Annotated in this window: 35 protein-coding genes (2 of these 35 running past the window's edge); 14 read left to right on the plus strand and 21 right to left on the minus strand. The window is 70.5% G+C overall.

Annotated elements, in window-relative coordinates:
• The 3 genes from AC6JA9_RS00700 to AC6JA9_RS00710 all read left to right on the plus strand — a co-directional run.
• On the plus strand, nucleotides 1-15 hold the end of the coding sequence (locus AC6JA9_RS00700) for a membrane dipeptidase (protein ID WP_497958933.1). 2,250 nt of this gene lie to the left of the window's left edge; the window shows 15 of its 2,265 coding nt (coding positions 2,251-2,265); its start codon lies beyond the left edge, outside the window; the stop codon is at nucleotides 13-15.
• Between the two features lie 202 nt (nucleotides 16-217).
• On the plus strand, nucleotides 218-2,530 hold the full coding sequence (locus AC6JA9_RS00705) for a putative metal-binding motif-containing protein (protein WP_408888496.1): 2,313 nt from the start codon (nucleotides 218-220) through the stop codon (nucleotides 2,528-2,530).
• A gap of 945 nt (nucleotides 2,531-3,475) precedes the next feature.
• Nucleotides 3,476-5,785: a putative metal-binding motif-containing protein gene (locus AC6JA9_RS00710; RefSeq protein WP_408888495.1), complete on the plus strand. Its 2,310-nt coding sequence runs from the start codon at nucleotides 3,476-3,478 to the stop codon at nucleotides 5,783-5,785.
• Here the strand turns inward: AC6JA9_RS00710 and AC6JA9_RS00715 are convergent.
• Nucleotides 5,770-7,089: a chloride channel protein gene (locus AC6JA9_RS00715; RefSeq protein WP_497958934.1), complete on the minus strand. Its 1,320-nt coding sequence runs from the start codon at nucleotides 7,087-7,089 to the stop codon at nucleotides 5,770-5,772. The genes AC6JA9_RS00710 and AC6JA9_RS00715 overlap by 16 nt on opposite strands.
• Nucleotides 7,090-7,309: 220 nt before the next feature.
• On the opposite strand from AC6JA9_RS00715, the gene AC6JA9_RS00720 reads away from it, so the two are divergent.
• The gene (locus tag AC6JA9_RS00720; RefSeq protein WP_223749377.1) at nucleotides 7,310-8,398 is read left to right on the plus strand and encodes an SGNH/GDSL hydrolase family protein; all 1,089 of its coding nucleotides are present in this window, start codon (nucleotides 7,310-7,312) and stop codon (nucleotides 8,396-8,398) included.
• A gap of 94 nt (nucleotides 8,399-8,492) precedes the next feature.
• On the opposite strand, the gene AC6JA9_RS00725 is transcribed toward AC6JA9_RS00720, so the two are convergent.
• Nucleotides 8,493-9,398, minus strand: a complete 906-nt coding sequence (locus AC6JA9_RS00725; RefSeq protein ID WP_483579290.1) for a hypothetical protein — start codon at nucleotides 9,396-9,398, stop codon at nucleotides 8,493-8,495.
• A 190-nt stretch (nucleotides 9,399-9,588) separates the two neighbouring features.
• Here AC6JA9_RS00725 and AC6JA9_RS00730 point away from each other — a divergent pair, with 190 nt between their 5' ends.
• The 6 genes from AC6JA9_RS00730 (at nucleotide 9,589) to AC6JA9_RS00755 (ending at nucleotide 15,478) form a co-directional block, all read left to right on the plus strand.
• The gene (locus tag AC6JA9_RS00730) at nucleotides 9,589-10,152 is read left to right on the plus strand and encodes a hypothetical protein (protein ID WP_408888492.1); all 564 of its coding nucleotides are present in this window, start codon (nucleotides 9,589-9,591) and stop codon (nucleotides 10,150-10,152) included.
• Nucleotides 10,149-11,780: an apolipoprotein N-acyltransferase gene (lnt, locus tag AC6JA9_RS00735; protein ID WP_497958935.1), complete on the plus strand. Its 1,632-nt coding sequence runs from the start codon at nucleotides 10,149-10,151 to the stop codon at nucleotides 11,778-11,780. Before AC6JA9_RS00730 ends, lnt begins: the two co-directional genes overlap by 4 nt.
• Before the next feature lie 154 nt (nucleotides 11,781-11,934).
• Nucleotides 11,935-13,092, plus strand: coding sequence for a bestrophin family protein (locus tag AC6JA9_RS00740; RefSeq protein ID WP_223749373.1), 1,158 nt, complete (start codon nucleotides 11,935-11,937; stop codon nucleotides 13,090-13,092).
• Between the two features lie 95 nt (nucleotides 13,093-13,187).
• Nucleotides 13,188-13,601, plus strand: a complete 414-nt coding sequence (locus AC6JA9_RS00745; protein WP_143097513.1) for a hypothetical protein — start codon at nucleotides 13,188-13,190, stop codon at nucleotides 13,599-13,601.
• A 197-nt stretch (nucleotides 13,602-13,798) separates the two neighbouring features.
• On the plus strand, nucleotides 13,799-13,939 hold the full coding sequence (locus AC6JA9_RS00750; protein ID WP_170300575.1) for a hypothetical protein: 141 nt from the start codon (nucleotides 13,799-13,801) through the stop codon (nucleotides 13,937-13,939).
• 213 nt (nucleotides 13,940-14,152) lie between these two features.
• Nucleotides 14,153-15,478, plus strand: a complete 1,326-nt coding sequence (locus AC6JA9_RS00755; protein ID WP_223752272.1) for an IS701 family transposase — start codon at nucleotides 14,153-14,155, stop codon at nucleotides 15,476-15,478.
• Between the two features lie 43 nt (nucleotides 15,479-15,521).
• Here the strand turns inward: AC6JA9_RS00755 and AC6JA9_RS00760 are convergent, their stop codons facing one another.
• Nucleotides 15,522-17,048 carry a GMC family oxidoreductase gene (locus AC6JA9_RS00760; protein ID WP_408888490.1) on the minus strand — a complete coding sequence of 509 codons (1,527 nt, stop codon included), beginning with the start codon at nucleotides 17,046-17,048 and terminating at the stop codon, nucleotides 15,522-15,524.
• A gap of 168 nt (nucleotides 17,049-17,216) precedes the next feature.
• Between AC6JA9_RS00760 and AC6JA9_RS00765 the strand changes: the two genes are divergently transcribed.
• Entirely contained in the window at nucleotides 17,217-18,113 is an 897-nt protein-coding gene (locus tag AC6JA9_RS00765) for an alpha/beta hydrolase (RefSeq protein ID WP_223749370.1), read from the plus strand.
• A 53-nt stretch (nucleotides 18,114-18,166) separates the two neighbouring features.
• Here the strand turns inward: AC6JA9_RS00765 and AC6JA9_RS00770 are convergent, their stop codons facing one another.
• The 17 genes from AC6JA9_RS00770 to AC6JA9_RS00850 all read right to left on the minus strand — a co-directional run bounded on the left by AC6JA9_RS00770 (nucleotide 18,167) and on the right by AC6JA9_RS00850 (nucleotide 54,310).
• Entirely contained in the window at nucleotides 18,167-19,633 is a 1,467-nt protein-coding gene (locus AC6JA9_RS00770; RefSeq protein WP_497958936.1) for a reverse transcriptase family protein, read from the minus strand.
• A gap of 410 nt (nucleotides 19,634-20,043) precedes the next feature.
• Complete coding sequence (locus AC6JA9_RS00775; protein ID WP_497958937.1) at nucleotides 20,044-21,888, minus strand: SWIM zinc finger family protein; 1,845 nt, start codon at nucleotides 21,886-21,888, stop codon at nucleotides 20,044-20,046.
• Nucleotides 21,885-28,415, minus strand: coding sequence for a HEAT repeat domain-containing protein (locus AC6JA9_RS00780; protein ID WP_497958938.1), 6,531 nt, complete (start codon nucleotides 28,413-28,415; stop codon nucleotides 21,885-21,887). The genes AC6JA9_RS00775 and AC6JA9_RS00780 overlap by 4 nt, the downstream gene beginning before the upstream one ends.
• Before the next feature lie 54 nt (nucleotides 28,416-28,469).
• Nucleotides 28,470-31,199 carry a hypothetical protein gene (locus tag AC6JA9_RS00785; RefSeq protein ID WP_497958939.1) on the minus strand — a complete coding sequence of 910 codons (2,730 nt, stop codon included), beginning with the start codon at nucleotides 31,197-31,199 and terminating at the stop codon, nucleotides 28,470-28,472.
• Between the two features lie 100 nt (nucleotides 31,200-31,299).
• Entirely contained in the window at nucleotides 31,300-32,124 is an 825-nt protein-coding gene (locus AC6JA9_RS00790) for a phospholipid scramblase-related protein (RefSeq protein ID WP_223749365.1), read from the minus strand.
• A gap of 42 nt (nucleotides 32,125-32,166) precedes the next feature.
• Entirely contained in the window at nucleotides 32,167-35,487 is a 3,321-nt protein-coding gene (locus AC6JA9_RS00795; protein ID WP_497958940.1) for a carboxypeptidase regulatory-like domain-containing protein, read from the minus strand.
• A gap of 60 nt (nucleotides 35,488-35,547) precedes the next feature.
• Nucleotides 35,548-36,234: a lysophospholipid acyltransferase family protein gene (locus AC6JA9_RS00800; protein WP_223749521.1), complete on the minus strand. Its 687-nt coding sequence runs from the start codon at nucleotides 36,232-36,234 to the stop codon at nucleotides 35,548-35,550.
• A 110-nt stretch (nucleotides 36,235-36,344) separates the two neighbouring features.
• Complete coding sequence (locus tag AC6JA9_RS00805; RefSeq protein WP_497958941.1) at nucleotides 36,345-39,893, minus strand: AAA family ATPase; 3,549 nt, start codon at nucleotides 39,891-39,893, stop codon at nucleotides 36,345-36,347.
• A complete protein-coding gene (locus AC6JA9_RS00810) occupies nucleotides 39,890-41,143 on the minus strand; it encodes a metallophosphoesterase family protein (protein WP_497958942.1) in 1,254 nt (417 codons plus the stop codon). Before AC6JA9_RS00810 ends, AC6JA9_RS00805 begins: the two co-directional genes overlap by 4 nt.
• An 89-nt stretch (nucleotides 41,144-41,232) precedes the next feature.
• Complete coding sequence (locus AC6JA9_RS00815; protein ID WP_497958943.1) at nucleotides 41,233-44,490, minus strand: carboxypeptidase regulatory-like domain-containing protein; 3,258 nt, start codon at nucleotides 44,488-44,490, stop codon at nucleotides 41,233-41,235.
• A gap of 75 nt (nucleotides 44,491-44,565) precedes the next feature.
• Nucleotides 44,566-46,917, minus strand: a complete 2,352-nt coding sequence (locus tag AC6JA9_RS00820) for a carboxypeptidase regulatory-like domain-containing protein (protein ID WP_497958944.1) — start codon at nucleotides 46,915-46,917, stop codon at nucleotides 44,566-44,568.
• A 465-nt stretch (nucleotides 46,918-47,382) separates the two neighbouring features.
• Nucleotides 47,383-50,619 (minus strand): carboxypeptidase regulatory-like domain-containing protein, encoded by a 3,237-nt coding sequence (locus tag AC6JA9_RS00825; RefSeq protein ID WP_497958945.1) that lies wholly within the window; start codon nucleotides 50,617-50,619, stop codon nucleotides 47,383-47,385.
• A 66-nt stretch (nucleotides 50,620-50,685) separates the two neighbouring features.
• Entirely contained in the window at nucleotides 50,686-50,907 is a 222-nt protein-coding gene (locus AC6JA9_RS00830; protein ID WP_223749358.1) for a hypothetical protein, read from the minus strand.
• A 136-nt stretch (nucleotides 50,908-51,043) separates the two neighbouring features.
• On the minus strand, nucleotides 51,044-51,913 hold the full coding sequence (locus AC6JA9_RS00835) for an SAM-dependent methyltransferase (protein ID WP_483579301.1): 870 nt from the start codon (nucleotides 51,911-51,913) through the stop codon (nucleotides 51,044-51,046).
• Nucleotides 51,910-52,647, minus strand: a complete 738-nt coding sequence (locus AC6JA9_RS00840; RefSeq protein WP_223749356.1) for a hypothetical protein — start codon at nucleotides 52,645-52,647, stop codon at nucleotides 51,910-51,912. Before AC6JA9_RS00840 ends, AC6JA9_RS00835 begins: the two co-directional genes overlap by 4 nt.
• Nucleotides 52,644-53,996, minus strand: a complete 1,353-nt coding sequence (locus AC6JA9_RS00845; protein WP_223749355.1) for a sensor histidine kinase — start codon at nucleotides 53,994-53,996, stop codon at nucleotides 52,644-52,646. Before AC6JA9_RS00845 ends, AC6JA9_RS00840 begins: the two co-directional genes overlap by 4 nt.
• Nucleotides 53,993-54,310 (minus strand): hypothetical protein, encoded by a 318-nt coding sequence (locus AC6JA9_RS00850; RefSeq protein ID WP_223784297.1) that lies wholly within the window; start codon nucleotides 54,308-54,310, stop codon nucleotides 53,993-53,995. The genes AC6JA9_RS00845 and AC6JA9_RS00850 overlap by 4 nt, the downstream gene beginning before the upstream one ends.
• Before the next feature lie 505 nt (nucleotides 54,311-54,815).
• On the opposite strand from AC6JA9_RS00850, the gene AC6JA9_RS00855 reads away from it, so the two are divergent.
• The 3 genes from AC6JA9_RS00855 (at nucleotide 54,816) to AC6JA9_RS00865 (ending at nucleotide 57,607) form a co-directional block, all read left to right on the plus strand.
• Nucleotides 54,816-55,715, plus strand: a complete 900-nt coding sequence (locus tag AC6JA9_RS00855) for a halocarboxylic acid dehydrogenase DehI family protein (protein WP_223749353.1) — start codon at nucleotides 54,816-54,818, stop codon at nucleotides 55,713-55,715.
• A gap of 260 nt (nucleotides 55,716-55,975) precedes the next feature.
• Nucleotides 55,976-56,878 carry an alpha/beta fold hydrolase gene (locus AC6JA9_RS00860; RefSeq protein WP_223784299.1) on the plus strand — a complete coding sequence of 301 codons (903 nt, stop codon included), beginning with the start codon at nucleotides 55,976-55,978 and terminating at the stop codon, nucleotides 56,876-56,878.
• Nucleotides 56,879-56,944: 66 nt separating this feature from the next.
• The gene (locus AC6JA9_RS00865; RefSeq protein WP_483579303.1) at nucleotides 56,945-57,607 is read left to right on the plus strand and encodes a hypothetical protein; all 663 of its coding nucleotides are present in this window, start codon (nucleotides 56,945-56,947) and stop codon (nucleotides 57,605-57,607) included.
• On the opposite strand, the gene AC6JA9_RS00870 is transcribed toward AC6JA9_RS00865, so the two are convergent.
• A protein-coding gene (locus tag AC6JA9_RS00870; RefSeq protein ID WP_223749350.1) for a DNA methyltransferase crosses the window boundary here: on the minus strand, nucleotides 57,586-57,671 show its final stretch. Its footprint extends 628 nt past the window's final position; the window shows 86 of its 714 coding nt (coding positions 629-714); its start codon lies off the right edge, out of view; its stop codon occupies nucleotides 57,586-57,588. The genes AC6JA9_RS00865 and AC6JA9_RS00870 overlap by 22 nt on opposite strands.

A 57,671-nucleotide genomic window follows, 5' to 3' on the forward strand; every position in this document is an offset into this window, starting at 1 on the left:
TTCACGTGTAAGTAGGCGAGAGCCTTGGGGATGCTGGGGGCCGAGGGGCCCCTGGTGTCCCTGGGTGCGCGGATGTAGCGCTCGGAACCTTGGAATGCTGGGTGGAGGGGGGAGCTGGGACGGCAGAGTGGGACTTTTGCCGGGAGGCTGACGGCAAGGGGGCGTGGAGTACGAGGACAGCGCCAGGGGGCGGAGGGGTGCGGTAGAGTGCGGCCCCATGCGTCGCATAGCCCTATTCCTGTTCCCGTTGCTGCTCCTCGCGTGCTCCAAAGACAAGGAGCAGCCGAGGGTCCAACTCAAGGTCAATTACACCTCTGGATTCTACAAGGGGTGTTTCCGGATCGTGGTCAAGGACTCCGCGACGCAAGACGTCCTGGATGACCAGACCGTTTCCCCTAATCGTGCGCGGGATGAGGCGGGAGAGGGCGCCTTCGTGAACGTAGGGGTGTTCCAGAGAGAGGGTTGGAGCAAGAAGGTCCAGGCGACGGTCTCGGCCCACGAGTTCTCGTGTGACAAAGACACCGAGGGCTTGCTGAAGGGGAAGCAGGTCGGGGATGCGGCGACGGTCGAGCTCGACTTCCCCGGTGAAGGCCTCGGTGCCACGAGGGACCTGACGTTCACTACGCCGGACCCCGACCACGACGGGTACTTGTCCGCAGCGAACGGCGGAACGGACTGCGACGACACCGACGAAATGAGGAACCCCTCGCAGCAAGAGATCTGCGACGACAAGGATAACAACTGCGCCGGGGGAGTTGATGAGGGCCTTCCCAAGGTGCCCATGTTCCGTGACGGAGATGGAGATGGCGTCGGCGGAGAGGCTATTCAGCACTGTGTGCCCGCAGAAGGCGTCCGTGGGTACGCTACCGTGGGTGGAGACTGCAAAGACGATGACGCGGACATCGCTCCCGGCAAAGCGGACATTTGCGACGACAAGGATAACAACTGCAACGGCGACACGGACGAGAACGATGACAAGAAGTGGTACCTGGACAATGACGGTGATGGCGTGCCTGAAGGACCGGCACACGTTGTCCGGTGCACTTCGCCGGGACCCAAGTACATGAAGTATCCCTCGGGGCCTCCGTTCGACTGTGATGATGCAGACGCTCGACGCGCTCCGAACAAGCAGGAACTCTGCGACGGTATCGACAACAACTGCGCGAGCGACAATGGCGTGGCGATTGACGAGACCTTCCCCACGAAGGGGAGTTCCTGTGCGCAGGGCTGCGGAACCATCCAGTGTGCGTCTGAAACCAGCGTGGCCTGCAACGCGCCTGAGCCTGACCTCTACTACCAGGACCAGGATGGTGACGGAGACGGTGTCGCCACGGTGATTCCGGACGTGAATCCCAAGATTGTCTGTCAGGGGGAACTGCCTCCGGCCTCGGGCTATGCCCTGGGGCAGGATGGAGACTGCGACGACCGGGACTCCGCGAGGAGTTCAATCCAGGCCGAGCTGTGTGACGGCATCGACAACAACTGCAGCAATGGTGTGGCAGACGAGCCTGCATCGTGTGGTGGCACGCTGAAGCAGGTTGCCAGCCATCACCTGTCATCCGACAACCAGCAGTGGAACACGGTGTCGGTGCACGCGAGTGGCTATCCTGTGTGGGTTGCTGGGGAGAATGGGAAGCTGGCGGTGCGCAGGTCCGCCAGTGCGAAGTTCGAGAGCTTCAGCTTTGGGGACCCAGCCACCCCTGCGCCCACCGATGGCAGCCTCGCGATTCGTCCGAACAACTGTGGTGATATCGACTGGCGAGTCTCTTGGATGGACTCGAGCGGAAGGGTATTCCTGGGAGGCGCATCAGGAACGCTGGCTGTCCATAACGGGACCGCGGATCCGTGCGCCCTAGGCGGTACAGGGCAAAGCGCAGTTGTCACCGGACTGGTGGGATTCGGGACTACTGGAGATCCTGTCCTCTACGTCACCGACTCCACAGGGAGAATCTTCCGGTGGATATTGGGAGGAGCTGTGACTGAGCTGGAGGACAACGCCGTCAATTATTACGGGTTGCATGGTTTGAGGGAGGAGTTCCTGCTCGCGGTGGGTGGAACTACAGGAAGTGGAAGTGGACAAAGGTTCCGCTCCTATGCAGTGACGCCGGGCGGCGCGGCGACGCCCACGTCAGGAGTGCACTCCTCGAATGTGGAGGGGAATGCGAGAGCAGTGTGGATGGGTACTGATAACAAAGCCTGTGCGGTGGGAGAGAACGGGGCGGTGTGGCGGTGGAACGGTGGAACCCCCTGGACCCGGGTGGAGCCGCCGGGTGGGCCGGTGACCTCCTCATTCTCTAGCGTGGTGATGCGCTATGACGCAGAGAACGCGCAGAACCCGCTGAATGAGCACTGCTACATGGTGGACAGTAGCACGAATGGGCGTCTGCGCAGACTGACCCCTTCCGGCACCTGGGGAAGTGGCCCGGACCTGCAGACGAACGCGCGACTTCACGACCTTGCCATTGCACCCACTGGTGACGTCTGGGTTGTGGGTGAGGGTGGCCGCGTCTTCCACTACCCGGAACCGTAGTCGTTGCCCGTAGGCTCTGCCGCGCTCCATGGGGTTCGGAGCGCGGCTTGTTCATGGCCGGGGAGCAGTGCTGGGATTTTAGGATTTGCAGCCCTAGGAGTAAGGTCCAGGCATGACCAAGTCATGCCTGTGGGGGGAATGCCTGGCGGTCGTCCTTTGTGTGTCCGTGGTCCTGCCACTGGGCGCTGCCAGCGCATCTGCTGAAGTACAACGCCATCTCGCTGAGGCGAAGCGCCTCTACGAAGACCTCGAATATGAGGTAGCCCTGGAGCGGCTCCAATTTGCTGCCCGGTTGCCGCTTGACGAGGGTGAGGCAGTCTCCCTCTCGTTGCTGAGAGGCATCATCCACGCCGACATGGGGAAGTGGGAGGAGGCACGGGCAGATTTCCGCTCGGCGCTGCTGTCCCGTCCCGATGCGCAACTCCCCCTGAAAGTCTCCCCGAAGGTGTCGCTCGAGTTCGAGACGCAGCGACAGGGAGTGCGCGACGAGCTTGCGCGGGGAGGCCTGAGAGTCCCTCAACGTGGGGATGGGGGCGCGGTGGCTACGGACCAAGAGACCAAGCGCCCAAGCTTGATGCCAGAGGGCGATACCTCTGGTGCCTCTGATTCTCCCGAGTGGGCCTTGAACTCTACGTCCGACGAGGAAGGACGCGGACTTCGGGTCGGAGGGCGTCGAGTACCTCTCGTGAGTATGGTCCTGCTGGGGGCTGGCGTGGCGGCGGGAGGAGCAGGGGCGGTGTTCGGGCTGTCCTCTCGCGGTCAGGTTGAGGATGCTCGCTCCGCACAGGCATATGAAGACCTGGAGCGACATCACTCCCGGGCCCAAGGGAGCGCGACGACAGCGAATGTCCTCTTCGGTACGGCGGCAGCGGCGACCGTTGGCGCCGTGGCGACATGGCTGCTGATGGGCTCCACCCAGGAATCCGTGGTCCATGGAGGTGAACGATGAGCCGCGTGGGGGGACTGATTGTTGCTTGCTTGCTGGGTCTGGGTGGCTGTTCCGTACCGAGTCTCGAAGAGCTTGAGGCAGAGCGTGGCGTCCGCATCAGGGTCCAGTACACGCCGGGCTTCAGGGCCGGCTGCATCGTGATGCGGACCGAGGATGCGGCGAATCCTGCGAACGTCACGGAGCAGCCATTTGCCAGTGAGCGGCTTGCAAACGCATCACCCCCGTTGGAGCTCAGCGCCTTCCGGCAGGCCCACTGGGGGAAAAAGCTCCAGGTCACCATCCGTGCGCATGAGCAGTCCTGCAGTGGCAAGGAAGTGGACAAGGTGAGCCTGTCCGTCGACCTCTCGGGGGCCGGTACCAGACCGAATACGACGGTGGCCCTCGAGACACCGGACATGGATGGGGATGGGTTTGTCGCCATTTCAAGCCAGGAGGGGAAGGGCGGCACGGACTGCGACGATGGGGACGTGATGCGGAGCCCCTCACAGATGGAGGTATGCGACGACAAGGACAACAACTGTTCGGGTGGAGTCGACGAGGGTTTGCCCCTGGTGTCGATGTTCCGCGACTCGGACGGAGATGGGGTCGGTGGCGAGGCGATTCAGCACTGTGTCCCGGCGGCAGGTGTCCGCGGGTACGCGATGGTGGGCGGGGATTGCAGAGACAATGATCCGGACATTGCTCCCAGCAAGACGGAACTCTGCGACGAGAAGGACAACAACTGCGACGGGACGACGGACGAGGGCCACGACAAGAAGTGGTACCTGGATGATGACGGGGATGGCGTCCCGCAGGGGCCCGCGTTCACGTCGCAGTGCACTTCGCCGGGCTTCAAGTTCATGAAGTATCCTGCAGGTTCGCCGTTCGACTGCGATGATGTCGATGCTCGACGCGCTCCGAACAAGCCGGAACTCTGCGACGGTATCGACAATAACTGCGCGAGCGTAGGTGGCGTGGCGATTGACGAGACCTTCCCCACGAGGGGTGATTCCTGTGCGCAGGGCTGCGGGACCGTCCAGTGCGCTTCGGAAACCAGCGTGGCCTGCAATGCGCCTGAGCCTGACCTCTACTACCAGGACCAGGATGGTGACGGGGACGGTGTCGCCACGGTGATTCCGGACGTGAACCCCAAGGTTGTCTGCCAGGGGGCTCAGCCTCCGGTCTCGGGCTATGCCCTGGGGCAGGATGGAGACTGCGACGACCGAGATTCCGCGAGGAGCTCGATTCAGGCCGAGCTGTGTGACGGCATCGACAACAACTGCAGCAATGGTGTAGCTGACGAGCCTACGTCGTGTGGTGGAACACTGAAGCAGGTTGCCAGCCATCACCTGTCATCCGACAACCAGCAGTGGAACACGGTGTCGGTGCACTCGAGTGGCTATCCTGTGTGGGTCGCTGGGGAAAATGGGAAGCTGGCGGTGCGCAAGTCCGCCACTGGGAAGTTCGAGAGCTTCAGCTTTGGGGACCCAACCACCCCTGCTCCCACTGATGGAAGTCTCGCGATTCGTCCGAACAACTGTGGTGACATCGACTGGCGTGCATCCTGGGTTGACTCTCAGGGCAGAGTATTCCTGGGAGGCGCATCAGGAGCGCTGGCTGTCCATAATGGGACTACGGATGCGTGCGCCATAGGCGGTACAGGGTTAAGCGCAATGATCACGGGACTGATGGGGTTCGGGACTACTGGAGACCCTGTTCTCTATGTCACCGACTCCTCAGGGAGAATCTTCCGGTGGGTCCTGGGAGGAAGCGTGTCTGAGTTGGAGGACAACGCCGTCAATTATTATGGGTTGCATGGTTTGAGGGAGCAGGTCCTTCTCGCTGTGGGTGGAACTACAGGAAGTGGAAGTGGCCAGCGGTTCCGCTCCTATGCAGTGATGCCGGGGGGCGCAGCGACGCCCACGTCAGGGGTGCACTCCTCGAATGTGGAGGGGAATGCGAGAGCGGTGTGGATGGGCACTGATAACAAAGCCTGTGCGGCGGGAGAGAACGGTGCGGTGTGGCGCTGGAGCGGTGGAACCCCCTGGACCCGGGTGGAGCCGCCGGGTGGGGCGGTGACCTCGACTTTCTCCAGCGTAGTGATGCGCTATGACGAACAGAACGCGCAGAACCCGCTGAATGAGCACTGCTACATGGTGGACAGCAGCACGAGTGGGCGTCTGCGCAGACTGACCCCTTCCGGCACCTGGGGAAGTGGCCCGGACCTGCAGACGAACGCGCGACTTCACGACCTTGCCATTGCACCCACTGGTGACGTCTGGGTTGTGGGTGAGGGTGGCCGCGTCTTCCACTACCCGGAGCCCTGAACTCCAGGTCCACCGTCCCCGGGTCGCTCAGTGACAGGCCCGGGGACCGTGCTCTCCATCTCCCGCAGCGGAACCCACCGTCCGAACCCCGGTCCCCCGTCCTTCCGCCGCCCAATCCGCTGCGCCGGGTAAATCCCCCGGTGGCCCGTCAGCAGATACGCCACCGTCGACACAATCATCACATGGGGCAGGACCCCTGCCCCCACCAGTTCCACGGCCATGATGGACAGCGCCAGGGGCGTATTCGCCGCCGCGGCGAACAGCGCCGCCATGCCCACGGCCGCCCCCAAATCCACCGGCAACCCCAACATCCGCGCGAGCACGTTCCCCAGGCTCGCCCCGATGAAGAACAGCGGCGTCACCTCTCCGCCCAGGAACCCCGTCCCCAGCGTCACCACCGTGAACGCCAGCTTCCACGCGAATGCGGAGACAGGGAGCCCCGGGTCCTCGAACGCCCGAACGATTCCCGGCACCCCCAACCCCAGATACGCATCCGTCCCCACCCACAGCCACAACATCACCACCGCCGTCCCACCCATCGCCATCCGCAACGGCAACCACGGCACCCGCCGCTCCATCACCGCCTTCAACCGGTGCAACCCCTCCACGAACACCACCGCCACCGCCGCCACCCCCACCGCGAACACCAACCACTTCCCAATCACAACCACAGTCAGCGGCAACGCCCCAGGCACCGGATACACCGTGTGCTGAATCCCCAGCCCCCGCGTCACCACATCCCCCACCACCGACGCCACCAGCGCCGGCAGCAGCGCCTCGTACCCGAGCCGCCCCACCACCACGACCTCCAACCCGAACACCGCCCCCGCCACCGGCGTCCCAAACACCGACCCGAATCCCCCCGCAATCCCCGCGGCCAACAGCTCCCGCCGCAAGTCCGCCCCCGCCCGGAACCGGTGCGCCACCCAGTCCGCCAGGCTCCCGCCCATCTGCACCGCCGTCCCCTCCCGCCCCGCGCTCCCGCCGAACAGGTGCGTCAGCACCGTCCCCACCAACACCATCGGCGCCATCCGCAACGGCACCTGCGCATCCCCCGTGTGCACCGTCTCCAACACCAGGTTGTTCCCCCCTCGCACCGGCCCGCCCCACCGCGCATACACCGCCCCCAACACCCACCCCGCCAACGGCAGCGCGTACATCAGCCCCCCGTTCGCCTCCCGAAGCCGCGTCGCCTCCTCCAAGAGCCACAGGAACGCCGCCGACGCCACGCCGCACACCACCCCCACCAGCGCCCCCAGCGCCAACCACTGCCCCAACACCCTCGCTCCCGTCTTCCACCTCACCTGTGCCTTCTCCCGCTGTATTGAAACATCGTGAAACACCGCGTCAAACGTCGCGCCGCGTCAGGAATCAGACACCCCAAGCCCTCGTGGGACAAAGTTTCACGCATTCCTCGAATTCTGACTGAACGCGTTATTCCAGTTTGCGGGTGATTCGCGAATCGACGGCGTGTACGGTTCGGGTTCCCCCTACATCCCCCCGTGGGAAGAGAAGAGAGCGGGCATGTTCTTCCGTCGCAATGGGCTGTCCTTCGCGGTTGCCGTGGCCACCGCAGCGGTGAGTGGTAGCGCCCTGGCGAGCACCATCAACCAGAACACCTCGTGGACCATCGACCGGTCCACGTCCACGACGAAGTATCGCGTCGTGGCGTACGGCGACTCCATCTATGCGGGCTACAACGGGGGCCTGACGGCCGTCGCGCGCCGCGCGGCGCCCGTGGTGCAGGGTGAGTACCTGGCCAAGACGTGGAACGCGGACATCGAGGTCATCCGCCGCACCAAGTCCGGCGCGAAGGCGGACGACATCTACAACAACAAGATTGTCTCCGAGCGCTCGTACATGCAGACGGCCAACACGCGCGCCGTGATGTTCGAGATGTGCGGCAATGACTACCTGCAGGCGCGCAGCGCGTTCTCGGGTCAGTCCGGCACCTGTGACTACAGCGGCCTGGAGGCGGCGCTGGCGGCCTGCACCACGTACACGGAGCGGGCCATGCAGGCCATCAACCAGTACGCGACGTCGGCCAAGGTGAAGATCGTCTCCAACATCTACTACCCCGGCTTCGACGCGGACAACGTGCAGACGTCCTGCCGTGACGCGTCCACGGGCGCCACGGTGAACAAGCAGGTGAAGTTCCTGCCCCTGCTGGCGCGCAGCAACTGGCGCACGTGCAACCTGGCGGCGAAGTACGGCTTCCAGTGCGCGGACTCCTTCGCGGAGATGATGGCCGCGGACTACGACAGCAACGGCGACGGCCAGGTGGACTCGGCCGCCATCCGCTACATCGCGGGTGAGACCGAGGCCGCCTACGTGGCCCGCATCACCGGCGCCCTGCGCTCCACGCTGCGCGACGCGAACACCCACTTCGTCAACTCCAGCACCAGCTACGACTACATCCAGTCGGACAACACCCACCCGACGTACTTCGGCACCACCATCAGCGTGAGCATCTTCTCGGGCTCGGGCTCCGGCACGGGCGCGCCCCAGTTCACCGACACCCAGGTGGTCAACGGCAAGAACCCCGAGTGGAACAAGACCGGCCACGAGCGCATGGGCTGGGAAGGCTCGCGCTTCAACCCCGCGACGCCGTGAGGTCAGCGCCCGCTGGGCGCGGGTGAATCGCTGCATCCCAGGGCCTCCGATGCTCGTCCGAGCGTCGGGGGCCTTCGTCGTTCCAGCCCGGCCCTCACGACAGGAAGCGCAGCGCGGTGAAGGCCATGATGCCGCCGTAGTACACGAGGCGGCAGATCCACTCGACCCCTCGGCGCACGCCGCGCGTCCACGAGGGAAACCACTTCGCCGCCGCCAGCGACAGTCCTTCCGCCACCGCGCGCCAGAAGACGGCGATGAGCAGGAGGCTGAGCGCGATGGGCGCGTAGTAGCGACCGAACGAGCGCAGGTACGCGGAGAGCCCCGACATCTGGTACTCGCCGAACGGACCGCCGAAGGCGATGTACTGGTGCGCCCGGAAGAAGATGCCCGCGGGCACCAGCGGGAACACCACCAGCTTGAGCAGCAGGTGGTACCAGCGCTTCTTCCACAGCTCCCGCCGCGCCCGTCCATAGCGCACCAGCGGATGCGACGCGGCCTCGCCCAGCGAGCCCTCGCGGCGGCCGAGCGCGACGAGCAGCGGCAGCGCGTCCTCGACCTCCAGGCCGTGCCCCAGCGCGCGTCCCGACTTCATGCGCACGACGAGCCCCGGGCCCGGCAGCGGCAGTCTCCACGGGCGCACCGCGTCCACGACCTCGAGCGGAACCTCCAGCCGCGCGCCGTCTCGCAGCGTGAGCGTGAGGCCCGTGGCGCCCACCTCGAGCGTGGCGCGGGCCCGGGCGCGCATCCCCGCGACGAGCACCACCGGGAGCCCACAGCCGAAGGCGAGGCCGAGGAGGAGCGGCTGCGCGGTGAGCGTCTGCGAGCCCTGGAGGATGTCCGACATCAGCCAGGTGGTGAAGACCAGCAGGCAGGTCATCATCACCAGACGCGCTGTCACGGCCACGCCGCGTTGCGCCGTCGTCCAGGCGTGGAGCGTGAAGCGCTCGGGCTCGGCGGTGGGCGTGGGGGAGGGGAGGGCGTCGACGGAGGAGAGGCTCATGGTGCGAGGGGCGCGGGGTCGCCGGGGGGCCGCAAGTGGCCACATTGCCTCGGCGAGAGGCTGTCCGTAGCATACGCAGCGCGGAGGTCTCCCGGCGAGCATGCGGCCGCAGCAACCATCTCCTGAACGCCGTGTCGACCGTGACGGTGTCACCCACGTGGCCGCCTCGCGCCCCTCCTCGGGAGGTGGCGTGGCGAAGTGGCTGGTGGGCGGCGCGCTCGTCTTCACCGTGCTGACCATCGCGGTGAGCCTGTGGTGGAGCTCCTCGGCGGTGGAGGTCGAGGACCCGCCTCCCTTCGTCGAGGCCCCCGCCCCCGTCGCCGAGCCCGCGCCCGTGGTGGCGCGCGCCCCGGTGCCTCGCGCCGCGCCGCGAGCCGTTCCCCAGGCGCCTGTCGCCATGGCCGCGCCCCTCGAAGAAGCGCCGCCGCCCGCGCCGGAGCCCGACATGCCCTCGGAACAGCCCACGGGGCTGCAGCTGTACAAGCGTGGCACCAAGCCCCTCAAGCGCGGGCTCGTCGTGCCGGAGGACTTCGAGCTGCCGCCCGGCTACGTGCGCCACTACCAGTCCACGGACGAGGGTGAGCGCGTCGAGGCCATCCTCATGTTCCATCCGGACCACAAGCCGGTGGACGCGAATGGCCAGCCCATCCCCATTCCGGAGAACCGCGTGGTGCCCGAGGAGCTGGCGCCCCCGGGCATGCCCGTGCGCATGCTGGAGCTGCCGAAGTCCGACGAGTCCAAGGACGCGCCTTGAAGCTCGGCCGTCTGGAGCCCTCGCCCGGAAGACACCTGGCCGACGCGCTGGTCGCCGTCGCGCTCACCACCGTGGCGCTGTGGGCGTTCTCGTCGCTCGTCTCGCCGTGGACCGCGCTGGGCTGGGTGGCCCTGACGTTCTGGCTCGCGGCCGTGGACCGCGCGCGCTCGTCGAAGGAGGCCCTGGCGCTCGGCGCGGGGCTCAGCGTCACGTTCAGCGCCACGGTGTTCCAGTGGTTCCCCGCCGCGCTCCAGGGCTACTCGGGCGCGCCCCTGTGGCTGTGCTGGGGCGCCATGCTGCTGCTGGCGCCCGTGTTCCAGCCCCAGCTCGTGCTCACCGCGCTCGCGCGTCACCTGGCCCGCCGTGCCGTGGGCGAGCGCGCCGCGTGGCTGCCCGCCGTGACGAGCATGCTCGTGTACGTGGGCGTCGAGTGGCTCGCGCCCAAGCTGTTCTCGGACACGCTGGGACAGGGCTTCGTCTACTCGGAGCGACTGCGACAGTTCGGTGATGTGGCGGGCGCGGCGGGGCTCACGCTCGCGCTCCTTGCGGTCAACGAGTGTCTGCTCGGCGCGGTGCGGGTCTTCCGCGCCCGAGGCGTGGCGCGCGCGCTGCGTCCCCTGGGCGCGGCGGTGGTGCTGCTCGTGGGGCTCACGGGCTATGGGGCCCTGCGGCTGGTCCAGGTGCGCGCGGCGACGGACGCGGCGCCGGCGCTCGTCGTGGGCGCGGTGCAGGCGAACATCACGAACTACGAGAAGCTCAAGGCGGAGATGGGCGCGTACGAGGTGGTGCGCAGGGTGCTCGACACGCACTACGCGCTGTCGGACGCGCTCCTGCGCGAGGCGCCGCTCGATGTGCTGGTGTGGCCGGAGACGGTGTACCCGACGCCCTTCGGTGTGCCCAAGAGCGAGGCGGGCGCGGAGCTCGACGCGGAGATTGCCGGCTACGTCGCCGCGCGGAACGTGCCGCTCGTGTTCGGCTCGTACGACGTGGAGGACGGCCACGAGTTCAACGCCGCCATGTTCCTCGCGCCCGCGTCTCGTGAAGGCGGTGCGCCCGAGCGCGCGGTGTATCGCAAGTCGAAGCTCTTCCCGTTGACGGAGTGGGTGCCCGAGTCCATCGACTCGCCCACCTTGCGCGAGTGGCTGCCGTGGACGGGGCGCTGGACGCCGGGCCCGGGGCCCCGGACGCTGCCCCTGCGTCGGCGGGATGGACGCGTGCTGAACGTCGCGCCGCTCATCTGCTACGACACCGTCTTCCCCTCCTACGTCGCCGAGCAGGTGCGCCAGGGCGCGGACCTGCTGCTCACGCTGAGCAATGATTCATGGTTCACCGGCACGCCCGGTCCCCGGATGCACCTGACGCACGCCATCTTCCGCAGCATCGAGACGCGCAGGCCGCAGGTGCGTGTGACGAACTCCGGCGTGTCCGCGCTCATCGATGCGACGGGGGAGGTGCTCTCCGAAATCGGCGACGCACAGCGGGGCACCCAGGTGATGCGGGTGCCCGCGTCGCCCGGCCTGTCCACGCTGGCGCTCGCCTGGGGACACTGGCTGGGTCCCGTCGCCCTGGTGTGCGCGGTGGCGCTGCTCGGCGGCGCGGTGCTGGGGGCTCGCGGCTCCCGGCGCTGACGGCGGACTCTGCTCGCTTGAGGACACTCGGGGCCGGGGTCCGCGCCGCTGCGTGACACATCCGGGTGGCAGGCCGACGGCGCCCGTTGTCGGCACGGGGCGTCGTCACTACACGCTCCGCGCGGCGCAACCTCGTCCTCGGAGTCCCCTCGCGATGATTGTCGGTCGGAGCCTGTCCTGGCGCATCATCCTGCGTTACACGGGCCTCCCCGTCACCGTGCACGTCCTCTTCGCGTTCGCCATCATCGTGGGCTACCGCGTGTACGACGCGTCCTGGATGGCGGTGCCCGCGCTTCCCGTCACGGTGCTCGCGGCGGCGCTCGGCGTGCTGCTCGCCTTCCGCAACAACTCCGCCTACGACCGCTGGTGGGAGGCGCGCACGCTGTGGGGGGGCGTGGTGAACTGGTCGCGCTCCTTCGCCCGACAGGTGCTCACGCTGCTGCCGCGGCCCGGGAGCACGCAGGATGAGCAGCCCCTCTCCGAACTCGAGCTGGCGGCGGTGCCCTCGCCCCTCTTGCGCAGCGCCGTGGACCGTCCCGCCGCCCTGACCGCCGTATCGGGCGCCCGCGCGAGCGACGGTGCCGTGCGCGACAGGTTCGGTCAGGCGCGCATGCCCACCGACGCCAAGGTCTCCCTGGAGAACATCGCCGTCCTCGACAGCCCGCCCGAGGAGCAGCGGGGTGTCATCACCAAGATGGTGGAGAGCATCACCGAGGACTCTCGCGAGCTCATCTACGCGCAGATGGGTTTCGTGCACGCCTTGCGCTGTCACCTGCGCCGCCAGGACCCGTTGCCCGAAATCGTCCGCTTCTTCCGCCCCTCCGTCATCGAGGCCCTGCGCGAGGAGCAGAACGTCCCCTCCGCCATCATCCTGTGGATGGCCACCCGCCTGCGGCGCATCTACGGCCAGGTGTCGGACCCGCAGAAGGTCGTCTTCCTCCACGTCACGATGGACCGCACGCTGTCCGAGATGACGAACCTGCTGGGCGCCTGCGAGCGCATCAAGAACACGCCGCTGCCCCGGCAGTACGACATCCTCCTGTTCGTGATGACGCGCGCCTACCTTGTCCTGCTGCCGCTCGGCGTGGTCGAGGAGCTGGGCTGGCTCACGCCCATCGTCACCGCCATCATCGCGTTCCTCTTCATCGGCCTGGACGCGGTGGGCCGCGACATCGAGACGCCCTTCGAGGACGACGTCAGCGACACGCCGATGACGGCCCTGAGCCGGACCATCGAAATCAACCTGCGGCAGATGCTGGGCGAGACGGAGCTGCCCCAGCCCGTGCAGCCGCAGAAGGGCCTCTTGTACTGAAACGAGCTGCCCGAATGGGGCCTGTGAGGGCGCAACGTCGCACCCCGGGTCCTCGCGTTGCGGCGGACCCACGCGCGGCGTATACCCGGAGCACCGTGTCCGGACTGTCCCGCATCCTCACGCTCGTGTTGCTCGTCGGCTGGCAGGTCCTGGCCAGCGGCGTCGCGGGCCTGGGGCACTACTGCGAGAAGCAGGTCGCGACCCGCGCCACCAAGTGCCGCTGCCACGAGCACGAGAAGGAAGGCGGCCACAAGGCCTCCTCCTCGCCCGACGGGCCGGCGCTGAGCTGGAACTGCTGCGAGGAGCCGCACTGGGACTTGCCCGCGCCCACCGAGGCGGGTGGCTCCAGTGGCGCGCCCTTCGTCGTGGCGCCCCCCGTGCTGCTCCCGGTCGCCTGGGTGTCTCCTCGTCCGCCGGAGTGGGTGCCCCAGCGCTCACTCTCCTGGTGGCAGGTGCCTCCCGCCCAGGGACCCCCTGTCTTCCTCCGCGTCCGCACGCTCCTCATCTGAGCGCTCCGGCGCGCGGTGACGTCGTGTCCTCCCTGGGGAGTCACGCGATGGCCGCCTCGTGCCCGGGTTGCGCGCGTCCGTGGTGTCCACGGAAGGCGTGCCGCCCTCGGAGTGTCCCTGAGGAGCCGGGTGCGCGAGTCGTTCGCTCTCTCCGGCATGGCAGTCAGTCGGTCTGAAGAATCCAGAAGAGCGAAGCCATGGACATGATTTGGGAGCTGATGATTGGAACGGTGCTGCTGACGCTTCTCATCGTGGTGATGACACCGGCGATGTGGAGCTCGCGGCTCAGCCTGCGCGAGAAGCCGAAGAAGCCCGAGGGCCAGGGCCCCAAGGACTGAGGTCCGTCACCGCGCGAGGAGACACGGCCACCTTGGAGCGCGTGGCCGTGTCCTTCGTGCGCGTCAGACTCGACTTTCGCCCTTTTGGGGTGGGATGCCCAAGCAGGGGGCCGAGAGGAGAGAGGGCTGAGGGTTGGTAAAGAGCGGCCATCGAGACCAGCTGAGAGAGGTGTCCGGCAAGACACGCCTCTTCCAGCACCTTCGAGGTCTGCGATGGCCGCTTCCCATTTGTATGCACTGCTTCGAGTCCTGCAGCTGGTTCGGCCGGCGTTCACCGAGCCCTCGTTCCTCCGCTTCCTGGTGCTGTTCGCCGGCTGGGTGTGCAGTGGAGGCACGCACGCCGTTACCGAGGCGCTGGTGGCCGCAGGAGTGTCGGGCGTGCAGCACCATGCGGCCTTCCATCGCTTCTTCTCCCGGACGCGGTGGAGTACGGACGAGGTAGGCCGACTGCTCCTGTTGAAGCTGGCGGCATTGGGACCCGTGCGGTTGGTACTCGATGACACCCTTTGCAGTCACAAGGGGCCGAAGGTTTTCGGCCTGGGCAGTCACCTGGATGCGGTTCGCTCCACCCGGGCCATGCGCGTCTTCTGCTTCGGCCACGTCTGGGTGACGCTCGCGGTGCTGGTGCACGTGCCCTTTGCTGCGCGCCCCTGGGCACTGCCCGTTCTCTTCCGGCTCTACCGCACCCAAGCCGAGTGCCAGAGGAGGGACATCCGGCACCGGAAGAAAACGCAGTTGGGCCGAGAGTTGGTTGAGCGTGTCCTCAGCTGGCTGCCAACGGGCCCTTTGGAACTGGCCGCGGACGAAGCGTACTCATGCAGCACCCTGCTCAAGGGGTTGCCGCAGCGGCTCGTCTTCGTCGGAGCCATGCGTCCAGATGCAGTGCTGACGCGCCCGCGCGTGCACCGCTGCCGCTCGCGGAAAACGGGCCGCTGGCTGACGCGTGACGTGCCGGTGCCCAAGCCCGAGGCCCTTGCCAGAGATTCAGCACTCCCCTGGATGCGGCTGACAGCCCAGCTCTACGGCCGCTCGCAGCAGGTGGACTACAAGGAGGTAGTGGCCCGGTGGAGGAGTGCTGCCGGCGAGCGGATGCTCAAGGTGGTCGTCGTGCGGATGACAAGTGGAAGCCGCCCCCTGCGAGTCTTCTTCTGCACCGCCCCCTCCCTGTCTGCCCTCGAAGTGGTGGAACGGTATGCCTTCAGGTGGAGCATCGAAGTGCTCTTCCGGGACTTGAAGCAACTGCTTGGCTTCGCCGACTCGCGGGCCCGCCGTCGCCTGGCCGTGCTTCGCACCGCTCCCTTCGCTGGCTTGAGCTACACCCTTCTCGTCCTCTGGTACCTGGAGCTCACCGCCAGCTGGCAACAGATGAGGTGGCCTCTGCGCCCCTGGTACACCACCAAGACCACGGTCAGCTTCGCGGATGTCCTCCGCCTGGCTCAATCCTCCCTGGCCCGGGCCCGCTGGCATTCGCCGCGTCGACTTCGCGCCAACTTACGTGCTGCCTCTCGCGCCCCGCCATCTCTGGAGAGCGCGGAGTAGACCGCCGCGCTCTCTCCCTCGCTCTAAAATGGCGAAAGTCGAGTCAGAGCCTGCCGGCCTTCAGCTCGCTGACCAGGTGCGCGCTGGCTCGCACGGCCAGGGCCATCATCGTCAGCGTGGGGTTCTGCGGTCCCTGCGAGGGGAACGCCGAGCCGTCCATCACGAAGAGGTTGGGCACGTCCCAGCTCTGGTTCCACGCGTTGAGGACCGAGGTGCTCGGGCTGGTCCCCATGCGCGCGGTGCCCACTTCGTGGATGGCCATGCCCGGCGTGGAGAGGGTGTCGTTCACCTTCTCCACCGTGAAGCCCGCCTCCTTCATCATCTCCTGGCAGGCGGCCACGGCGTCCGCGCACATGCGCAGCTCGTTGTCCGAGTGACGGCACTCGATGTGCGCCGCGGGAATCCCCCAGCGGTCCTTCACGGTGGGGCTCAGCGTCACGCGGTTGTGCTCGCGCGGCACCATCTCCCCGAAGGGCACGAAGTGGCACGAGTCCCCGAAGGTGAACACCTGCACGCCATAGCCGCGTGAGAAGCCGTCCGCGGGGGAGGTGACGTTGCGGAACTGGGGGATGTACGCCCAGCTCTGCTCGGCGCGCTGCTCGGAGGCGGGCAGGTTCATCTTCGCCTCGATGCCGAGCAGGTACGTGTGGTCCATCAGGTTGCGGCCCAGCTGCCCCGAGGAGTTGGCGAGGCCCTCCGGGAACGCGGCGCTCTTCGAGTGCAGCATGAGGCGCGTCGTCTCGATGGTCCCCGCGGCCAGAATCACCACGCGGCCGTGGGCCTCGTGCGCCTTGCCGGTGTCCGAGTCGATGTACCGCACGCCCGTGACCTTGTTCGTCTTCGGGTCGTGCAGCACCTGGTCCACCACCGCGTGCGTGCGCAGGGTGAGCCGGCCCGTCTTGAGCGCGGCGGGGATGGTGACGGGGGCGCCCGCGGTGCGGCGCACGACGACGCGGCGCTCGGGCCAGCGGCGCTCCACGCGCTCCTTCAGGCGCTGCTCGGCCGGGTTCATCGCGATGGACGCGGCGAAGATGGAGTCGGGCAGGGTGTCCAGCCCGTCCGTGTTGCCGTGGAGGCCCATCCACCGCTCCACCGTCTCGTAGTGCGGCGCCAGGTCCGCCAGCGTCAGCGGCCAGTCCGGGCCCTGGCCGTCGCGCCCGCCGGCTTTGAAGTTGAAGTCCGACAGCCGGTAGAACTGCCGGCCGTGCGCCTTCACCGAGGTGCGTCCGCCCACCTGCCGCGCGCGAATCCACGTGAAGGGCGCGTCCTTCGGCGTGGTGTACGGGTTGTCGACGTCATCCACGAAGGCGTGCGGATGGAAGGGCCACGCGAAGGTGGTGGACTGCACCGACTGGCGCTGCTTGCGCGCGCTGTCCGTCTCCGCCTGGTAGCGGAAGAGCTTCTGGCGGACCCGGTGCATCACCCACAGCAGCTTGTCCGCCTGGTTGCTGCGCCCCGCCTCCAGCACCAGGACGTTCAGCCCCGCCTCGGTGAGCTGCTTGGCCGCCCAGCCACCACACGCGCCGGAGCCCACCACCACCGCATCGAAAGTCTTCTTGGACGTGCTCACAGCGACCCGGCGAGTGCAAAGGGGATGCGCGGCGTGACTCACCGCGAGTTGATTCGGCGCAGTGTAAGCTGCGGCGCGCGAGCTTGACCATTGGACGCCCGCCTGTGTCGCGAGTGACTCGCGTGGGGCTCGGGCGAGCAGCCGGGGGATGCCCGGGGAAGGTGTTGCATGAAGTGGCGGCGAGTCGTGGCGGCGGTGGTGGCGTTGGGGGTGCTCGCGACCCTGGCGCTCTTCGGTCGGGCGCTGCGGCACTCGGAGGCGTACTTCCACTATCCCCGGGTGGCGCCGGAGCGCCCCGCCGACTTCGCGGATGCGCAGGACGTGCGCCTGTTCACCTCGGACGGGCTGGAATTGCGCGGGTGGTACGTGCCCTCGAGGAACCGCGCCGCGGTGGTGATGACGCACGGCCTTTCACAGACACGCGCGGACGTGCTGCCGGAGGCGCGCATCCTGCGGGACGCGGGCTACGGCGTGCTCCTGTTCGACCTGCGCGCGCATGGCGCAAGTCAGGGCGAGACGTCCACGTGGGGGGATTTGGAGCGGCGGGATGTGCGGGCCGCGCTGGAGTTCGTGCGGGCCCGGCCCGACGTGGACCCGGGGAAGGTGGGCGCACTGGGGTTCTCGATTGGCTCCGCCGCGGTGGCGGAGGTGGCCGCGAAGGACACGGACGTGCGCGCGGTGGTGCTGCTGTCCCCGTTCAACACGCTGTGGCTCGCGGCCGCGTATGACTTCCGGCGCTTCGGTGCCATCACCCAGACGGGCGCGCTGGTGCCGTTCTGGCGGCGCGGCATCCAGCTGGAAGAGGTGCGCACCATCGACGCGGTGGACCACATCCGGCCCAGGCCCCTGTTCATCGTGATGGGGACGGAGGAGTCCGGTCAGCCACTCGCGGATGAGCTGTTCGCCCACGTGCGCGAGTACGCGCGGACGTGGCGCATCCAGGGCGCGGGGCATGGCGGCTTCGCCACCGTGGAGCCGACGGAATATCCCCGCCGGCTGCGCGCCTTCTTCGACGCGGCGCTGCTCGCAGGCGGGGAGGGGAGCGCGGCGAATCCCGCGCCTTGAGCCGACGGGCCCGGAGGTGAATCACCTACCGCCGAGCCCGCGACCCCAGCACTTCAGGGCGCCTTGGGCGCCGCTTCCTTCTCGCGGGCCTCGAGCTGCTCCAGGCTCTTCAGGAAGGCGCGGCCCTTGGTCTCGTCCGTCATGTAGACGAAGGCGGCCATGCCCTTGAGCTGCTCGAGGGACTCACCCTCGCGGCCGGGCTTGCCCTTCTGTCGGTTGTGGATGGCCGCGCGCAGCCGGCGCACGACATCGCGCGGCACGCGGGCGGAGGCCACGCCGTCACGGACCCTGTTCACCACCAAGCCCGTCACCTGCTGACGCGTGCCCTTGCGGCTCACCCGCGTCTTCTCCGGGTGCACGCGGAAGCCCTCGGACTCCACCACGTCCTTCACGCGCGCGAGCAGCACGGCCACCGGCGCACCCTGCGCGCGCCGCGCCTTGGGCTGCTTCGTCTTCGTCCACGAGAACGTCAGGTCGTCCGCGTAGCGCGTGTAGACGAAGCCCAGCTTCTTCGACAGCGCGGACAGGCGCTTGTCGAGCTTGAGGCACAGGGCGTTGGTGATGCCCGGAGACGTAGGCGCACCCTGCGGCAGCGAGCGCGGACCCTTGGCCACGTAGTGCGTCTTGCCGCGGAACTGCACCGCCTCGCGCGGGGCCTCCGTGGACATCAGCGCCAGCAGCGTGGACGTGTTCTCCGGCAGGCCGCCCTTGCGCAACAGGCCCTTCACCCGGCGCCACGTGACGGAGGGGAAGAAGTCCTTCAGGTCCACCTTCACCACGACATCCGCGCTGTGGTGCGCGAGCGCGTTGGTGAGGATGGAGCGCCCCGCGACGAAGCCGTGCGCCGCGCCGTGCACGGGCAGTCGCTCCACCACGTTGGACAGCACCCAGCGCTGCGCTTCCTTCAGCTCCGGCTTGGGGGACGTAATCGTCCGCGTCCCGCCGTCGCGCTTGGGGATGCCCCAGCTGATGTAGTGCGAGCCGGTGTCCACCTCGCGGTGGAACGCGAACCAGCGCAGCTTGGAGACGCTCAGCCCCAGCGCCTTGGCCAGCGCCTCCGCGGAGCCCAGCTCGGGAAGCCCGTTCGCGCGAGCACGCTCCTCACGGTGCGCGATGTCGAACTTGTCGGAGCCGCCTTCCTCCTCCCAGTGGACCCCGGCGCCCAGGTGTCCCACGTGGGTGGCCTTCCAGGCCTCGTGGGCCTGGCGCCCCAGCGCGCGACGCTCGGCCGCCTCGGCCTTCTTCTTCTCCTTCCAGGCCGTCTTCTCCTTTTCCGATTCCGAGGCGCTGGAGAAGTCGAGCTCGCCCACGGCGAGGCCGCGAGAGACCAGCTGGGCCTGCGCCCATTCCTCGGCGCCGCCAGCCTCGACGATGGCCTTCCAGCGGGTGAGCAGTGCCTCGTGCGCGGCGCGACGGGCCTCGCGTTGGGCGAGCGTGTTGGCGGACGGGGCCTGGGGCGCTGGCGTCGCGACGGCTTGCGGCGCGGCAGCGGGGACGAACGACTCCAGCCTGGCGGTCATGTCAGCACCTTCGAGGGGGCGCGGCGGCTTCGGACGAAGCGGCTGTCATTCGCGAGCAGTCGAGGGAGGCCAGGAAAGCACCACCATCTCACCTGGGGCACGGTAGCCTCACCGGCTCTCCCCTCCCATGCACTACGGCCGGGGTGGGCAAACGGCGGTCGCGTCGTTGGCTCCGCTGCCCACCCCGGCCGTAGTGCATGGGAGGGAGAGAGCCAAGAACAGGCTACCTTGCGGAGAGTGTCCTGCATTCAAACCGGAGCGGCGCAACGCCGCTCCCGCGCTCGAGGCGCTCAGGCTGATGCACTCCAGACCTCTCTCGGCTGCTCGCGCGTGAAGCGCGCTTCATCGTGTCTTCCGTCGCACCTTCCCTGTCGGCCGCCTTTGAAGGCGACCGAGCCGTGGTTGAGGGTTTACACCAATGACGAGGCCGCGTCGATGTAGCCGTCGGCCGAAAGCTTCTCCAGGCGCGTGAAATACGCGGTGCGCGCCTCCACGTCCGTGTCGAACCAGAGCCGCTGGTGACGCGCTTCGCCGGTGCGAAGGCCCCACTCCACGGCGACCACCTGGCCATCCAGGGAAACGCGGTACACCATCTCCTGTCCGCTCTCCGCGTCGCGGCGCACGTACGAGCGCGTCTCCGCGCGGATGTGCTTGCGGCCCTCGGGCGTCTGCCGGAGCGCCTCTTCCTCGGCGCGGCGGCGCGCGTAGACCAGGCGCAGCGCGAGCTGGTGCTCGCACGGACCCTCGCGCATGCCGGAGCGGCGGAAGTGCGGACACCCGCAGGACGCGTCCTTCACGCGGCCTTCCAAATCCAGCGTGAAGCTGGGGAAGAAGCTGCGCACGGCCTCGCGGTCCACCACCTCGCCGTGGATGCGCGTGCCCTCGCCCACCATGTCATGCACCTTGGTGAGCTTCACCTCGCCGGCACCCGGGCCGCCGTCGCCGAGCAGGCGGTGGGCGCGGGCCTCGCGCTCGCTGCCGAAGCGGATGACGGACTCGTCCACGGGCGTGGCCATCAGCTCGCGCGGGCGGTACTTGCCCTGGGCCACGTCGAAGAGGACGCGGCCGCGCAGGCACTCGAGCTGCAGCGCCGCGCGCACCTGCTCCTTCGTCGCGCCACCGGCGGCGGCGACCAGCGGCTCGAAGGTCTGCGGGCCGTCGGCGCGCAGCTTCCCGCGCAGCTTCTCGGCCAGCCCTTCCGGCACCGCGCGGGGCATGAGCACGTCGAAGGCCGCGGCGGAGGACCAGCCGCTCTCCGTCCAGCCCGTGAGGCCCATGGTCAGCGTGGCCTGGCCCATGTCGATGACCCAGAACACCGGCAGGCCCGGACCCATGAGCTGCAGGCGCACGGACTTCGCATGCGGCAACAGCCGCGCGAGCGCGACCAGCCGCTGACGGCCGAACGTGCGCACCACCGCGGGCGCGGTGCCGGTGTACTTGCCGCCGTGGCACTCGAGCACCAGCTCCCACGGCTCCAGCACCAGTCGGGGCGGAGCGCCGGGGACCAGCTCGAAGCGCAGCGCGCGCGGGGCCTTCTTCGCCTTGCGGGTGCGCAGCGCGGAGAGGAGGTTGTACAGGTCGATGGGCGCCAGCTCGCACGTGTTCGCGGGCAGCGTCGCCGCGGACTGCACCTGGAGGAAGCCGCGCAGCCACGCGTGCGGCACCTGCACGTTGCGCGGCTCACGGGCCTGTTTGGCGGGCAGCGCGACGTGGGCCTCCAGCGACACGGGCAGGTAGGTTCGCAGCCGGTCCATGCGCGAGAGCAGGTCCGATGGGACGTCCAGGAAGGTGGAGCCGTGCGCGGCCTCACGGCCCTCGAAGAGGCTGTTGTCCAGGGACAGGCGCGCGTAGGCGCTCTCGTCGCGGGAGAACACCTCCAGCGAGACGCTGTCCGGGTCCACGGTGAGCACCGGGTCCAGCACGGCGTCCTGCTTCTGCTCGCCGTCGAGCGCGTTGTCGAGGAAGGCCTTCTGGGCCTCCCAGATCTGCGCGCTCGCCCGCTTCCCCTTCTTCATGAGGTACGCGAGGTACGCGGTGCGGTCCTTGCCCCGGTAGCGCAGGTCGCTGGCGAGGATGCCGAACGTGGCGGTGAGCGCGTCGCGGAACAAGGACGCGTCCTTGAGGCGGCCTCGCACGCCGACGGTGCCGCGCGAGCCCTCCAGGGCCAGGAGCACGCGCGAGGCGTCCGCGTGGGACTCCACGTCGCTCGCGGTGGCGTAGCGAAGCTCGACGGGGTGACGGGTGGCGGTCGTCACGACGGGTTCCCTTCCTTCCGGTGGTTCTTCGCGCGCTCGGCGGCGCGACGTGCACGTTTGTGGGCGCGCCAAGCGGCCTTGCGCAGCTCCACGGACTGAGACTTGTCGAAGGCGGCCGTGTGCAGCAGCTTCGCCGCCTCGTCACCGCCCAGCCGGCCCATGCCGGCCCAGGCTTCCTGCTTCACCTCGGGCTTCGCGCTCTGGGCCAACGCGGCCAGCGGCGCGAGATTCCCCTGACCCAGCAGCGAGGGCTCCGCGAGGCGGCGACCCTCGGACGTGGCCAGGGCCTCGGCGGGCACCCTCGCGCCCGTGGGCCCCAATGCCACCGGGTCGAACGGCTTCACCTCCAGCGCCCAGGCCGCGGCCTTCTCGGGGGCCAGCCGCGCCAGTGCATCCGCGGCCGCCGAGCGCACCCGGGCGTCCGGGTCCGTCAGCGCGCCCTTGAGCACGTCCGCGGAGGCGGCGCGCTCCTTGTCGTTGGACAGCACGGGCGTCGAGGTGTCCTGGCCCTGGAGCTTCAGCGTGGCACCGGCCGTGCCCAGGCGGGACAGCACGCGGGCCGCCTCCTGACGCACGGTCGCGGGAGAGCCATGCTCACCGGCCTTGAGGATGTCGCGCGCGGAGTCGGCGAGCCCCGCCGTGCCCAGCCGCGAGCCGGCCCACAGGAGGCGCTCCCACGCGGAGGCGAGCGCGGTCTTCTTCGGGCCGGGAGGCGTGGCCGCCCAGTCCTTCGCGGTGCGCCGCTCGGAGGTGACCAGCGCGCGGGACAGCGCCGCCAGGTCCACCTGTCCGGAGGCGCGCGCCTCGCCGGTCCACGTGCCAATCAGCAGGGCCGCCTCCTGGCGGGCCTCCGCCTTGTCGTGCTCCAGCAGCGTCACCGTCTCGGGCACCGGCAGCGCGCCGCGCCGCGCGAGTCCCCGACGCAGGCTCAGCCGCAGCTCCTCGTTGGTCAGCGTGGCGAGCCGGGGCACCAGCAGCGCCGGGTCGCCCTCGCGGGACAGGTACGTGACGGCCGGCTCGGAGATGTCCTGGTAGCGGCTGGCCACGGCGAGGAACTCGACGCGGGTGCGCTCCTTCGGGAACAGCTCGTCCAGCGCCTTGCGCGCCTCCTTTCGGAGCAGCTCCGTGGAGTCGTCCAGGATGGTGGCGAGCGTGGTCTCCGCCTCCACGTCCTTGAGCTTGCCCAGCTCCTGCGCCGCCGTGATTCGCACGAGCAGGTGGGTGTCCGTGTCGAGCAGCAGCGCCTCGACCTTTACCCGGGCGCGCTCGCCGCCGATGGCGCGCAGGCCCTTCACGCCCGCCTGCTGGAGCGAGACGTCGGCGCCCTCCACCGCGGCGGCCTCCACCTTCTCCTCGACGCGGCGGCGCTCCTCGCCGTCCGGCAGCCGGCCCGCGAGACGACCCAGGCCCTCCACCGCCGCCCACACCATGCTCGGCTCGGTGGGCGCCTCGGGCGTGCCACCGGCGGCCACCGTCTCCAGCTCGCTCAGCGCCCGCGCGTCACCCAGCGTGCCCAGGGCGAGCAGGGCGCGCTCGCGCTGACCGTCCTCACCGGCGCGCGAGTACAGCAGCAGGGGGCGCAGCGCGCTCACGCCGCGCAGGTGCGCGACACCCTCGGCGGCGGGCAGCATCAGCTCGCGAGCCCCACCGCGCAGCACGTCCTCGAGCGGGCCCACGGGGGCGGCGTGCTCGATGACGCGCTTGGAGTACAGCGACACGGCCTCGGCGCGCACCGTGACGTCCCGGTCGTTGAAGAGGCTCACCAGGACCTCGGACTGGCCGGCCTCGGCGCCGTGCTCCAGCTGGCGCAGGGCCACCTGTCGCACCGCCACGTCCAGGCTCTTCACCGCCTGCCGCAGGAAGCGCAGCGCCAGCGTCGCGTCGCGCTTCTTCACGTCCGCGCCCGCCACCTGCATCGCCGCGGGGACACACGCGACGCGCACCGCGCTGGTGTCGTCCTCCAGCACGCGGCGCGCGAGCACGTCCAGCGCCTCGGGGCGGCGCGTCTGTCCCAGCGCGTCCACCAGCCGCAGCCGCTCGTGCGGGTCCGTGGACACATTCAGCCGCGCGGCCAGGGCGCTCACGGCGGAGGGCGTGGCCAGTCGGGCGAGCGCCTCCACCGCGCGCCTGGCGACGGCGGGCGTCTCCGAGCGCAGGAACGAGGCGAGCACCTCCACCGCGCGCTCGTCGCCGCGCCACGCGAGCAGCTCGGACGCGCGCAGGCGCAGGTCCTCGTGCTCGCTGGACATGGCCCGACCCAGCGCCTCGGTGACGCGCGAATCGTTGGCGCCGGCCAGCCGCTCGATGACGCCGACGCGCAGGTCCGCGTGCTCGCTGCCCAGCGCGGCCAGCAGCGGCTCCAGGCTGCCGGGAGGGCTGAGCTTCTCGAGCAGCTCGAACGCGTAGCGGCGCACGTCCGACAGCGGCGAGTTGAGCGCGGCGGTGATGCGCGGCTTCGCGGCGTCCCCACGCTCGGCCAGCTCGTCCAGCGCGATGCGCGCCACGTCCGGCGACAGCGAGGCCAGGGCCAGCGAGAGCGGCTCGTCGCTGCCCGCGGGGAACAGCTCCTTGAGGCCGGTGAGCGCGGCCTTGCGCACCAGTTGGTGCGGGTCCTCCAGGGCGCGCAGCAGCGCGGCCACGGCGGCGGGCGTGCCCGCGTAGCCCTCCTGGGTGAGCTTCACCACGCGGTCCACGGCGTCGCGACGGACGCGGTGACCCTCGTCGTCACCCGCGGACACCTGGCGCAGCAGGCCCACGTACGCGCCGAAGGCCAGCCGGCGCAGGTGCTGACGCTCGGCGTTCGTGGCCGCCTCGGGCGAGGAGGTCTCCGGCGTACCGGGCTTCGTGGCGGAGAACAGCCGGCGCAGCCAGCTCTTCGCGGGCGTGGCCTGCACGGGCGACACGTTGGGCGCCGTCTCCGGCTTCCACGGGGCGTCCAGCGAGCTCGGCCGGGCGACCTTCAAGGCCTCGCGGAAGTAGTCGAGCGGCTTGTTGCGCAGCAGCAGCACCTGGGCCGCCGCGTAGCGCTGCTCGGGCTGACCGCTGGACAGGGCCTCGGCGAGCCCGACCATGCGCCTGGCGCGGTCCTCCTCGGAGGGCCAGTCCTTCATGTCGCCGACCTTGTCCGGCTTCGGCGGCAGCAGTCCCTCGACCAGGTTCGCGCGGTACGCGTCCGTCTCCGTGCGCAGCTCCAGCGCGCGGGCCGCGGCGTAGCGCACCTCGGGCCGTCCGCTGGACAGCGCGCTGGCGAGCAGGTCGGGCGGCTCACCGCGACGGGTGGCGCGCAGGTCCCGCGCGAGGACGATGGCGAACACCATCTCCTGCACCTCGCGCGCGCGGTCCTCCAATCCGTGCAGCAGGCCACCGTCGCCCTCGGAGCCCAGGGCCGCGAAGGAGAGGATGGCGCCCAGCCGGATGGGCAGGTGGTCATGGCGCAGGTTGCCGGTGAGCACCGGCAGCGCACGCGCATCACCCAGGCGCGACAGGCCGTCCGCGCCCCACGAGCGCACCGCCACGTTGGCGTGGCTGAGCGCGTCCAGCAGGTAGCCCTCGTCGCCCCGACGGCTGGCGGTGGCGAGGCCGCGCGCGCCCTGCTCCTGCAAGTCCCCCAGCTCGCTCGTCAGCAGCGTGGTGGCGAACCAGGACAGGAGCCGACGCGAACCCAGCGTCGCGAGCGCGCGGGCGCCGCGGATGCGCAGCGGGATGAGGAACGCGGGCGGGTACTGCCGCTCCAGTTCCTTGTCCATCAGGTTGCGCATCGGCTCGATGATGTCCTCGGCGCCACGGGGCGCGAGCAGCTCGGACGCGCGCACGCGCACCGGCAGCGAGGCGGAGGACAGGCCCGCGAGCAGCGGCCCGTTCTCGCCCGGAATCAGCTTGTCGAGCGCCTCCAGCGCGGCGACGGCGACGTCCAGTTCCTCATCCTGCACGCGCTTGAGCAGCGGCGAGCGCAGGGGCTCGGCGGGCGCGTGCACGGAGCCCTTCGCGGCCAGCACGCGCAGGGCGGGGTGCGTCGACGCGAGCGCGGCCAGGTGCGGCTCGGGCTTCTCCTTGCCCACAAGCTTCACCCACGCCTCGTACGCGGCGGTGGCGACGCCCACGTCGCGGTCCTCCACGGACTTCTTCAGCCGCTCCTGCGCCCAGCCCTCGGCGCCGCGCTGCGCGAGCACCTCCACCGCGCGGCCACGCAGGTCCGGGAAGCGGCCCGCGAGCGCGCGGTCCAGCGCCTTCTCCGGCACCTTCTCGTTCCACGCCCACAGCGTGCGGAACGCCTCGCCGCGCACCTTGGCGGACTCGTCCTCCAGCGCGTCACCGAGCAGCGGCTCGGCTCCCTGCGCCGTGGCGCCCAGCTTCACCAGCCGGTCCAGGCCGCGCACGCGCACGTCCTCGTGACCGGAGCGCAGGGCCGCCTCGGCGGAGGCCAGCGGCGCCTCCGCGTCCAGCGCCACCACGGCGTCGAGCGAGGCCGCGCGCACGTCCGCGTTCTCGTCGTCCAGCATCCACACCAGTCGCTCGCGGGCGCGAGCGTCCTGGAGCGCCTGGAGGGCGGCGGCGGCCTGACGGCGGATGGCGGGGTCCGGCTCACGGGAGAGCTGCAACAGCGCGCCCAGCGCCCGGGCATCCCCCAGCTGCGCGAGGCCCCGAGCACCCCGGACGGCGGTGTCTGGCGTGCGGCAGGCCATGGCGGCCAGGAGCGGCTCCAGGTCGCTCTCCGTCAGCGAGGCCCCCACGGCGCCCTGCGCGGGAATCGCGTCGCGAGCGGCCTGCACGTCCGCGTCCGTCAGCGCGGCCGTCTGTCCCTGCCGCGAGCGCTGCGCGAGCCGGCGCGCCACGTCCTTGGTGGAGCGCGCGAAGTCCTCGTCGCGGCTCTCCAGCGCGTGCGCCAGGGCGCGGCGCTCCAGCACGCGGATGGTGAAGGCCACCCGGCGCACGTCCGCGTCGGCGTCATCCAGCGCGCGGGCGACCAGCGGCTGCAGCTGGGCGTGACGCAACAGGCCCGCTCCGGCGATGCGCACCAGCACCTCCACGCGCAGGCGCGGCTGGCCCCGCTCGAAGGCGGCGCGCAGGGGCTCGGTGTCGGCGGGCGCGGAGACCTCGGACAGCGCGTCCAGCGCGGCCAGCCCCACGGTGGCGTCCGACTCACCCAGCTTGCTGGCGATGAGCGCGGGGACCAGCGGGGACGCGCGGCCCAGCTTCGCCAGGCGCTTGAGGCCCGCCACGCGCATGTCCACGAAGCGCGAGTCCAGCGCGGCGCGGGGCGCGGCCAGCGGAGACTCCGTCTCCAGCACGTCGAGGGCCTTGAGGGCCTCCTCGCGCACCTGGGGATGGTCGTCGTCCAGGCGCTCGCGCAGCTTCGGACGGGCGGCGACGCGGCCCTTCTCGCCCAGCTCGCGCGCGGCGAGCCGGCGCACCTCCGCCTCCTTGTCCGTGGAGAGCACCTGGAGCACGAAGTCGAGCGCCTCCGTCTCCTCCAGCGCCACGGCCTCGCGCACGGCGGCCTCGCGCTTGGGGCGGCCCGCCTTCAGCGACTCCGTCAGCACGTCGAGCCCGTGCCGGGACACGGCCTGCCCGTTGGCCGGCTTGCCGTCCGTCTCGATGCCGAAGCGGAAGACGCGCCGGTCCTCGCCCGCCGTGAAGATGGCGCCCAGCGACGTGCGCGCCTCACGCGGGTTGCCGGGCGCCACGAACACCAGCGCGTTCACCGGCTTGCTGCCGCAGTCCAGCGTGCGCGGCTTGCGGCGCTCATCCAGCCGCCACACCTTCACCTTGCCGTCGCTGCCCGCGGACCAGACGCGGTCCCCCGGCTCCTCGTCGTCCTGCGCGGCGGGCGTGGGCGGGAACACCAGCGCGAGCACCGCTCCGGCGTGACCGGAGTCCTTGTCGCCGCGCACCTCGAACTCCACCGCGCCCACCAGGTACCAGAAGCGCACCTTGCCGTCGTCGCCACCGGAGGCGAGCCGGCCGTCGCGCGGCGTGAAGGCCAGCGCGCGCACCGCGCCCTCGTGGCCCGCCATGTCCCGGCGCTCACCGGTGGCCTGGGTGAACGAGCGCACCACGCCGTCATCACCGCCGCACGCGACGAACGTCCCGGACGGGTCCACCGCCACCGCGCGCAGGGGCTGCGGCGACGCCTTCCACTCGTGCACCTTGCGCGCGCCGTCCCACTCCCACCCGCGCACCACGCCGTCCGCGCCCGCGCTGAACAGCACCTTGCCGTCGGGGCTGGAGGCCAGCGCGGTGACGCCGCCCGGGTGCGCGTCGGTGAGGCGCGTCTGCACCTGTCCGTCGGAGACGGTGCCCAGGCACAGGGTGCCGTCGGCCAGGGCCGCGGCGAAGCGCTCGCCCGACAGGGCCAGGGCGCTCACGGCGGAGGGGAGCTCACTGCTCCACAGCACCTTGTTGGAGGCCAGCTCGTACGCGGTGAGGCGGCTGGGCGCGGACGCGCGGGCGCCGCCGAGCAGCAGCACGCGGGGGTTCGCCGCGAGCGCGCGGAGCTTTTCGATGTTGCCGATGGCGAGAACGGACATGAAGTTCTTTCCGGGGCGCCCGTCGGGCACCCGTTACGCTGGGAATGCCGACGCTCAGAAGCTCCCGAGCTGCGCGCTCGGATGCGCGGTGCGCAGCTGGACCAGGGACGCCAGGCAGCTCTGCCACTCACCCTTCGCCATGGAGCCGGTGAACTCCCCGAGCACCGGCGCGATGACCCGGGCGAAGCTCTCGTCCTCCAGGCCCAGATCCCGCACCAGCTCGATGACCCGACGCTTGGCGACGCTGGCCGACAGGCGCTTCTGCACCTCGCCCTCGCGCGCCTCCTTGGCGCGGCCCGGGGGCAGGCCGAAGAGCATCTTGCGCAGGAACTCGCGCAGGGCCGGCACGTCCGCGAACGGCGCGCCGCCCCCCGTGGCGGGGGCCTCCTTCGCGCCCGCGGGCTTCCACCCCTCCGGCAGGTGCGTGGGGCGGTGCTTCTCCCAGAGCAGGCGCACCGCGAACAGGCCCACCTCGCGGTCCGCGCTCTGCATCAGCCACGTCAGCCGCTCGGCGCCGCCCAGCCTGGCGTAGTGCCGGCGGATGAGCTCCACCGCCACCTCGCGCGTGCTGCGCTTGGTGCTCTCCGTGAGGGAGAAGACCTTCACCGGGTCCAGCTCCTCGGGGTGCAGCACGTAGCGGGCGTCCGCTCCCTCCTCACCCGCGCGCAGGAGCGCGTCGTAGGCCAGGTTGCGGATCTCCTTCGCCTCGGCGTCCGCCAGCTCGTACACCCGCGTGTGCCAGCCCCACGCGCGCAGCTCCGCGCGGGTGACGGCGAGCGCGAAGCGGCGCACGTCGTCGCGCGCGTCGAACAGCGCGGGCCACAGCTTCTCCGGCGTGTACGCCTTGCGCGGCGCCTTGGGCTTGATTTCGTACGACTTCGACTCCGGCTGCTCCGGCCCGATGAGGGGGTGGTGGCAGCGCAGGTACGTCTGGGCGAACGCGCGCACCGGCACCGGCTGCTTGGCGCCCAGCGCCAGCTCGAACAGGCGCTCCAGGCCCGCCGCCGCGTCCCCCGTGTCGCTGAAGTCCGCGGGCGCCACGTACTCGAGCAGGTAGCGGTGCGCGAAGTCGTGCAGCGTCGGGTCCGCGCGCCGCGCCAGCGCCAGCAGCCAGGGCACCGTGAGCTGCCGCGCGGTGAACAGCTTGCGGTTGCCCAGGAGCGCCAGCGCCACGTGCCGGTGCTTCGCGCTGAAGACCAGGCCCTTCACCTTCTCCACGTCCAGCCCCGGCAGGCTGTCCGCGCGCTGCAGCCACGTGGCCACCTGCGAGCCGATGCGCGGGTGCGCCGCCTTGTCCAGGAGCCACTCCGGACCGATGGCCGCCGGCGCGTACGACGACAGCGCCTTCACCACCAGGCCCTCCACCGGGTACGGCTTCTTCGTCAGCCGCGGGTCCTCCAACAGCTCCTTCCAGAACGCCACTGGCATCTCCCCGGCCGCGTACTTGGACTGCACGTACCCCTTGGCCCAGTTGAGCTGCTCGGACGTGCCCAGGTACATGTCCCGCAGGAAGCCCGACGTCAGCTCCGCCCGGTCGAACGACTGCTCCAGCGACTTCGCCGCGAACGCCGCCGTGGCCTTGTAGGGCAACAGCCGCCCCAGCAGCTCCATCCCCAGCTCGCGCGGGTTTCGCTTCTCCAACGTGGCGGCCGCGAAGGACTTCACGTCGTTCTCGCCCTTGGCCACCAGCTCCACCAGCCGCTCGGCGGCCAGGTCCTGCGCGTGCGCCCGGGCGTACTCGATGGCGTACGTGCGCGCCTTGCCACTGGGTGACATCAGCAGCGCGATGACCGCGTCGTGCAGGCCCAGCTCGCGCAGCTTGCTCTGGTGGAACTCAGGGGAGCCCTGCAGCGTCTCCACCAGGAAGTCGTGGGCGCTGGCCAGGGGGCGACGCGCCAGCCGGTCCAGCCACGCGGGCGTCACCTTGCGCAGGCTCTCCGGGAAGTCCTTGCGCAGGCCCTGGATGGCGAAGCGCGCGGCGGGGTCCGACATGCACGTGTCGAGCAGCCGCATCAGCGCGTCCGGCGAGCGCTTCCACGCCTCCGTGAAGGCGCGGTGCTTCACCATGTCGCCCGGCGGCTGGATGCCGAAGGAGCCGCCCGTGTAGTTGCCGGTGCCGTGCGCCCAGATGTGGTGGGCCACCCAGACCGAGTACCAGGACGTGTCCTCCTGGTAGTGGCGCAGCACCTCCACGGCGAACTGCGGGTACAGCTCCGGGACGGCGGCGCCCAGGTGACGCAGGTAGCGCCACGCGCGGCGGCGCAGGTACTGGAGCGTCCCGCCGGAGACCTCGTGCTTGTAGGACTGCCGGCGCTCCACGTCGAAGCGCCACGCGAGCACGCCGAACAGCTCCGCGTCGTGGTCGGCCTCGGCCAGCTTGTAGATGCGCTTGAGCCCGCCCCACAGGCCGAACTTCAGGTCCGCGGTGGCCGCCAGCTTGAGCAGCACCGCCCGCGACGCGTGGGTGTTCTTGCGGTACAGCGACACCAGCAGGTCCGCCAGCGCCAGCCGCGCGGGCTGGGGCACGTCCTTCTGGGCCAGGAAGCGCTGCCACGCGTCCGCGGAGGCCTCACGCCGTGAGTCGCTGTCGTAGCGGGCCTGCGCCTGGGCGAGCGAGCGCAGCAGCTTCTCGAAGGTGAAGGCGTCCTTCGGCGGGGCCTTGCCTTCCTCCGGCTCCGGCTCCTCCTGCTCCAGGAGGGCAAGCACGGCATCGGCCAGGTCCGGTGACTCCGCCTGGGCCAACCGCTCGAGGTCTGCTGCGTTCAGCGCGTCGCTCGTCGACATGGGCCAGGGGACTTAGCACATGCCGCCACTGCTGGCAGTGTGCGCACGCCCGCGTCCAGGTCTTCTCGCTTTCGGATGTTCCGCGACTCGCAGGAAGCCCTCAATCCACGATGTCCACGCCGGTGCCGAACAGCGAGCGATTCTTGCGGTTGTCGAAGTAGGTCAGGTCCACCAGCAGCGCGGCGGCCAGCACCAGTTGACGCAGCCGGCCGTCGGTGCACGAGGGCTGGAACTCCAGGCTGAAGTTGTCCGCGTCGCTGAAGGTCTCCTGCAGCAGGCCGCTCCACTTCTTGCGGATGACGGCCACCTGCTCGCCGCGCTGGAGGATGCGGAACGTCCACGGCTTCCAGAAGGGCCCCTCCACCGTGGCCAGCACCGCGCCGGTGGGCGACACGATGTCGAAGCCCCGGCCGAACAAGCGGAAGCGCTGGACGATGTCCCCCATGGGGCGGCCGTCCCACGCCGTCACCTCCGCGCGGGCGAAGAAGAGGTGCCAGGGCAGCTCCACCGCCATCGCCAGCGTGCCGCCCAACGTCATGCACTCCAGCCGGGCGCGGTAGAAGGGCCAGAAGTTCCGCGCCAGCCGCGACATCCAGCCCTCGCCCGTCTCGCCCACGTACACGGTGCCCCGGCCATCCTCGCCACAGACCTCGTACTTGTTCTTCCCCTCCCAGCCGATGAGGATCTCCAGCGTCTCGCGGAACTGGCGCATGCGCAGCGTGGCCGACGTCAGCACGGCCTCCAGCGACAGCCGCAGCTCCAGGCTCATGTAGCGCGGGTCTCCCGGAGCCCCCTTGCCCGCGAGCGCCTGCGCGGGCTCCTCGGGAGGGGTGGACGGCGCGTCCCGGGGCTCGGAGCGTGCTTTGCGCGCGCCCCAGTCCAGCTCCAGCTCCGAGTCGGTGCCCCACCCTGGCTTGTCACCCATGGAAGCAGGGCTTAAGCGGCATCCCGCGCGGACGCAAACGCCTCACTCGGACTCCGAATCCTCCGCCACCTCGATGGGCTCCAGGGGGTGCCAGGTGGGCTGGACGTCGAGCGTGACGGCGCCGCTCGCGGGCAGGTCCACCTCGCCCCGATGCACCTGCTCCCGGCGCGTGTCGAAGTTCAGGCTGCTGAAGAAGAACGTGTAGTGCCCGGCGGGCAGCTCCTCGAACGTGGTGTCGGTGTGGGGCCAGGACTGGACCGCCAGCCTCCGGCCCAGCTGCTCCAGCTCCAGCAGGGACTTGGGCAACGGCACGTCGCCGGGGAACAGGTAGGTGTTCAGGATGGCCACGCGCTCGTTCATCATCATCGTCCCCCGCGCGGGGAGGTTGAGCTTCAGCGTCGTCGCGCCCGCCATCTCCTGGAAGTGGAGCACCTTGCGCTCGCTCGGGCCCAGGCGCACGCGCTGGGGGAGGAAGCGCACGGAGTCGCCCTGGAAGCTCATGTCCTCCCCGGGCGCGACGGCGTACTCGCCGGGCGGCAGGCCCGAGACGCGGAACGTCCCGTTGCCCCGCTCCACGTCCAGGGCTTCCTCGGGGGCGAGCAGGTTCACCACCTGGACGTGGGTGTCCACGGGGCGGCCCTCGCGGTCCTTCACGGTGCCCTCCAGGCGCGCGCCGGAGGACATGCGCAGCTCCAGCGGCGCGCTGCTGTCGCCCACCTGCTCGCTGAGCGGCAGGTAGTCCGGATGGGTGAGCGTCAACACGAGCGGCCCGGGCTCGAGGGGTGGGAGCTCGAAGGAGCCATCCGCGCGGGTGATGGCCGACGCGAGCGAGGGCCGCTCCTCGTCCAGGTCCTCCGAATCCTCGTCCCGGCGCGCCCCGGTGCCAGGCGACTTCACGTCCACCTCCACGCCCACCACCGGCGCGGAGGTCCGCGCGTCCAGCACGCGGCCGCGCAGCCGACGTCCGGCCTTGAGCACCACGTCGCCCAGGTCCAGGTCCTGGCCCCGGGGGACCTCCACCTGGCGCACCACGCGCGTGAGCCCCGGGGCATCGAGGGTCAGCCAGGTGGTGCCCGGCTGCTCCAGGGACACCTGGAAGGCGCCGTTGGCGTCACGGTAGGGCACGTCGTCGATGTTGAAGCGGGTGACGGGTGTGCCGTCCTCTCGCACCAGGCGCCCGCGGACTCCGCCCACGTAGCGCACCACCAGCCTCAGGTCCGTCACGCCCGCCTGCGCCTGCACGCCCGAGATGCGCCGGGGGTCGTCGACGTCTGTCGCCTCGTCCGCGCCGCGCAGCGTGTAGCCCGCCATCGTCAGGTCCACGCGGTAGCGCCCCGGCGACAGGTGCTCGAGCGTGAAGCGCCCGTGCTCGTTGGACTGGGCCTGCGCGGGAGGGGGCAGGGGCGCGTGGTGTCCGAACCGTCGCCGGCCCGAGTCGGGCTCGGTCAGCGGATAGGCGAAGACGCTCGCGCCGGGCTGGGGCGTGCCGGCCTCGTTCACGACGAGCCCGGAGATGGACAGGCCTCCGTCCATCCGCACCGTCACCGTCTTCGTCTCGGTGGCCGTCAGCGTCACGTCGACGGTGGCCTCCCCCACGCCGCTGTGCTCGAGCGAGGCGCGCAGGACGAACCGGCCCGCTGGCGCGCCCTCCAGTCGGAAGGCGCCCTGCGCGTCGCTGCGCACCCAGATGGGCACGGGCTCCTCCTGGCCCGCGGGCGTCAGCGTGATGGCCACGTTCGGAATCGGGGTGTCCTTCAGGTCCACCACGGCGCCCACCACGCGCGCGCCCGGCTGCATCACGACGCGGACGTCCTGGGCGGGCGCCTCCACTTCCAGGGTGGTCGCGAGGAACCCCGGCACATCGGGCGTGAGCCGGTGGAGGCCGGGCGAGGGGAGGTTGAGCACGAAGCGCCCCGCGTCATCCGTCAGCGCGTCGATGACCGGCCCATCCGCGAAGGGCGCGTCCGGGTCTCCATGCTCCAGGTCATGGGGCTTGCCGTCGCGTCGGCCCTTGGGCTGACGCAGCCACTTCATGGCGGAGAGGGTGATGTCCGGCAGCGGTGTGCCCGCCGGGTCGACCACGATGCCCTCGATGACGAAGGCCCGCTCCATCGTGAGCTCCACGGGGGGCGTGCGATGCGTGACCTCCACCTCGGTGGTCTCGGTGGGAAGGAAGCCCTTGGCCGACACCGTGAAGTGGTGGGTTCCCAGCGTCGCCTCTTCCAGCTCGAAGCGCCCGTCGGCTCCCGTGACGGCTTCCGTGTCGGTGTAGACGGTGCCGCGTGAGTTGGCGAGCACCGTGGCGCCCTCGATGGGCTGGCCCGCGGTGTCGCGCACCACGCCCGTCACCCGCACGAGCGTGCCCAGGCGCACCGTCACCTCCGCCTCGGTCTGCTCCTCGTCGAGGGTCGTCTCCGCCTGGCCCTGGTGTTGTCCGTGACGGGCCTTCAGCACGTAGTCGCCCGGAGGCAATCCCTCCAGGACGAAGCGCCCGCGCGCGTCTGTCTCGGCGGTGACGCGGGTGTCGACGACCTCCACCTGGACGTTGGCGACGGGCTGCTCGTCGAGGAGCACCTGGCCCACGATGTTGCGGGGCCGGTGGAGCACGATGTCCTCCGCCTCCAGCTCATCGGGCGAAGTCGCCCGCATGCACGGGCCGACCCGCTGGTCGTCGTCCACCTGGAGTCCGTAGGTGCTCGCGGGCAGCGGGCCCAGCGTGAAGCGGCCGTCGCCGTTGCTGGTCGTCTGGAAGAAGCGCGAGTGTGCGGTGTGGAAGAGCGTCAGCTTCGAGCCCGCCACGGGGCGCAGGGCCTCGTCCACGACGCGGCCGGCGAAGACGACGCTCGGCTCGAGCACCAGCTCCACGTCCTCCGTCCCTGTCGTCACCTCCGTCGCCAACGCGGCGCCCTTCGCGCCCACGGCCCACAGCGCGACGGTGCCCTCGGGAAGGTTCCGCACCTCGAAGGCGCCCTCCGCGTCCGTGGTGACGCGCGCCACCACGGGCGTGTCGCCGCGGCCCGCCTGGATGAGGTCGCGCAGGGTGGCGAGCATGTCCGGGTCCTCGCACTCCGCCGCGGAGAGCGGGGGGTCGACGTCGGTTCCACAGGGGCGCAGCGAGAGCGACTCGCCGGGGAGGGCGCGCGAGACGGAGAGCTCCACGCCTGGGGCGGGGCTCTTGTCGGCGGCGAGCACGCGGCCGCGCAGGCTCAGCGTCCCGCGCACCTGGGCCAGCGGCGCGCTGTAGGAGGGGGTGACGGAGGCCGGCGAGGTGGAGGGCTCGGGGGGCGACTCCTGGACGAGGACGAAGGCCGCGCCCAGGGCGAGCACCGCGAGCGTGAGCGCCAGCACCAAGGGCCTTCGCATGGTTCCCTCCCCGTTGGAGGCCCACGGTAGCAGGGCTTCCGGCAGGAAGTCGCCAGGGGCTCAGGCGCGGGTGGAGAGCGCTTCCAGGCGGGCCTTCTCGGCGACGATGAGGTCGCGGACGTGGTCACGCAGCGCGGCGACGTCCTGGAAGCCCGAGGGGTCCACCGGAGGCATCACCTGCACGTGGCAGTGCGCGGAGGTCTCCAGCACCAGGCCGTGCTTGGGAAGGGTGCGCGCGGTGCCGGTGAGGACGATGGGGATGATGGGGCACTGCGTCTTGAGGGCGAGCGCGAAGGCGCCGTCCTTGAAGGGCTTGAGCTGGCCGTCCTCGGAGCGCGTGCCCTCGGGGAACATGAGGATGGGGACGCCGCGCGCGAGCCACGCCTCGGACTGGGCCAGCATCTTCAGGATGCTCGCCTTGTCGCCACGCACCAGCGGCACGTAGCGGTTGAGGTGCATGTTCCAGCCGATGAGGGGCAGCTTGAAGTTGGCGGCCTTGGAGACCCACTTGAAGGGGCGGTACAGGCCGAAGAGCACCAGGATGTCGCCGAGCGACTCGTGGTTGGACACGAGCACCGCGGCGCCCTTCCACGGCAGGTGCTCGCGGCCGTCCACCTTCAGGTGCCACAGCGGATTCACGTAGAAGTAGAGCTGCGCCCAGAAGCACGAATACAGGTGCAGCACGAGCCCGTTCCGGTCGAAGGGCGTGGTGAGCGCCCACACCACGACGGCCCCGAGGAAGAGCAGCAGGCTGGAGATTCCGAGGAACGTCCAGAAGACGATGGAGAACAGGAGTCGAATGGCGCGCAGTGTGCCACAGGCTCGCGAGGGGGAAAGCAGGGAGTTGGGCGCGCCCGTCATCCCGCTCTGCGCGTGGTGGAGGCTTCGTGGGCCTCGAGCACGAGCAGGCGCGCGCCCTCGGCCTCGAAAAGGGCGCGCAGCCAGGGGTGACAGGTGAAGGCAATGACCTGTTGTTGCTCGGCGAGCCGGGCGAGCAGGTGGATGGCGCCTCGGGCCCGCGTGGGGTCGAAGTTCACCAGGATGTCATCCACGATGAGCGGCAGCGCCCCCCGGGTCTCCCCGAAGTCGCGGACCACGGCGAGCCGGAAGGCGAGGTAGAGCTGCTCACGGGTGCCGCGCGAGAGCTGGGCGGCGGGCCAGTCGCGCTGACCGTCGCTGACGCGCAGCTCGCGCTCGTCACCGGCGGGGATGAACACGCGGCGGTAGCGGCCCTCGGTGAGCAGCGCGAAGTGCTCGGAGGCGAGCTGCACCACGCGGGGCTGCTGCTCCTCCTCGAAGCGATGGCGGGCGCGGTTGAGCAGGGCGAGGGCCAGCTTGTCCTCGGCGTAGCGGGTGGCGAGCTCGGCGACCTTGGCGCGGAGGGTCTCCTCCTGGATGCGCAGGCGTGAGAGCAGGTCGTCGTTCTCCCACTGTTCGAGCTGGTTCTGCGTGGCGCCCTGCTCGGTGAGGACGTCCTTGAGCTTCGACTGTGCCTCCGAGTGACGCGAGCGCACCTGTTCCAGCGTGACGCGCAGCCCGTCCGCGCCGCCGAGGGAGCGGAGGGCCTCGCGGACCTGCGCGTCGGAGAGCCCGGTGCGCGCCTCGATGCGCTGGGCCAGCTCGCGGGTCTGCCGGACGAGCCCGGCGTGGCGGCGGGCCTGCACGGCCCGACGACGGAAGGTCTCCTCGTCACCACCGCCACCTTCGTGGAGCAGGGCGGCGAGGGCTGCGTCCTCGGACTGACAGAGTGTGTCGAGGCGCGCCTTCTCCTCGCGCAGCTCGCGACGACGCTCGTCCACGGCGCGCCGCTCGGTCTCGCGTTCACGGTCCGCGTCGAGGGCCGAGTTCACGCTCGCGACGAGTGCCTCCGTGGTCCTGGAGGAGAGGAGGTCCTCGTCGTGGAACGAAGCACCTTCGTCGAGCGCCGGAGGGACGCGAGCCCCGCGGAGGCCCGTCGTGCTGGACGCCGTGAGGGTCACGGGCGACGAGGCCTCGGTCGACGCATCGCGGTTCGGCGAGCCCGAAGCGTTTCGCAAGGACGTGTGTGAGTCCGCCGTCCTGGTGAAGTGAAGGGCGCCTTCGTGGGTCGGAGTTCCGTCTGGCGACGCCGGACCCGTCAGCGCGTGGGGGCGCTCCGTGCCGCTCGCGGCGAGTGCCACGGGCGTATTCAGGGACAAGGACCCGGTCGGCGCCTCGAGGCCCGACGAGACGGACCCCGCCTGGGTGCGCCCGGACGCGTTCGTGAACAGTCCCCTCGTCAGCTCATGGAGCCGCGTCACCACCGCCGCGCAGGTGTCCTCATCCGCGTTGACGGCGGCCTCCTCGGCGCTCACGTCCTGCCATCGCTGTCGGAGCGCGGAGGCCTCCCGCCACAGCGTCAGCGCCGCGGGCGCGGGCAATCCCGAGGGGAACTTCCGTGACGCCAGGCACACCGCGAGCTCGGCGTTCAGCGTCGCGAGCCGCCCCTCATGTCCACGCAGTGTCTCGCCCGCCTGTCGCTCATCACGCGAGGCCACATCATGGCTGGCGCGCAGCACGTCCCGCTCGCGCAGCAGCACCTCGCGCCGTCCCGCCTTCTCCAGCAGATCCGCCAGCATGCCCTCGCGCACGGTGATGTCCGCGAGCGTCGCCAGCGGCGCGAGCCCCGCTTCCATCGACGCCGTGAGCAGCTCCCGATGCAGCACCTCCTCGCGAGCCGCCAGTCCCGCGAGCGTCGCGCGGAGCCGCTCCTCCGTCTGCTGTCGCTCCCGCAGCCGCGCCGCCTGCGCCGCGCGCTCCACATCGCGAGCCGACTCCACGCGCCGCCGAGCCAGCTCCACCAGCCCCGTGAGCAGCAGCCCACCCGCGAGGCACATCGCCCCCGCCGCCGAGCCACCCATCAACCACGCGCCCACGGCCAGCGCCACCACGATGGCCGCGGCCGCCGGCACCCACCACACCGGAATCACCGCGACGTTCGGCGCCCCAGGCCCCACGCCGGAACTGCGAGAGCCCTCGAGCTGTCGCCGGGTCTCCTCCTTCTTCTCCCCCAGCCGCTCCAGCTCACCGCGCACATCGCGCATCCGACGTGAGCCCGCCTGCTGTTGCCGCACATGCGAGGGCCGCACATCCGGCAGCTCCGCGAGCTCCGCCTCCAACCGCGCGAGCACCCCATCCAACCGCTCCCGCTCGGAGCGAGCCCGCCCCCAGGCGGCGAACGACTCCCGCCGTCCCGTCTCCTCCGCCTCCAGTCGCGTCGACAGCGACTCCAGCCCCGCGCGAGCCCCCGCGCTCAAGTCGAGCCCCATCAACCCCACGCCATCGACGCCGAGCCCCAGCTCCTCCAGCGACATCTCCACCTGACGCCGCTTCACCCGCAGCGCCGCACGCCGGGCCGGCAGCGCGCGAATCCGCTCCGAGTGCTCCGCATACGAAGCCAGCGCCGAGCGCAGCGCCTCCTCCCGCCCCTGCACCGGCGAAGGCGTGGACAACCGCGTCAACTCCGCCTCGGTGGACGACAGCTTCTCCGCGAGCCGGGCCACCTCACCGCGATAGCTGCGACTGCGCTGGAGCGCATCCTCCAGCCGCGCCTCGCCACCCTCGGGGAAGGTCTCCAGGGACGGCAGGCCCTCCAGCTCCGCCCGGGCCTCCGCCAGCGCCGTGACTTCACTCAGCGCCGAGGACAGTCGCTCCAGCCGCTCCAGCTCACGCCCGTCCTCCAGGACCCGAGTCTCCAGCCCGAGCAGCTCTCCGCCCAGCGCCTCCAATCGCTCGCGCTTCGCGAAGTAGAGCGCGGGCCGGTTCCCCTGCTCGCGGAGCTGCTCCTGGACCTCCTCCAGCTCACGGAGCTTCACGTTCAGCTCGGGGTTCGTCCCGCTCGGCTTGTAGAGCCGCTCGGCGCTCTTGCTCAGCGCGGACATCGCCTCCGGCAGTCGCCGGGCCCCGCGCATGCTCGCGGCCACCAGCGCATCGGAGGCACCCCGAGCCTCCGTGAGCTGCTCGAAGCCCGCGAGCTCCTCCAGCCGGAAGGCGAAGACATCGAAGTACAGCTCCCGCGTGACATGTCCCCGCGCGTCCTTCAGGCGCTCCTCGGACACCGGCTCGCCATCGGCCCCGAGCACCGTCAGGCTCTCGGCCTTCCGTCCGCGAGGCGTCGCCATGCGCCGCACCGTCAACGGCCCCGTCGCCGTGAGGAGCCGCAGCTCACCGCCGAAGGGCGTGTCCTCCTCCGAGGGCGCATACCGCTCCGGATGCCCGCGCTTCTCGAAGCCGAACAGCATGGCGCGAAGGAAGGCGAGCAGCGTGCTCTTGCCGGCCTCGTTGGGCCCGTACATCAGGTGCAGCCCGGGGCCCAGCTCCAGCGACAGCTCGGAGAAGTGCCCGAAGCGTCGCACCCGCAGCGAGTCGATGCGCAAGCCTGGCTTCATGCCCCGTCCTCCTCGTGCAGCGCCTCGACGCCCAGCAGGCTCGCGCGCGACACCCACTCCTTGCGAGGCGTCTCCAGCACCTCCACGCCCAGGCGCTTCAGCTTCTGTCCCAGGCTGCCGAGCGCCTCCTCCTCCCACAGGCGTGTCAACGCACCCGGGTCCTCCTCCAGCGCGCGAGCCTCCTCCAACAGCGTCCGAGCGAAGCCGCCCTCCGCCGTGAGCGCATCCCAGTCCAGCTCGGGACGGCTCGAATCCCGCAGCGACTCCAGCAGCACCGGAGGATGTCCCGCCGCCAGCTTCGCGCGAAGCCCCTCCTCCAGCTGCGAGAGCGCCCCCGGACGCGCCAGCTCCCGGTGCAGCGGCCCGCGTCCCGTGAGCACCACGCGCACCGCGTGCCCGTCCAGCTCCTGGGTACATGCCGCGTCCACGGCCTCGCTCAGCGTACCCATCAACCCATCCAGCGTGGCCACGCCCGTGAGCGGCACCTCCACCCGATGCCAGCGCACCGTGTCCACGGGTACGAAGCGCCGCCGCGTCCCGCCGTCCTCCACCTCCACCAGCACGCAGCCGCGCTCACCGGTCTCCAGCACGTGCCGGCCCTGCGGATTGCCCGGGTACACCGCGAGCCCGCCGCCGGGGAGCGTCAGCTCGCCGCGCGTGTGCACGTGTCCCAGCGCCCAGTAGTCCAGCCCGCGCGAGCCCAGCCCCGCGGGAGTGCAGGGGGCGTAGTTCGCATGGCCCTCGGCGCCGCCCAGGTTCGCGTGCAGCAGGCCCACGCTGAAGCCCTCGCCGGTGCGACGGAAGCGCGAGGACAAATCATCACGCACCTCCACGTCGGGATACGAGACACCCTGCACGCGGCACAGCCGGCGGCCCTCGCGCCGCACCTCCGCCTCCTCCCAGTCCGGGCCGAAGACCTTCACCGAGGACGGCAGCCCGAGCGTCCCCGTGTCGCCGCTGAGCGGATCATGATTCCCGTGGACGATGAACGCCTCGATGCCCGCGACGTGCAGTCGCTCCAGCTCCCGGCGCAGGACGAGCCGCGCGCGCACGGAGCGGTCCTTCACCTCGAACAAGTCTCCGGCGAGCAGGAGGAAGGTGACGCGCTCGCGCAGGCACAAGTCGACGATGCGCGCCAGGGCGCGGAAGGTTGACTCCTGGAACCGGGTCAGCAGCGGGCCTTGAGCGGCGATGCCGCGGAAGGGAGTGTCCAGGTGCAGGTCGGCGGCGTGGACGAACTTGAAGTGCATGGCGGGCCCCGCACCGTACCTGAAGCACGGCGCGGCTCTCGTTTCCAGCCCGCAGGACGCACGCGCGATGTCCGACAGTCGCGAGGCGGCTACTCCTGGGTGACGTCGAGCCTCCGCCACGCGAGCTGTAGCGTGCGAGACATCGTGCCACTCGCGGGGATGTCCAGCTCCTCGGTGTGGTAGCGACCGAGCGCGTCGGGCGTGAGGAAGAAGACGGTGACCCTGCCCTGCGGGACATGGGCGAACACCACTTCGGTGTCCCCCACCTCGTAGGTGCCGGAGATGCCCTGGAACATGACCTGGCGGAGCGCGGCGGGGCTCGTGGGCGGAGGCACGCTGCCGGGCACCAGCGCCATGTCCACGCCTTGGTCCGTGGGCACGCTCAGCCGCACCGTGGCGCCGCCCGCTGCGGGCTTGAACTGCACGGACACTTCGCCGCTCGAGGGCACGTTCACCTGTTGTGGCAGGTAGGCCAGGGGACGGCTCTGCCGACCGCGAGGCTCCATCCGCAGCGTGTACTTCCCGGGGTTGAGCGCGCTCGCCTTCCCGGCGCCGTTCTCCAGGACGATGGCGCCCTCGGCGCCCGGGCCCTGATAGCTGACGAAGCCGTCGATCTTCTTCCCCTGCGCATCGCGCGCCGTCACGTTCAGCCGCGCGCCGGGGTCCATGCGCACCGTCACCGCGGTCTGCGTGGCGTTGATGGGGACGAGCTGCTCCCGGTAGCGCTCGTGCAGGAATAGCCGGAGCGTGAGGGGGCGGGCTTCCAGCTTGCCCAGGTCGAAGCGGCCGTCGCGGTCCGTGGTCTTCAGGACGAGCTGTCGCGGGAAGTCGCGGCCCTCGTCGCGCAGCTCGCTGTCGAGCGCCACCAGGACGTTCTCCGCGGGCTCGCCCGTCGTCGCGTCCAGCACGACGCCCGTGAGCGAGCGGCCCGCTTCGAGCCGGATGTCTCCCAGGTCGACGTCGGCAGACGCCTCGCCGCCTTGCACGGCGCGAGACACGGTGGGCAGCCCCTCCGCGCTGAAGACGAACTGGGTGCGCCCGGCCGTGGAGTGGTTGGGGAGCGAGAAGGTCCCGTCCTCGGACTCCAACTGCTCCGCGTTCACGCGGAAGCGGGGGATGGGCGCGCCGTCGGGTCCGAGGAGGCGACCTTTGACATGCGAGTGCCGCTTCATCACGAACCGGGCCTGCTGCGTGTCGGCCTGGATGAAGAGGTCCTCGGAGCCCGTCGCCGCCGGGCTGGAGGAGGGCGTGGAGCGCTCCGGCAGCAGGGTGTAGCCGTGCTTCGTGGCGGCGAGCCTGTACCCGGTGGCCTCCAGGTGTCGGAGCACCGCGCGTCCGTTCGCGTCCGTGCCGACGCCCGAGGCGAGCCGATGCATCTCCGAGTATTGCTCCTCGGAAGTGGGGACCAGCGGCTTGGCTTGCACCAGGGCCTTCTCCACGGGCTGTCCGGAGGTGTCGACGACGAGCACCTCCACGGAGCGCTCCTCGGGCAGTCGCATCGTCACCTTCGCCACGGCGCCGTCGCGCACCTCCACCTCGGCCTGGACCTTGCGGTCCACGCTGGGGGACGACCGCCTCGCGAAGATGCGGTAGCGCCCGGGGGCGATGCCCTGGCGACGGAAGACGCCCTGGTCATCCGTGCCCATCGTCTCCAGCGGTTCTTGGGCCTCATCGCCCGCGTCCACCCGCCCCAGGACCACATGGAAGCGCGGCATGGGTTGCCCTCGTGAGTCCGTCACGGTGCCTTCGACGGTGCCACCGGCGCTCAGCGTCAGGAGCACGTCCTTGGCGGGGGCGGGCGTCGACAGGTTGAATGGGACGAAGCGCTCGCTGAAGGTGAGCACCTTGTAGTCACCGGGCTCGGTGGCATCGAGCACGAAGGAGCCGTCCTCGGCCGAGAAGGTGCTCTCCTGGGGCTCGAAGTCCCCGGCGTGCTCGACGATGCGGTGCAGGTCGAGCTTGATGCCCGCGAGCGGACGTCCCGCGCCGTCGACGACGCGGCCGGTGACGGACGTGGCGCGCGTGAGGGTGAAGTCCTGGGAGCGCATGTTGGAGGTCATGACGCGCTCTTCGCCACGGAACATGTCCACGTAGCCGTCGGCCTCGATGGTGAAGTCCCAGCCTCCGGGGGCGACGGGCCCCGCGCGGTAGCGGCCGTCCGGGCCGGTGAGCGTCTCCATCTCCTCGACGCGTGAGCGGTCCGTGGAGCGGAGCTTCACGCGGGCCTTGGCCACGGGGGCGCCCTGGTCGTCAGTGACGCGTCCCTCGACACCGAGCGCCTCACCGAGGTTCAGTGTCACGGGGGACGAAGGCGTCTTGCCCAGCTCCACCAGGGCGCGTGCGTACTGGCCTTCGTGTTCGGCGGTGAGCCGGTAGTGACCGCTGCCGGGCTCGAAGGTGAAGCGGCCTTGCGCGTCCGTCTTCGCGCGCAGCGGCGGCCTGTCCTCCATGACCTTCTCGCGGGAGGCGAGCACCTCCACGTCCTTCACGGGAGCGCCATTCGAGAGGACTCGCCCGGTGAGCGTATGTCGACGGCTCAGGCGGATTTCGTGAGGCTCCTCGCGGAGCTGGAGCCAATCGAGTGTCGGACTCCAGTCCTGCTTCGCGGCGAGGACGACGTAGGAGTCGAAGGGAAGGGGGCCGAGCTTGAAGTGGCCCCGGGCATCGGTGGTCGTGTCGAAGAAGCGCGTGTTGCGCCAGCTGGCGAGCGTGATGGCGACGCCGGGCACGGGGGCGCTGTCCTCATCGAGGACGCGACCGGACATGAACAGCGGGTCGTCGAGCATCAGTGGGACGCCGCTGCTCCCGGCGGGTACCCCCATGCGAGTCCCCGCGCCCTGGGAGGAGAGCGCGAGCAGTGTCTGGGGGCCTTCGGGCAGACCCTCGAGGACGAAGGAGCCATCCTCGGAGGACAGCGTCTCCGCGTGCACGGGGGCCTCGCCCTGACGAGCGAGCAGCAGGGAGACGAGGATGCTCTCCGAGGCGGGCATGCAGTCGACGAGCATCCGGGTCGCCCAGGGCTCCGGGCTCAGCGCGTCGTGACGGGAGAGCAGCTCCTTGGGGCAGAGCGTCGCGGACAGCGTCTCACCGTCCTCGGGCCAGGACGCGGAGACACGCGCACCGGCGACGGGCTTGCCCGATGTGTCCAAGACGGTGCCGCGGAGGGTGAGCCCGGCACTGGAAGGGGGCAAGGGAGTGGACGTGCGAGGCAGCGCGTCGTGCGCGGCGCGAGCCTGCCCCGTGGGCGCGCGAGGAGGCGCCGAGGGCTCGCCGCTCCACGGCTGCCACACGAGGAGCACGAGGACTCCGATGACGAGGATGCTGCCCCCCACGAACCACCTGCGCATGTACGAGCTCCGGCTGCTGACGTCGACTCAGGATAGCAGCCGGAGCCCCACGGACCGTGTCAGGAGTGACGAGCCTCAGGGCGAGTCCAGCGAGGCGCTTTCCTGTGGAACCTCTTCCCGCGGAGAGGTGTCGCGCTCCGCAGTGACGGCGCTCATCCACACCGTGACTTCCTGCTGGGATGAATCCACCTGCGTCCGCTGCTCCTGGTGGGTGCCCTCAGGCACGCTCGAACGGAGTGTGAGCGGACGCAGGGGCACGCTGCTCAGGGTGAATCTTCCCTGCCAGTTGGAGGTTTCTTGGCGGCCCAGCTCGTGCTCGATGCCATCGCTGAGTCCCTCACCGTCGAGCCTCACCCTGACATAGGACAAGGGCTCGCCCGTGCGAGCATCGCGGACCACCCCTCGAAGCTCACGGCCCGCTTCCAGTCGAATCTCTCCCAGGTCGTCATCGGGGCCCTCTCGTCCGCCCTGTACGACTCGCACGACCTTGAGCATGCCCTCCGCATGGAAGACGAGGCGTTCGCGGGGCCCGTCGGGTTTTGGTACGCAGAACGAGCCGTCCGGTGAGGTCACCCACGTGTTGTCGACCTGGAACTTGCGCACGGGTGCGCCGTTGGGACCCACGAGCCGCCCTCGCACATGCGCGTATCGTTTCATCACCAGTCGCAGGTGCTTCACCTCCGCACCGACGAGGACTTCTCCCTGGTTGGAGATTTTTCCCGTGGAGTGCTCCGGCAGCAGTTCGTGACCCGCGAGGACCACGTTCACGTGATGGTCCGTGTCGCGGAGGCCCTGGAGCACGAAGCTCCCCTTCGCATCGGAGAGGACACTGGACGGCGCTCTGACGCCGTACCCTCGGGTGATGACATCCGCTTCGTTGTCCCAGGCTTGGATGGAGGCCCCCTGGATGGGACGGCCCGACGTGTCGACGATGCGCCCCTCCAACGCGTGCTCGGCGGGGAGCTGCAAGTCCACCTTCGAGATGGAGCCTTCGTGTACTTCCACGAGGGCCCAGACCATGCGCTCCACGCGGTGCGTGACCTGCTCTGCTTGCACGCGGTAGCGCCCCGAGGGGATTCCCCCGAGTGAGAACTGGCCCTGTGTATTGGTTTCCGGCGTGCTCGGGGATGCGGTGGCGCCGACTCCATTCTCTGGGGTGACGGAGACGGCGAAGCCCGAGAGCGGCAGCCCCCGAGAATCCGTGAGTGTCCCCTCCACCACGCCTCCGGCGTCCAAGGTGATACGGAGGTCCGTCATCGGAGCTCGGGCTGTCACGCTCGTCTTGAGGAAGCGGTGGCTTTGCGCGGTGACCTGGAACTCTCCGGGGGAGGAGACATCCAGCACGAACGAGCCATCCGGAGCCGTGCGGCCCGCATCATGCGGCTCGTGATCTGCGTCATCCAAGCGCTTCAGGTACAAGGCCACGTCGCCCACGGGCTGCCCTGCGGCGTCCACCACATGACCGGAGATGGAAGTCGCGCGCCTCAGGAAGAAGTCGTGCGTGCCCTGGTCCGAGGTCAAGATGCGCTCCACACCCATCATGTCGATGTGGCCCGGCGAATCGATGCTGAACATCCACTCCCCCGGCTCCACGGGGCCCACGCGATAGCGCCCCGCTTCGTTCGTCGTGGTCTCCAGGGTCCTCCATCGCAGCTCCCGTGACTGCAACCTCACGCGTGCACCCGCCACGGGGCCTTCCGAGCCGACGGCGAGCACCGAGCCCTCGACCTGGAGCGCATTGCCCAGTTTCAGCACCACCTCGGATGGGCGTGTCGTGTCCACGGTGACGCGCGTGAGCGCGGACCGCCCCTCACGCTCCGCGGTGACGAGGTACGGACCCGCGCTCACCTCGAGTTCGAAGTATCCACCTGAATCCGTGGTCACCCGGAAGGGCCGTGGCTCGGAGGTCGACGCCTCCGTCGGGACGGCGAGGACCTCCACCCCCTCCACGGAGACGTCGCCGGACACCACCCATCCGGAGAGCCTGTGTGAACGGTGCAGCCGCACCTCCAGCGGATCCGCTGGGGCTCGTATGTGCTGGAGCGTGGGACGCCAGCCCTCTTTCGAGGCGAGCAGGAGATAGGTGTCGTGTGGAATCGGCCCGAGCTTGAACTCACCCCGGACATCCGTGCGTGCGTCGAAGAAGCGCGTGTGTCGAGTGCTCACCACCGTGAGGGAGACTCCTGCCAGGGGCGCATCGCCCTCTCCCAGGACCTGCCCCTGGATGAAGGTCGGTGGTTCCAGCATCAGCTCCACGTCCTGGCTCCCCGCGGAGACGCCCGTGCGAGACACCGCGCCGTGCTCGGAGAGCGCGAGCAAGGCCTGGTGCCCCTCGGGAAGGTCCTCCAGGACGTAGGAGCCGTCCTCGGCGGAGCGCGTCTCGGCATGAACGGGGGCCTCACCCAGGCGCGCGAGCAGCAAGGACACCAACGTGTCCTCGGTCCGAGGCAGACACTCATCGAGGAGCCAGGGGGAAGTGGGCTCCTCGTCCAGGCGCGCCCACGACGGGACATCCCCTGGAGGACACGGAATCGTCGACAGCGTCTCACCTTGCTCGGGCCATGACGCGGAGACGCGAGCCCCCGCCACGGGCCTGCCCAGTCCATCCACCACGGTGCCTCGGATGGCCAGGCGGGTGCGCGGACGAGGCAGGGGCGGAGACCTGCGAGCAAGGCCCTCGAAAGAGGTCTCGCTCCGCTGCGCCACCTCTTCCCGCCGAGTCTCCGACGGCGCGTCCTCCCCCCACAGCACCCCAGCGAGGAGCACGAGCACCCCGGCGGTGATGCCTCCCACAATCCATCCACGCATGACGGGCTCCGGTGGTCCGACGTCCAGGCGTCAGGATTACGACCGGTGCCCCCGCGACTTCCTCACGACATCTTCATAACTTCCTCACGGCTGGCTCGCGGCGACCCCGAACGTCCGCCAGACGGGCCGCACCGAGTGAGACATCGTGCCGCTCGCGGGAACGTCCAGCACCTCCGCGTGGTACCGGTCGTCCTCGGGCCCCATGAGGAAGAGGGTCGTCTTCCCCGTGGGCACATGGGTGAAGGTGAAGACGTGCTCCGTGTCGTCCCCTCCAAGCTGCCCTTCCTGTCCCAGGCTCATCCACCGCTGGAGGTCCTCGGGACGCTCGGGCAGCGGCGGGGTGCCGTGGACCAATCGCAGGTACGTGTTCTCGTGGAAGGCGACGCGGACCGTCAGCGTGGAGCCCCCGGTCACGGGTTGGAGGAGCACGGACACCTCCCCACTGTCGGGGACCTCCACGGCTTGCGGCAGGTAGTTGAGGGCGCTGTCCTTCTTGCGCGCCCCTTCCGCCTTCAGCAGGTAGCGACCCGGCGTGAGCCCTCCCATCTCCATGCGGCCCTTGTCCAGGGTCGCCCAGTCCGAAAATCCCTCGGGCCCCTGGACGGTGACGGTTCCGTCGAGCGGCGCACCTCGGAGGTCCACCGCCTTCGTGAGCAGGCGCGCGCCGGGCTGCAGCCGCACCGTCACCTCCTGCTGCGAGGCCTCCACCGTCACGCGCTCCTCGCGGTAGTTTCCGCGCTGGCTCACGAGGAGCGTGAGCGTCCCCGTGGTGACGGGCCCCAGCGCGAAGCGCCCCGCTTCGTCCGTCAGGCTGTGGATGGCGGTCCGCTCGTTGACGTGCACCTGCACGTTGGCGCGAGGCAGGGGCGCTCCCGTCCGTGCATCGACCACCACGCCCCGCAGCCTCCGTCCCGCCCCCAGCCGAATCTCCCCCAGGTCGACATCCGGCCCGTCCAAGCCGCCCTTCACGTCGCGCAGCACCGAGAGCAAGCCCTCCGCCTCGAAGGCGAAGGTGGTGATACCGGGACCCTCACGATTGGGCACCGAGAAGGTGCCATCCTCGGACGTCACCCGAATGGAATCGACGTTGAACTCGGTGACGGGTGCGCCCTCCGGCCCGACGACGCGTCCCCGTACGTGGGCATGTCGCTTCATCACCAGCCGCACCTGCTTCACGTCGGCAGGGGCGACGACCAGGCCGTCCTCGAGGAGCACCCCCGTGGATTGCTCCGGGCTCAGCGCGTAGGCCAGGTGCAGGGCGGTGAGCGAGTGCTTCTCCGGCCCCATCCCTCGAATCAGGAAGCGTCCGTCCGCGTCGGTCTCGACCCCGTTCGGTGGCCCATGGCGATGGCGCGGATGGACGAGCACCAGGCCGCCCTGGGGGTTCGGCGCGAGCGAGTGGGCCCGGACGAAGGCCCTGCGGATGGGAGCCCCCGCGCCATCGACGACGATGCCCTCCAGGTTGCGCTGCTCGGCGAGCCGCAGGTCCACCTTCGTCACCTCGCCCTGACGGACCTCCACCTCGGTGGAGACCTCCTGGTTCACGCCGTCCGTCACCTGCTGGGCCACGATGCGATAGCGCCCCGGAGGAACGCCCTTGCGCGAGAAGCGTCCCTCGGACGTCAGGCCCCGCGCGGTCAGTATCTCACCCGGCTCTTCGGTCTCCAGCGGAGCGACGTACACGGTGAACCCGGAGAGCGGCAGGCCCCGGGCATCGGACAGCGTCCCCTCCACTTCGCCACCGGCGCGCAACGTGACGAGCACATCCCGAGCGGGAGCCGTCATCTTCAATCGCTGGGTGACGAAGCGATAGGTCTGCGGGATGAGCTCGTACTCACCGGGGGCCGATGCATCCAACACGAACGCACCGTCTGGGTCGGTGAGCGCGGTCTCCTGCGTCACGTAGTCCACCGGGTCCTCGAGCCCGGCCTGCTCCAGGTTCAAGTGGATGCCCGCGATGGGATGGCCCGCTTCGTCCACCACGCGTCCGGAGATGGAGGCGGCGCGCTCCAGCGTGAAGTCATGACGGCTCGAACCCGGAGTCAGCTTGAGCTCCTGTCCATGGGGCAGGTCGATGTATCCGCGAGCCTCGACGAGAAAGTCCCACGGGCCCGGCTCCACGGGACCCAGTCGATAGCGTCCATCGGTGCCCGTGGTGGCCTTCAGCTCGCGATGGGGAAGCAGCTGGGAGGTCGCTGTCACGACAGCCCCTGCCACCGGTTCGCGTTGAGTCGCGCCGAAGACCGAGCCCTCGACATGGAAGGCCTCTCCCAGGTTCAACACCACCTCGGCAGGAGGCGTCTTCTCCACCGTCACGCGCGCGAGCGCATGGCGTCCGTCCCTCTCCGCGGTGAGCACATACACGCCCGGGTCCAGCTCGAACGCGAAGCGCCCCTCCGGGTCCGTGCGAAGCTTCTGTGGACGGTCCCCCTGCTCACGGACCGCGACCACCTCCACGTCCTTCGCGGGGGCGCCCGAGGACAGCACCCGACCGGTGAGCGCGCGTGGCCGCGACATCCGAATCTCCAGGTGCTTGTCCAGATAGAGCTGGTCGGCGAGCACGGGAGGCCAGCCCTCCTTCGTCGCGAGCACGACGTGGCTGTCCGCGGGGAGCGGTCCCAACTCGAAGCGTCCCTGCGCATCGGTGCTCGTATCGAAGAAGCGCGTGTGCTGGTGGCTCACCACCAGGATGGAGACCTCGGCCAGGGGCGCGCCGTCCTCGTCCACCACCTGCCCTGACACCCGCGGGCGATGCTCGACCAACAGCTCCACGTCCTCGCTCCCTGCGGGCACGCCGGGTCGCGAGGCCGCGCCCTGCTCGGAGAGCGCGAGCAGCGTCTGCGGTCCCGCGGGCAGTCCCTCCAACACGAAGGTGCCGTCCTCGGCGGAGACGGTCTCCGCATGGACGGAGGACTCGCCCTCGCGCGCCAGGAGCAGCGAGAGGACGGTGTCCCGGGTCCTCGGCAGACAGTCCGTGACGTTGTCCTGGCGCGTGGTCTCCACGAGGAGCTCCGGGTGGGCGCCACCCTCCCAGGGGCACGGCAGCGTGGACAGCGTCTGCCCGTCCTCGGGCCACGACGCGGAGACGCGAGCGCCCGACACGGGACGACCGAGCCGGTCCACCACGGTGCCGCGGATGGACAGGCCCGCGCTCGAGGGCGGCAGGGGCGGGGACGTCCGAACCCGCCTGGCGCGCTCGGAGCGGGTGCGCGACGCGGAGGCGCGCTCACGCGTGGGAGAGGACTCCTCGGCGCGCCACCGGCCCCAGGCGAGGAGCACCAACAAGACCGCGATGCACGCCCCCACAATCCACCCGCGCATGAAGACTCCGGCTGACCGACGTCGCGGCGTCAGGATAGCAGCCGGAGCCCTCTTGCGCGGAAGGCGCTACCGCATCTGGCCGCTGCCCGCGTCGGTGCCCTGCATCTGCTGGCCGTTGCCGTAGTTGCCGCTGCCGCCGGTGCCCTCCTGGTGCTGCAGGGCATCCCGGTTGCGACCCGAGCCGCCCATGGCTCCCGAGTTGTCCTCACGGCTGCGTTCCCGGCAGCCCGTCGCCATCAGCGTCGCCGCCACCGCCACCACCGTCATCCATCGCGTGAAGGTCTTCATTTCGTGCCTCCTTTCAGGCTCGCCCAAGGCTGGGGGCGCACCTGGCGGGGCGCACGATGGACGCGGACGCTCGGCCCCACGACCGCCCCGGACCCGGAGGCCGCCTGGGGTGTCTCCACGTCGCGAGAACCGTTGCTCAGTCCTCGCGACGCAGCACGAGCAGGCCGTACTCGAGTCCGCCATCCATCAACGCCTGCTGGAGCCGCAGGTGCTCGCGGCGCGACTCGCTCCGGGCGAGCACGCGCGAGGGCGGCTGTCCCGGTGTCGAGTAGCGCTCATGCGCGAGCAGCTCCAGCGTGAGCGACCAGAACCCCACCGCGCGCCCGGACACGTCGTCGCGCACCTCCAGCTCCAGCCCGGCCGCGTGCGCGGCGGACAGGTACTCATCCATGGCTCCGATGCGCGTGCGCCAGTACCGGTCGAACGGCGCGGCCAGCTCCGGTCGCCCCAGGAAGCAGTCCGCGATGGCCAGCACGCCGCCGGGACGCAAGAGCGCGCGCACCCGGCGGAACCACTCCGCGCGAGGCAGGTAGCTGCTGCTCTCCACCGCCACCACCGCGTCGAAACACGCGCGCCCCGGCACCGCCAGCGCGTCACAGTGCATCGGCTTCACCCGCGCGCCCACGCCCTCGATTTCGGCGAACGTGCGCACCAGCTCCACGTGCGAGGGCACGTTCGTCACCGCCGTCACCCACGCCCGATGCGCGGAGGCCCAGTACAGCGCGCCGCCGCCCAGGCCGCAGCCCACGTCCAGCACGTCGCCGCCGTCGGGGAAGCGCCCCACCGCGCGCGCCAGCTCCGCGAGCAGCGCCTCCTGGGACGCATGCACGCGCTCGCGCACCAGCGGCTCGGGCTCGCCGGGTGGGGGCACGTCATCCACCAGGCCCACGTGGAAGTGCACGCGCGGACCGGGGCCATAGCGGCGGAGGATTCGCTCGGTCTTCTCTTCGTAGTAGGCGGCCACGGCGTCGTGGCGGGCTTCGGACCGTGGGGGTTCGACCCTCATGGCTCCACCTCCGGAAGAATGGGTTCGATGCGTCGCAGCGCCGCGTCCAGGCAGCGCAGGTCCTGGGCGCGCAGCGACTCGGCGGCCTGTCGTGCCCACGTCACCACCGTGAGCCGGTCCTCCACGGGCATGGAGGTGAAGCGCGTGTCCTTGGAGCGGATGTCCTCGGCGACATGCGCCGCCACGCCCAGCGCGAGCCCCACCTGCACCGCGCGCTCCTCCAAGCGAGTGCCCGCCCACAGCACGCGCAGGTACGCGGCCCACTGCCTTCCCGCGATGCCCTCCGCCACGCGGCGGAACAGCGGCGCCGTCCACTCCCGCGCGCGCACCTCGAGCGCCTGGGGTCCCGCGGCGAGGGCCAGCATCCGCGCGCCCTCCTCCAGTGCATTCACGGGCACGCCGGCATGGGGCTCGGCGAGCGTGGCCCACGCCAGGTTCTGCAGGAGGAACTGCGCGCAGGGGCCCACGCGCAGCGGCTCGTCGTAGTAGGTGCAGTCGCCGTCGATGAGGTCATCGGCGAGGTTGCCCGCGCAGAAGCTGAGGAACAGGCCCACGCCGCGCGCGGTGAGCATGGAGCGCTCCAGGCCCGCCTCGGCGCCGGCCTCGTAGAACAGGGGGAGGGGACCGGGCTGCGCGGCCTCGAGCGCGGCGAGCACATCGCGCTCCGACGCGTCGGGCAGCTCCAGCCGCCGCAGCACCCGCAGGGCCTCCTGGTACAGGGCTCCTCCGCTCATCGGTACTCCCTGGGTAGGAACAGGCGCAGCAGGGCTCCGCCGTCGGGGGCATTGCGTCGGTGCAGCGTCCCGCCGCTGGCGCGCAGCAGGCACTCGCTGGTGTACAGGCCCAGGCCGGTGCCCTCGGGCTTGGACGTGTAGAGCTGCTCGGCGGGCACATCGAGCAGCGCGCTGGGGAAGCCCGGCCCGTCGTCGGCGATGACGACCTCCAGCCGTCCGCTGAGCGGCTCCACGCGGGCCTGGATGCTCACCCGGCTGGCGCCGCGCTTGCCGTCGCCTTCACACGCGTTGAGCACCAGGTTCTCCACCACGCGGCGGAGCGTCGTGGCGCCGCCGCGCATCATCGCGCGCAGGGGCTGGCCGGGCTCCACCGACAGCTGGATGTCCACGTCGGGGAAGCGCAGCCCCACGCTGGCGCGCACGCCCTCGAGCAGCGCAGGCAGCTCCACCGGCTCCGGCTCCGAGCCGACGTAGCGCCGGCCCTTGGCGCGAATCTCCGCGACCATCTCCCGAATCTGGCGGAGGCTCTCGTTGAGGGTCCTGAGCAGGTCCTCATGGTCGGCGCGGCCGTGGCCGCCGCGCTGGGTGCCCATGAACGACAGCATGTCCGCCGCGGTGGCCGCGGACATGAGGGCGCTGTCGAGCTCGTGGTGGTGACCGAGGATTTCCCCCAGCGCGCGCGACAGCCGGCCCACGTCCTGCTCCTGTTGCTCCAGGAGCTGGGCCTGCACGGCGGCGCGCAGACGCTCGGCCTCCGCGCGGGCGCGGTCGTGCTGCACGGCGAAGGTGCCCAGGTACAGCTCCGCGGTGAGGGCGGCGGGGCCGATGACGCCGAACAGGCCCAGGTGCTCGTCGCTGTCGCGCAGGGGCAGGGCCGCGAGCAGGGCCACGGTGGTGCCCAGCGCGAGGAAGGGCTGTCGGGGCGTCACGCGGTGGAGCCGGCCGTGGAACGCGGTGGTGAAGAGGAAGAGCGAGGCGATGACGGTGGCGCCCTGCAGCTCCGACATGGCCATCAGCGCGGCGAGGAAGAAGTGCAGGCTCGTCACGCCGAGCACCAGCCACACCCAACCCCACGTCTCGAGGTGGCTGCGTCGGCGGTGGACGGCGGAGAAGAGCAGGCCGCTGACGAGCATGGGGGCGGCGCACAGGAGGCCCTGCGCGAAGGGGATGCCGAAGGTGCGCTGGGCGCCGGGGGCCCACGCGACGACGGCGAGCACGGCGAGCACCACGGTGGTGAGCACCCACCAGGGGCCCACGCCGGCGGCGGCCAGCACCTCGCGAGGGTCCTGGGCGAGCGTCCAGCGGCGGAAGGCGGCCGTGACGGCGCCACCGGTGGGGCGAGGGCTCATACGGTGGTGGTCAGGGACGAGCCCGCCACTCGCTGGAGCAGGTTGACCTCGCGCGTGGCGTCCTCGACGCGCTGGCGCAGCTCGTGGACGAGCGAGGCGTGTCCGCGGCGCGTGACGCGCACCTCCACCTCGCCGCCGGCGAGCAGGTGATGCAGCGCCTCGAGGACGGGCTCGAGCGCGGGGTTGAGCCCCACCGCGCCGCCGGGTCCTTCCACGGCGCCGAGCTGTTGGATGCGCAGCAGGTAGTCGTTCACCGCGCTGGCGAGCGGCACGTCGACGCGCCGTGGTGCCCAGGTGTCGTGGTCTGCCTGCATGTCGCTCTCCCCCGGGCGCGTGGTGGCGTCCTCGCTGCGATGGTGGGACTGGGGCGGAAGGCGCCGCGGGTGGGGCGTCCGCCTGGGCCCGGTGCACGCGAAGGAGCACGGGGCCTCGCATCCGTCGCCGCGGGAAGCGGGGCGGAGGCGCACGTGGGGGCTGTTTCGATGAGGTCGCGCGAAGGCATGGAGACGCACGGGTCTCCGGTGGTGCGCGTCGACGGCTGTCGAGACCTCATGCTGGTTGCCCCCCGCGAACCAGTCAGGCGCGCGGCCATCCGGCGTCGCGCGACAGGCAGCAAAGCGAGCCGTCGCCGAGGGGTCAAACGAGGCCCGTCGGGAGTGTTCTGTAGTCCGCGAGGGCCCCACCCCGAGGGGCGGCGGTGTGACGAGGGGAGGACGGGTGGGTGGGCCTGGGGAGCGGGGACATCCGGGCGGCCGGGCGTGGGGTGGAGGTGTGCTGGGCGTCGAGCCATCCGCACCGTTGCCGGCGGGGGGTGTCGTCATGGCCAGGGTGAAGCAGGTGAGCGAGCAGGAGGCGCGGGGCGACGTCGAGCGCGTCTACCACGAGCTGCGCAGGACGATGCGGGTGACGGGGGTGGACGTGTCGTTGCGGACGTGGGCGGCCTGGCCGCGCTTCTTCGTGGCGATGTGGGAGGCGATGGGGCCGAACGTGGAGACGCGGGCCTTCGAGGAGTCGGCGTTGGAGCTGTGGCAGCAGACGCTCGACACGACGGTGGCGTGGGACGAGCTGGGGGCGTGGGAGGCGGCGAAGCTGGGGCCGAGCCAGCGCTTCCACGTGCGCGGCGTGCTGGAGCTCTACGAGACGATGCTGCCGAGGGTGACGTTGATGGTGGCGGCGGTGCGGCTCGCGTTGGAGGGGCAGCGGGTGGGGCGCGGGGAGTCGCCGGGAGTCGGTGAGCGGCTGGAGCGGGGCGCGCCCTCGCGGATGGCGGCGATGGAGTGGGTGGCGGAGAAGCCGACGGAGCCGGGAGTGAAGGCGGTGTTCGCGGACATCGTGAAGACGGTGGGCCCGCCGGGGGTGCCGGGGGAGTACCGGGCGCTGGCGTGCTGGCCGGGATACCTGGAAGCGGCGTGGCGTCGGCTGAAGCCTCGAATCGGGGACGCGTCGTACCAGCAGGCGGCGGAGGTGCTGCGTGAGTCCGCGAGGCGGCGAGCGCGAGAGCTGCCGTACGTGGTGACGCTGAGCCGCCAGCGGGTGATGGCGCTGGGCGAGGACGCGGACGCGGTGCTGAAGGTGACGGAGGCGCTGGAGCGACGAGGCACGGTGTTGCTGCTGAACCTCTCGCAGCTGGTGCAGGACGTGCCGGACATGCTGCGCCAGCCGATGCCGGGCGCCGCGAGGCTGGTGCCGGACTGGGTCGCGGCGGAGGAGCTGCGATGAACCTGCGCGGTGCGCGGCGGAGGTGGCGTCTCTTGCTGACACGCGCGGTGCCGCGGCGAGGGTCCACCCCTGCCTTCAGGAGACGCGGTGATGGCAGGGGCACTGGCCGCGCCGCCTGGTGACGCGGCGAGTGACGGACCCGGTGGTGGCGGAAGCACCGCGATGGGCTGTCGTGGTGCGAGGAAGGGATGGTCGTGCCTCTGGATGGCGCAAGCCGCGACGAGGTGCATGACGGAGCCGATGGCGACGGGGGAGCAGCGATGAACTGGCGCGAGTGGCAGGGGCGGCAAGAGGTGATGGAGTCGGGTGGCCACTTCGTGAGCTACGTGGACTGGGGCAAGGGGCCGCCGGTGGTGTTGCTGCACGGCATCCCGACGTGGAGCTATCTGTGGAGCGGGCTGGCGCGAGCGCTGGCCGCGTCGCACCGGGTGCTGGTTCCGGACCTGTTGGGGTACGGCTTCTCCGACCGGAGAGACAGGTTCGACCGCTCGGTGACGCGACAGGCGGAGGTGCTGGAGGCCTGGATGGAGCGCCTGGGCGTGGTGGACGCGGCGGTGGTGGGGCACGACGTGGGAGGCGGCGTGGCGCAGCAGCTCGCGGTGCGCTACCCGCGGCGCGTGAGTCGGCTGTGTTTGATGGACAGCGTCTGTTACGACGCGTGGCCGCTCGCCCTGATGTCGCAGCTCGGCACGCCGGGGATGGCGAGGAAGCTGTCACCCGAGCGGATGACGAAGCTGCTGCGATTGGGGCTGAAGAAGAAGGGCTTCGTGAAGGCGCAGTCAGCGGAGCTGCTGGAGGGACTGCTCGCGCCCTACACGACGGAGGTCGGCTGGGTCTCGCTGTCGCGCAACGCGGTGGCGCTGAACACGAACCAGACCCAGGAGCTGGCGCCGAAGCTGGGCCAGCTCGCGGTGCCGACGCTGGTGATGTGGGGCGCGGAGGATGGATTGCTGCCCGCGAAGTACGGCGAGCGCCTGGTCTGGGACATCCCGGGTGCGCGGTGGATGCAGGTGCCGGACGCGGGGCACTTCGTGATGTGGGACGCGCCGCACACGGTGGCGATGGAGCTCTTCCGTTTCATCGAGGGCGCCTCTCCGGTGAACCATGCCCAGGTGCGCACGGTGGCGGAGGAGCTCTGGGGCACGCAAGCGCCCGTGGCCTGAGTCGAAGCGGAGGGGCGAGTGTGTTGGTGCTCGCGCGCGGAGCGTGCACGCGCTAGAGGGCGCGGCATGCGTGACCGAATCCAGGCGGTGCTTCGCCAGTTGGCCCAGTCGTCCGAGCTCGAGGCTCGCTGGCTGCACACCCTGTCCCTGATGGAGTTCATCGGCGCGAGGAAGATTTCGCGCACGGTGGCGGACCGGCATCCGGCGTTGAGCGTGCTCGAGCACCTGGCGGACGAGACGCGCCACGCCTTCGCGTTCAAGCGCCTGTCCGTCGAGCTGGCGGGGACCGAAATCACCACGTTCCTGTGCCCTGAGGGCGCGGGCCGCTATTTCCAGGCGCTGGACCACGAGCTGGCGAAGTGGGCCACGTCGTACACGGGCGCGCCGGACGTGTACCTGCACTACCTGCTCACGACGACGGCCATCGAGCGTCGCGCGATGGTGCTCTATCCGCTCTACAAGGCGGCCACGCGCAGCCCGAGCGTGAAGGAGGAACTGGGGCGCGTCGTCACGGAGGAGCAGGGCCACCGGCGCACCATCGAGGACGCGTGCGTGGCCAAGCTCTCCGCGGTGGGCGCGTCACTGGACGACGCGCTGGCGCTGGAGGAGCGGTTGTTCGGGGCCTTCATCGAGGAGCTGGAGTCCGTGGTGGCGAGCGAGCTGTCCGCCCTGCCCGTGGCCCTGAGCGCCACTGGCGCACCTCGGACCTACTCCGAATCCGAGGCCTGAGCCGCCGCGTCGTCCTGGGTGAGCACGAGCTTCTGCTCGTGCCACCGCGCGCGCAGGTTCCGAG

The organism is Myxococcus sp. MH1 (assembly GCF_059738865.1).

Bases quoted from the DNA above. Each gene is read 5' to 3' on its own strand.
- AC6JA9_RS00705 (WP_408888496.1), top strand. From the start codon at position 218: ATGCGTCGCATAGCCCTATTCCTGTTCCCGTTGCTGCTCCTCGCGTGC.
- AC6JA9_RS00710 (WP_408888495.1), top strand. From the start codon at position 3,476: ATGAGCCGCGTGGGGGGACTGATTGTTGCTTGCTTGCTGGGTCTGGGT.
- AC6JA9_RS00720 (WP_223749377.1), top strand. From the start codon at position 7,310: ATGTTCTTCCGTCGCAATGGGCTGTCCTTCGCGGTTGCCGTGGCCACC.
- AC6JA9_RS00725 (WP_483579290.1), bottom strand. From the start codon at position 9,398: ATGAGCCTCTCCTCCGTCGACGCCCTCCCCTCCCCCACGCCCACCGCC.
- AC6JA9_RS00740 (WP_223749373.1), top strand. From the start codon at position 11,935: ATGATTGTCGGTCGGAGCCTGTCCTGGCGCATCATCCTGCGTTACACG.
- AC6JA9_RS00750 (WP_170300575.1), top strand. From the start codon at position 13,799: ATGGACATGATTTGGGAGCTGATGATTGGAACGGTGCTGCTGACGCTT.
- AC6JA9_RS00755 (WP_223752272.1), top strand. From the start codon at position 14,153: ATGGCCGCTTCCCATTTGTATGCACTGCTTCGAGTCCTGCAGCTGGTT.
- AC6JA9_RS00765 (WP_223749370.1), top strand. From the start codon at position 17,217: ATGAAGTGGCGGCGAGTCGTGGCGGCGGTGGTGGCGTTGGGGGTGCTC.
- AC6JA9_RS00770 (WP_497958936.1), bottom strand. From the start codon at position 19,633: ATGACCGCCAGGCTGGAGTCGTTCGTCCCCGCTGCCGCGCCGCAAGCC.
- AC6JA9_RS00780 (WP_497958938.1), bottom strand. From the start codon at position 28,415: ATGTCCGTTCTCGCCATCGGCAACATCGAAAAGCTCCGCGCGCTCGCG.
- AC6JA9_RS00785 (WP_497958939.1), bottom strand. From the start codon at position 31,199: ATGTCGACGAGCGACGCGCTGAACGCAGCAGACCTCGAGCGGTTGGCC.
- AC6JA9_RS00790 (WP_223749365.1), bottom strand. From the start codon at position 32,124: ATGGGTGACAAGCCAGGGTGGGGCACCGACTCGGAGCTGGAGCTGGAC.
- AC6JA9_RS00795 (WP_497958940.1), bottom strand. From the start codon at position 35,487: ATGCGAAGGCCCTTGGTGCTGGCGCTCACGCTCGCGGTGCTCGCCCTG.
- AC6JA9_RS00805 (WP_497958941.1), bottom strand. From the start codon at position 39,893: ATGAAGCCAGGCTTGCGCATCGACTCGCTGCGGGTGCGACGCTTCGGG.
- AC6JA9_RS00810 (WP_497958942.1), bottom strand. From the start codon at position 41,143: ATGCACTTCAAGTTCGTCCACGCCGCCGACCTGCACCTGGACACTCCC.
- AC6JA9_RS00815 (WP_497958943.1), bottom strand. From the start codon at position 44,490: ATGCGCAGGTGGTTCGTGGGGGGCAGCATCCTCGTCATCGGAGTCCTC.
- AC6JA9_RS00825 (WP_497958945.1), bottom strand. From the start codon at position 50,619: ATGCGCGGGTGGATTGTGGGGGCGTGCATCGCGGTCTTGTTGGTGCTC.
- AC6JA9_RS00830 (WP_223749358.1), bottom strand. From the start codon at position 50,907: ATGAAGACCTTCACGCGATGGATGACGGTGGTGGCGGTGGCGGCGACG.
- AC6JA9_RS00835 (WP_483579301.1), bottom strand. From the start codon at position 51,913: ATGAGGGTCGAACCCCCACGGTCCGAAGCCCGCCACGACGCCGTGGCC.
- AC6JA9_RS00840 (WP_223749356.1), bottom strand. From the start codon at position 52,647: ATGAGCGGAGGAGCCCTGTACCAGGAGGCCCTGCGGGTGCTGCGGCGG.
- AC6JA9_RS00845 (WP_223749355.1), bottom strand. From the start codon at position 53,996: ATGAGCCCTCGCCCCACCGGTGGCGCCGTCACGGCCGCCTTCCGCCGC.
- AC6JA9_RS00850 (WP_223784297.1), bottom strand. From the start codon at position 54,310: ATGCAGGCAGACCACGACACCTGGGCACCACGGCGCGTCGACGTGCCG.
- AC6JA9_RS00855 (WP_223749353.1), top strand. From the start codon at position 54,816: ATGGCCAGGGTGAAGCAGGTGAGCGAGCAGGAGGCGCGGGGCGACGTC.
- AC6JA9_RS00860 (WP_223784299.1), top strand. From the start codon at position 55,976: ATGAACTGGCGCGAGTGGCAGGGGCGGCAAGAGGTGATGGAGTCGGGT.
- AC6JA9_RS00865 (WP_483579303.1), top strand. From the start codon at position 56,945: ATGCGTGACCGAATCCAGGCGGTGCTTCGCCAGTTGGCCCAGTCGTCC.